Origin of the sequence: Rhizobium sp. 2MFCol3.1 (genome assembly GCF_000377565.1) — a bacterium.
Taxonomy (GTDB): Bacteria; Pseudomonadota; Alphaproteobacteria; order Rhizobiales; family Rhizobiaceae; genus Rhizobium.
Window position 1 is genome coordinate 1 of sequence record NZ_KB898375.1, and the last position, 55,280, is coordinate 55,280.

At 62.3% G+C, this 55,280-nt stretch carries 59 protein-coding genes (1 of these 59 running past the window's edge); 29 read left to right on the forward strand and 30 right to left on the reverse strand.

The window, feature by feature from the left end; genetic code table 11:
* Positions 1 to 1,051 precede the first annotated feature (1,051 nt).
* Entirely contained in the window at positions 1,052 to 1,441 is a 390-nt protein-coding gene (locus D460_RS35550; RefSeq protein WP_081619999.1) for a VOC family protein, read from the forward strand.
* 198 nt (positions 1,442 to 1,639) lie between these two features.
* Here D460_RS35550 and D460_RS0128450 read toward each other — a convergent pair whose 3' ends face one another.
* Positions 1,640 to 2,521 (reverse strand): LysR substrate-binding domain-containing protein, encoded by an 882-nt coding sequence (locus D460_RS0128450; protein ID WP_026283637.1) that lies wholly within the window; start codon positions 2,519 to 2,521, stop codon positions 1,640 to 1,642.
* 99 nt (positions 2,522 to 2,620) lie between these two features.
* Here D460_RS0128450 and D460_RS0128455 point away from each other — a divergent pair, with 99 nt between their 5' ends.
* Complete coding sequence (locus tag D460_RS0128455) at positions 2,621 to 3,559, forward strand: AEC family transporter (protein WP_018902016.1); 939 nt, start codon at positions 2,621 to 2,623, stop codon at positions 3,557 to 3,559.
* A gap of 210 nt (positions 3,560 to 3,769) precedes the next feature.
* Here D460_RS0128455 and rnhA read toward each other — a convergent pair whose 3' ends face one another.
* The 5 genes from rnhA to D460_RS0128480 form a co-directional block, all read right to left on the reverse strand.
* Positions 3,770 to 4,210, reverse strand: a complete 441-nt coding sequence (rnhA, locus tag D460_RS0128460) for a ribonuclease HI (RefSeq protein ID WP_018902017.1) — start codon at positions 4,208 to 4,210, stop codon at positions 3,770 to 3,772.
* On the reverse strand, positions 4,207 to 5,172 hold the full coding sequence (locus D460_RS0128465; protein ID WP_018902018.1) for a homoserine kinase: 966 nt from the start codon (positions 5,170 to 5,172) through the stop codon (positions 4,207 to 4,209). The genes rnhA and D460_RS0128465 overlap by 4 nt, the downstream gene beginning before the upstream one ends.
* 237 nt (positions 5,173 to 5,409) lie before the next feature.
* Positions 5,410 to 6,411, reverse strand: a complete 1,002-nt coding sequence (gene ispH / locus D460_RS0128470; protein WP_018902019.1) for a 4-hydroxy-3-methylbut-2-enyl diphosphate reductase — start codon at positions 6,409 to 6,411, stop codon at positions 5,410 to 5,412.
* Positions 6,412 to 6,473: 62 nt separating this feature from the next.
* Positions 6,474 to 7,229 (reverse strand): SURF1 family protein, encoded by a 756-nt coding sequence (locus tag D460_RS0128475; RefSeq protein WP_026283638.1) that lies wholly within the window; start codon positions 7,227 to 7,229, stop codon positions 6,474 to 6,476.
* Positions 7,222 to 7,605 (reverse strand): DUF983 domain-containing protein, encoded by a 384-nt coding sequence (locus D460_RS0128480; protein WP_018902021.1) that lies wholly within the window; start codon positions 7,603 to 7,605, stop codon positions 7,222 to 7,224. Before D460_RS0128480 ends, D460_RS0128475 begins: the two co-directional genes overlap by 8 nt.
* Positions 7,606 to 7,726: 121 nt before the next feature.
* On the opposite strand from D460_RS0128480, the gene D460_RS0128485 reads away from it, so the two are divergent.
* Positions 7,727 to 8,368, forward strand: a complete 642-nt coding sequence (locus tag D460_RS0128485) for a chloramphenicol phosphotransferase (protein ID WP_018902022.1) — start codon at positions 7,727 to 7,729, stop codon at positions 8,366 to 8,368.
* Between the two features lie 66 nt (positions 8,369 to 8,434).
* Here the strand turns inward: D460_RS0128485 and D460_RS0128490 are convergent, their stop codons facing one another.
* The 3 genes from D460_RS0128490 to D460_RS0128500 all read right to left on the reverse strand — a co-directional run bounded on the left by D460_RS0128490 (position 8,435) and on the right by D460_RS0128500 (position 10,755).
* Positions 8,435 to 8,803, reverse strand: coding sequence for a hypothetical protein (locus tag D460_RS0128490; RefSeq protein ID WP_018902023.1), 369 nt, complete (start codon positions 8,801 to 8,803; stop codon positions 8,435 to 8,437).
* A 129-nt stretch (positions 8,804 to 8,932) separates the two neighbouring features.
* Positions 8,933 to 9,364 carry an Imm50 family immunity protein gene (locus D460_RS0128495; RefSeq protein ID WP_018902024.1) on the reverse strand — a complete coding sequence of 144 codons (432 nt, stop codon included), beginning with the start codon at positions 9,362 to 9,364 and terminating at the stop codon, positions 8,933 to 8,935.
* 188 nt (positions 9,365 to 9,552) lie between these two features.
* On the reverse strand, positions 9,553 to 10,755 hold the full coding sequence (locus D460_RS0128500) for an MFS transporter (protein WP_155947876.1): 1,203 nt from the start codon (positions 10,753 to 10,755) through the stop codon (positions 9,553 to 9,555).
* 107 nt (positions 10,756 to 10,862) lie between these two features.
* Between D460_RS0128500 and D460_RS0128505 the strand changes: the two genes are divergently transcribed.
* On the forward strand, positions 10,863 to 11,804 hold the full coding sequence (locus D460_RS0128505; RefSeq protein WP_018902026.1) for an AraC family transcriptional regulator: 942 nt from the start codon (positions 10,863 to 10,865) through the stop codon (positions 11,802 to 11,804).
* 39 nt (positions 11,805 to 11,843) lie between these two features.
* Positions 11,844 to 12,035 (forward strand): hypothetical protein, encoded by a 192-nt coding sequence (locus D460_RS0128510; RefSeq protein ID WP_245267828.1) that lies wholly within the window; start codon positions 11,844 to 11,846, stop codon positions 12,033 to 12,035.
* 1,051 nt (positions 12,036 to 13,086) lie between these two features.
* Here the strand turns inward: D460_RS0128510 and D460_RS0128520 are convergent.
* The 6 genes from D460_RS0128520 to coxB all read right to left on the reverse strand — a co-directional run bounded on the left by D460_RS0128520 (position 13,087) and on the right by coxB (position 18,402).
* On the reverse strand, positions 13,087 to 13,965 hold the full coding sequence (locus D460_RS0128520) for a cytochrome c oxidase subunit 3 (RefSeq protein ID WP_018902028.1): 879 nt from the start codon (positions 13,963 to 13,965) through the stop codon (positions 13,087 to 13,089).
* Positions 13,966 to 14,022: 57 nt separating this feature from the next.
* Entirely contained in the window at positions 14,023 to 14,628 is a 606-nt protein-coding gene (locus D460_RS0128525; protein WP_018902029.1) for a cytochrome c oxidase assembly protein, read from the reverse strand.
* 9 nt (positions 14,629 to 14,637) lie between these two features.
* A complete protein-coding gene (locus D460_RS37140) occupies positions 14,638 to 14,766 on the reverse strand; it encodes a hypothetical protein (protein ID WP_018902030.1) in 129 nt (42 codons plus the stop codon).
* A complete protein-coding gene (locus tag D460_RS0128535) occupies positions 14,763 to 15,719 on the reverse strand; it encodes a heme o synthase (protein WP_018902031.1) in 957 nt (318 codons plus the stop codon). The genes D460_RS37140 and D460_RS0128535 overlap by 4 nt, the downstream gene beginning before the upstream one ends.
* 71 nt (positions 15,720 to 15,790) lie before the next feature.
* Positions 15,791 to 17,491, reverse strand: coding sequence for a cytochrome c oxidase subunit I (gene ctaD, locus D460_RS0128540; RefSeq protein WP_018902032.1), 1,701 nt, complete (start codon positions 17,489 to 17,491; stop codon positions 15,791 to 15,793).
* A 17-nt stretch (positions 17,492 to 17,508) separates the two neighbouring features.
* A complete protein-coding gene (coxB, locus tag D460_RS0128545) occupies positions 17,509 to 18,402 on the reverse strand; it encodes a cytochrome c oxidase subunit II (protein ID WP_018902033.1) in 894 nt (297 codons plus the stop codon).
* A 337-nt stretch (positions 18,403 to 18,739) separates the two neighbouring features.
* Here coxB and D460_RS0128555 point away from each other — a divergent pair, with 337 nt between their 5' ends.
* Together D460_RS0128555 and tldD are read left to right on the forward strand one after the other, a co-directional pair.
* Positions 18,740 to 19,345: an invasion associated locus B family protein gene (locus D460_RS0128555; RefSeq protein ID WP_018902035.1), complete on the forward strand. Its 606-nt coding sequence runs from the start codon at positions 18,740 to 18,742 to the stop codon at positions 19,343 to 19,345.
* A gap of 150 nt (positions 19,346 to 19,495) precedes the next feature.
* The gene (tldD, locus tag D460_RS0128560; RefSeq protein ID WP_018902036.1) at positions 19,496 to 20,911 is read left to right on the forward strand and encodes a metalloprotease TldD; all 1,416 of its coding nucleotides are present in this window, start codon (positions 19,496 to 19,498) and stop codon (positions 20,909 to 20,911) included.
* Positions 20,912 to 21,104: 193 nt separating this feature from the next.
* Here tldD and D460_RS36210 read toward each other — a convergent pair whose 3' ends face one another.
* From D460_RS36210 to D460_RS0128575, 3 genes are all read right to left on the reverse strand, one after another.
* The gene (locus tag D460_RS36210; protein WP_155947878.1) at positions 21,105 to 21,641 is read right to left on the reverse strand and encodes a hypothetical protein; all 537 of its coding nucleotides are present in this window, start codon (positions 21,639 to 21,641) and stop codon (positions 21,105 to 21,107) included.
* Positions 21,642 to 21,861: 220 nt separating this feature from the next.
* A complete protein-coding gene (locus D460_RS0128570) occupies positions 21,862 to 22,173 on the reverse strand; it encodes a MazG nucleotide pyrophosphohydrolase domain-containing protein (RefSeq protein WP_018902038.1) in 312 nt (103 codons plus the stop codon).
* A 70-nt stretch (positions 22,174 to 22,243) separates the two neighbouring features.
* Positions 22,244 to 23,569 (reverse strand): D-alanyl-D-alanine carboxypeptidase, encoded by a 1,326-nt coding sequence (locus D460_RS0128575; protein WP_026283643.1) that lies wholly within the window; start codon positions 23,567 to 23,569, stop codon positions 22,244 to 22,246.
* Positions 23,570 to 23,820: 251 nt separating this feature from the next.
* On the opposite strand from D460_RS0128575, the gene D460_RS0128580 reads away from it, so the two are divergent.
* Positions 23,821 to 24,867 carry a polysaccharide deacetylase family protein gene (locus tag D460_RS0128580; protein ID WP_026283644.1) on the forward strand — a complete coding sequence of 349 codons (1,047 nt, stop codon included), beginning with the start codon at positions 23,821 to 23,823 and terminating at the stop codon, positions 24,865 to 24,867.
* Between the two features lie 220 nt (positions 24,868 to 25,087).
* Here the strand turns inward: D460_RS0128580 and pdxH are convergent, their stop codons facing one another.
* A complete protein-coding gene (gene pdxH / locus D460_RS0128585; RefSeq protein ID WP_018902041.1) occupies positions 25,088 to 25,708 on the reverse strand; it encodes a pyridoxamine 5'-phosphate oxidase in 621 nt (206 codons plus the stop codon).
* Between the two features lie 66 nt (positions 25,709 to 25,774).
* On the opposite strand from pdxH, the gene D460_RS0128590 reads away from it, so the two are divergent.
* The 4 genes from D460_RS0128590 (at position 25,775) to D460_RS0128605 (ending at position 29,328) form a co-directional block, all read left to right on the forward strand.
* A complete protein-coding gene (locus D460_RS0128590; protein WP_026283645.1) occupies positions 25,775 to 26,233 on the forward strand; it encodes an RT0821/Lpp0805 family surface protein in 459 nt (152 codons plus the stop codon).
* Between the two features lie 257 nt (positions 26,234 to 26,490).
* A complete protein-coding gene (locus D460_RS0128595) occupies positions 26,491 to 27,717 on the forward strand; it encodes a DnaJ C-terminal domain-containing protein (RefSeq protein WP_018902043.1) in 1,227 nt (408 codons plus the stop codon).
* A gap of 122 nt (positions 27,718 to 27,839) precedes the next feature.
* Positions 27,840 to 28,658: an enoyl-ACP reductase FabI gene (gene fabI, locus D460_RS0128600; protein WP_026283646.1), complete on the forward strand. Its 819-nt coding sequence runs from the start codon at positions 27,840 to 27,842 to the stop codon at positions 28,656 to 28,658.
* Positions 28,659 to 28,737: 79 nt separating this feature from the next.
* Entirely contained in the window at positions 28,738 to 29,328 is a 591-nt protein-coding gene (locus D460_RS0128605) for a histidine phosphatase family protein (RefSeq protein ID WP_018902045.1), read from the forward strand.
* A gap of 31 nt (positions 29,329 to 29,359) precedes the next feature.
* Here D460_RS0128605 and D460_RS0128610 read toward each other — a convergent pair whose 3' ends face one another.
* On the reverse strand, positions 29,360 to 29,620 hold the full coding sequence (locus D460_RS0128610) for a DUF1344 domain-containing protein (protein WP_018902046.1): 261 nt from the start codon (positions 29,618 to 29,620) through the stop codon (positions 29,360 to 29,362).
* 285 nt (positions 29,621 to 29,905) lie between these two features.
* Between D460_RS0128610 and D460_RS0128615 the strand changes: the two genes are divergently transcribed.
* The 3 genes from D460_RS0128615 to ribB all read left to right on the forward strand — a co-directional run bounded on the left by D460_RS0128615 (position 29,906) and on the right by ribB (position 35,416).
* Positions 29,906 to 33,037 (forward strand): EAL domain-containing protein, encoded by a 3,132-nt coding sequence (locus tag D460_RS0128615; protein ID WP_018902047.1) that lies wholly within the window; start codon positions 29,906 to 29,908, stop codon positions 33,035 to 33,037.
* A gap of 170 nt (positions 33,038 to 33,207) precedes the next feature.
* A complete protein-coding gene (aroC, locus tag D460_RS0128620) occupies positions 33,208 to 34,305 on the forward strand; it encodes a chorismate synthase (protein WP_018902048.1) in 1,098 nt (365 codons plus the stop codon).
* Between the two features lie 10 nt (positions 34,306 to 34,315).
* The gene (gene ribB, locus D460_RS0128625) at positions 34,316 to 35,416 is read left to right on the forward strand and encodes a 3,4-dihydroxy-2-butanone-4-phosphate synthase (protein ID WP_018902049.1); all 1,101 of its coding nucleotides are present in this window, start codon (positions 34,316 to 34,318) and stop codon (positions 35,414 to 35,416) included.
* Positions 35,417 to 35,467: 51 nt separating this feature from the next.
* Here ribB and D460_RS36965 read toward each other — a convergent pair whose 3' ends face one another.
* A complete protein-coding gene (locus D460_RS36965; RefSeq protein WP_081620002.1) occupies positions 35,468 to 35,821 on the reverse strand; it encodes a KTSC domain-containing protein in 354 nt (117 codons plus the stop codon).
* 117 nt (positions 35,822 to 35,938) lie between these two features.
* Entirely contained in the window at positions 35,939 to 37,129 is a 1,191-nt protein-coding gene (locus D460_RS0128635; RefSeq protein ID WP_018902051.1) for a winged helix-turn-helix domain-containing protein, read from the reverse strand.
* Positions 37,130 to 37,277: 148 nt separating this feature from the next.
* On the opposite strand from D460_RS0128635, the gene D460_RS0128640 reads away from it, so the two are divergent.
* Genes D460_RS0128640 through D460_RS0128650 form a run of 3 tightly spaced genes read left to right on the forward strand, consistent with a single transcriptional unit; the run spans position 37,278 to position 39,148 of the window.
* A complete protein-coding gene (locus D460_RS0128640; protein ID WP_018902052.1) occupies positions 37,278 to 37,952 on the forward strand; it encodes an ABC transporter ATP-binding protein in 675 nt (224 codons plus the stop codon).
* A complete protein-coding gene (locus D460_RS0128645; protein WP_018902053.1) occupies positions 37,952 to 38,560 on the forward strand; it encodes an energy-coupling factor transporter transmembrane protein EcfT in 609 nt (202 codons plus the stop codon). The genes D460_RS0128640 and D460_RS0128645 overlap by 1 nt, the downstream gene beginning before the upstream one ends.
* 24 nt (positions 38,561 to 38,584) lie before the next feature.
* The gene (locus tag D460_RS0128650) at positions 38,585 to 39,148 is read left to right on the forward strand and encodes a biotin transporter BioY (protein ID WP_018902054.1); all 564 of its coding nucleotides are present in this window, start codon (positions 38,585 to 38,587) and stop codon (positions 39,146 to 39,148) included.
* Between the two features lie 2 nt (positions 39,149 to 39,150).
* On the opposite strand, the gene D460_RS0128655 is transcribed toward D460_RS0128650, so the two are convergent.
* Positions 39,151 to 39,552, reverse strand: a complete 402-nt coding sequence (locus D460_RS0128655) for a thioesterase family protein (RefSeq protein ID WP_018902055.1) — start codon at positions 39,550 to 39,552, stop codon at positions 39,151 to 39,153.
* A 508-nt stretch (positions 39,553 to 40,060) separates the two neighbouring features.
* On the opposite strand from D460_RS0128655, the gene D460_RS0128660 reads away from it, so the two are divergent.
* Both D460_RS0128660 and D460_RS0128665 read left to right on the forward strand, forming a co-directional pair.
* Positions 40,061 to 40,996, forward strand: a complete 936-nt coding sequence (locus D460_RS0128660; protein WP_018902056.1) for a histone deacetylase family protein — start codon at positions 40,061 to 40,063, stop codon at positions 40,994 to 40,996.
* Between the two features lie 2 nt (positions 40,997 to 40,998).
* On the forward strand, positions 40,999 to 41,250 hold the full coding sequence (locus D460_RS0128665; RefSeq protein WP_018902057.1) for an exodeoxyribonuclease VII small subunit: 252 nt from the start codon (positions 40,999 to 41,001) through the stop codon (positions 41,248 to 41,250).
* Positions 41,251 to 41,281: 31 nt separating this feature from the next.
* Here the strand turns inward: D460_RS0128665 and D460_RS0128670 are convergent, their stop codons facing one another.
* Both D460_RS0128670 and D460_RS0128675 read right to left on the reverse strand, forming a co-directional pair.
* Positions 41,282 to 41,773, reverse strand: a complete 492-nt coding sequence (locus D460_RS0128670; RefSeq protein WP_018902058.1) for a hypothetical protein — start codon at positions 41,771 to 41,773, stop codon at positions 41,282 to 41,284.
* Between the two features lie 4 nt (positions 41,774 to 41,777).
* Positions 41,778 to 42,575 carry a hypothetical protein gene (locus D460_RS0128675; protein WP_018902059.1) on the reverse strand — a complete coding sequence of 266 codons (798 nt, stop codon included), beginning with the start codon at positions 42,573 to 42,575 and terminating at the stop codon, positions 41,778 to 41,780.
* A 273-nt stretch (positions 42,576 to 42,848) separates the two neighbouring features.
* Here D460_RS0128675 and D460_RS0128680 point away from each other — a divergent pair, with 273 nt between their 5' ends.
* The 5 genes from D460_RS0128680 (at position 42,849) to dxs (ending at position 47,352) form a co-directional block, all read left to right on the forward strand.
* Positions 42,849 to 43,616 (forward strand): SDR family oxidoreductase, encoded by a 768-nt coding sequence (locus D460_RS0128680; protein ID WP_018902060.1) that lies wholly within the window; start codon positions 42,849 to 42,851, stop codon positions 43,614 to 43,616.
* Positions 43,617 to 43,637: 21 nt separating this feature from the next.
* A complete protein-coding gene (locus D460_RS0128685; protein ID WP_018902061.1) occupies positions 43,638 to 44,003 on the forward strand; it encodes a nucleotidyltransferase domain-containing protein in 366 nt (121 codons plus the stop codon).
* Positions 43,993 to 44,349: a HepT-like ribonuclease domain-containing protein gene (locus D460_RS0128690; protein ID WP_245267829.1), complete on the forward strand. Its 357-nt coding sequence runs from the start codon at positions 43,993 to 43,995 to the stop codon at positions 44,347 to 44,349. Before D460_RS0128685 ends, D460_RS0128690 begins: the two co-directional genes overlap by 11 nt.
* Before the next feature lie 30 nt (positions 44,350 to 44,379).
* On the forward strand, positions 44,380 to 45,300 hold the full coding sequence (locus D460_RS0128695) for a pirin family protein (RefSeq protein ID WP_018902063.1): 921 nt from the start codon (positions 44,380 to 44,382) through the stop codon (positions 45,298 to 45,300).
* A gap of 135 nt (positions 45,301 to 45,435) precedes the next feature.
* Positions 45,436 to 47,352, forward strand: a complete 1,917-nt coding sequence (gene dxs / locus D460_RS0128700; protein ID WP_026283650.1) for a 1-deoxy-D-xylulose-5-phosphate synthase — start codon at positions 45,436 to 45,438, stop codon at positions 47,350 to 47,352.
* Between the two features lie 234 nt (positions 47,353 to 47,586).
* Here the strand turns inward: dxs and D460_RS0128705 are convergent, their stop codons facing one another.
* Both D460_RS0128705 and D460_RS0128710 read right to left on the reverse strand, forming a co-directional pair.
* A complete protein-coding gene (locus tag D460_RS0128705) occupies positions 47,587 to 47,964 on the reverse strand; it encodes an Atu4866 domain-containing protein (RefSeq protein WP_037112293.1) in 378 nt (125 codons plus the stop codon).
* 2 nt (positions 47,965 to 47,966) lie between these two features.
* Complete coding sequence (locus D460_RS0128710) at positions 47,967 to 48,704, reverse strand: SDR family oxidoreductase (protein ID WP_018902066.1); 738 nt, start codon at positions 48,702 to 48,704, stop codon at positions 47,967 to 47,969.
* Positions 48,705 to 48,808: 104 nt separating this feature from the next.
* Between D460_RS0128710 and D460_RS0128715 the strand changes: the two genes are divergently transcribed.
* Complete coding sequence (locus tag D460_RS0128715; RefSeq protein WP_018902067.1) at positions 48,809 to 49,741, forward strand: AraC family transcriptional regulator; 933 nt, start codon at positions 48,809 to 48,811, stop codon at positions 49,739 to 49,741.
* Positions 49,742 to 49,755: 14 nt separating this feature from the next.
* Here the strand turns inward: D460_RS0128715 and cax are convergent, their stop codons facing one another.
* A complete protein-coding gene (gene cax, locus D460_RS0128720; protein ID WP_245267831.1) occupies positions 49,756 to 50,832 on the reverse strand; it encodes a calcium/proton exchanger in 1,077 nt (358 codons plus the stop codon).
* Positions 50,833 to 51,087: 255 nt separating this feature from the next.
* Here cax and D460_RS34045 point away from each other — a divergent pair, with 255 nt between their 5' ends.
* Both D460_RS34045 and D460_RS0128730 read left to right on the forward strand, forming a co-directional pair.
* Positions 51,088 to 51,324, forward strand: coding sequence for a hypothetical protein (locus D460_RS34045; RefSeq protein ID WP_155947879.1), 237 nt, complete (start codon positions 51,088 to 51,090; stop codon positions 51,322 to 51,324).
* A gap of 90 nt (positions 51,325 to 51,414) precedes the next feature.
* Positions 51,415 to 51,840: a potassium channel family protein gene (locus D460_RS0128730; RefSeq protein WP_018902070.1), complete on the forward strand. Its 426-nt coding sequence runs from the start codon at positions 51,415 to 51,417 to the stop codon at positions 51,838 to 51,840.
* 4 nt (positions 51,841 to 51,844) lie between these two features.
* Here the strand turns inward: D460_RS0128730 and D460_RS0128735 are convergent, their stop codons facing one another.
* Positions 51,845 to 52,741, reverse strand: a complete 897-nt coding sequence (locus D460_RS0128735) for a DMT family transporter (protein WP_018902071.1) — start codon at positions 52,739 to 52,741, stop codon at positions 51,845 to 51,847.
* Between the two features lie 174 nt (positions 52,742 to 52,915).
* Between D460_RS0128735 and D460_RS0128740 the strand changes: the two genes are divergently transcribed.
* Complete coding sequence (locus D460_RS0128740; protein ID WP_018902072.1) at positions 52,916 to 53,806, forward strand: LysR family transcriptional regulator; 891 nt, start codon at positions 52,916 to 52,918, stop codon at positions 53,804 to 53,806.
* 86 nt (positions 53,807 to 53,892) lie between these two features.
* Here the strand turns inward: D460_RS0128740 and D460_RS0128745 are convergent, their stop codons facing one another.
* Positions 53,893 to 55,280: the 3' portion of a methyl-accepting chemotaxis protein gene (locus D460_RS0128745; protein WP_026283654.1), read on the reverse strand. 547 nt of this gene lie beyond the right edge of the window; 1,388 of the gene's 1,935 nt are visible here — the last part of the coding sequence; the start codon falls outside the window, past its right edge; it ends in the stop codon at positions 53,893 to 53,895.

Genomic DNA, 55,280 nt, shown 5'->3' on the forward strand with positions numbered 1-55,280 from the left:
CGAGATGGCTTTTGCCGACATCGATTCCGGCACAGATCATGCTATTATCGGTCATCTTCGTCGTCCCTGTCTTGGATACGAACCCCAAGGTTCCTGCAACCACACGGGCCTGATGAAGAGCCGGTTGCGATCCTGCTCCCCACAGCCCCGAACGGCTGAGAAGGTGACGATCCGACAACCAGCTGCCGGGCGGGTGGCCACCCGCCCGGCAGAAACAACTATCTCATATTTTGATCATCCAAGAAGGTGCCCGAAGGGCGGATGAGGGGGCCACTGGCGCTGACATTAGCCATTTTCAAAACTCCCACCCCACAAAACAACATGCCTCTACCCCGGCAGGTTTTACCCCCGGTTGATACGGCACTGGTTCGGACGGGGCGCCAGAAGCTGCCTCGTAAATAGTTTAGTTTTATTGACACCTTCCGGCGCCCCGTTCGGCGGTCTGCTATCGTGTCCTGGTTCCTTTACCGGGTGATCGGCATCTTTTCAGAGATATGCTCGCGGGATTGTTCTTGTTCTTGAGGCTTTCGCTTCCCGGGCATCCCGAATGGGCCGTCTTGATCGACGCCGGGAGGGCCTCCGCGGACCTGTCGCCCGCAGCACCCCGGCGCCGTTCCGCAAAACCCTTTTGAGGCTCCACGGTCGGCCAGTCGCCGTCCCTTATGTGCATAGGCGCGTGGTGTCGGCGAACCGACCTTCGTACCCGCACACCAGCTCTTCACTGGCGGGACCATTCCGCGACGCCCCTCGTTTCACCCTGCGTCAGGGGTTTCCCGAAAGCGCCGGTCCCATCTCGCCGGTAACGCAACCGGTGTATCCGAAGACGGGACGGGGTGAGTTTGGCGCAGGCGGTGGGTATGGGGAAAATGTGTGGTGTAAGTGGTTGATATTTGGGATGTGGGGGTGTGGTTGCGAGGAGCAACGCTGGCATGCGCGACGTGATCGACTAGTGATGATCACTACCGGGCCTAAGCGGTCGTCAATTCATTGACGATCAAGCCGCCACGATCTCTAAATGCTGGGGATCAATGACATGCGAGGAACCTGAGATTTGCAACCTTTGACAATCCGCGTCGCGCGACCAAGTGATGATTTGGAAGCCCTTCGCCAGTTCTACTGTGCCGGTCTCGGCCTCGAGTTGCTTTACGAGTTCGCAGGACACGATGGCTTTGACGGCATGATGGTCGGCCAGCGTGGGGTTCCGTATCACTTTGAGTTCACCAAGAAGGTAGGGCACCCTGTCGGCCGTGCCCCGACCGAAGACAACTTGATCGTCTTCTATATTCCTGATCCGATTGAATGGAATGCATCCGTCGACCGTATGGTCGCGTCTGGGTTCCCGCCTGTTACCGCGCTTAATCCCTATTGGGATCGAAACGGGAAAACCTTCGAAGACCCAGACGGCTACAGAGTTGTTCTCCAAAACGCTGCTTGGGATTAGGCCCATGACAATGAGCCCGATTGACTGATCGTCGGTTCTAAAGTGTGGCCCCCTCACCCTACCCTCTCCCCGAGGGGAGAGGGGGATGGCGCAGAGGCTGCCGCTCTTCCCTTCTCCCCTCGGGGAGAAGATGCCGGTAGGCAGATGAGGGGGCGGCTGGCGCTCAGTCGGCTGCTTGATCAAGCCTCCTCGGCGCGTTTACCCCCCGCCCAACCTCTCCGCCACCTCAAACAGCGCCGGCACCGCCGGATTGCTCGACGCAGCCGACGCACAAAGAACGATGTCGAACTCCGGTGCATCCAAAATCGGCCGCGAGACCAGCCCTTCCGCCAGATCCGCACACAAAGACTGCGGAATCAGTGCGATGCCCAGGCCTTCGGCGACGAGGCGGATGATGGTGTGCTGCAGGCGGGGTTCGAGGGCGAAGTGCGGGACGACGCCTGGGGAGGCGCAGTAGTTGCGGATGGCGTCGCGGAGCGTCGGCGTCACGCTTGCGGGGGCGGCGATCAGGCGTTCGCTTGCGAGGTCCGTTGGGCCGGCGATCTCGAGTTTCGCCAGGCGGTGATCTCGCGGCACGATCAGGCGCAGGCGGTCGCGGGCGAGAAGCGTGGTGCGCAGATGCGTGGCCGGGCTGCCGCCGAAGGTGACGGCGGCGTCGAGGCGGCCTTCGATCAGCATCTCCTCGATATCGGTGGGTATGCGCTCCTCGAGCACGAGGCGGACATCGGGGCGCTTTTCGGAATACAATCGCACCAGCGCCGGGACGACGCTGTAGGCGGCGTTCATCATGAAGCCGAGCTTCAATTCGCCCTTCACGCCCGATGCGACCAGCTGCACATCGCGGCAGGCGGCGTCAAAACGCTCGAGCACCGCGCGGCACTCCTCGAGAAAATGCCGGCCCGCCGCCGTCAGCGCGACGTTGCGGGAATTACGCTCGAAAAGGCGGGCGCCGAGCGTCTTCTCGATCGCGGCGATCTGCCGGCTGAAGGGAGGCTGGCTCATGTTCATGCGGGCCGCCGCGTGGCCGAAGTGCAAGGTCTCAGCGAGCGCCACGAAGTAGCGCATGTGGCGCGTGTCCATTTCATACCTCTGAGGTATCGATCAGCGATGATATCGACATTGGATTATATCGATATCAGGGGCTAGACAATGGTCTTTGCAACCTGAGTTCCCTCCCCAATGCTGACCAATCTCCTCATCGTGCTCCCGATCTTCGCGCTGATCCTGACCGGATGGATCGCGCGCAAGACCGACGCGCTCGGCCCCAATGCGACGCGCGAGGTGAACCGGCTGGTGGTCTATCTGGCGCTGCCGGCCCTGCTCTTCGACATCATGGCCAACGCGAAGCTATCGCAGATCTGGCAGCCGGGTTTCATCCTCGCCTTCACCTCGGGCTGCGCCATCATCTTTTGCGCGACGCTCTGGTGGCGGATGGCGAAGGGCCGGCATCTGGCGGATGCGGCGATCGACAGCCTCAACGCCAGCTACGCCAATACGGGGTTCGTGGGCTTTCCGCTGGTGCTCTCGATCGTCGGCGATAACGGCATGGCGCCGACGCTGATCGCGACGATCGTCACCGTCTGCGTGCTCTTCGCCGTCGCCATCGTCTTGATCGAGGGCGGGCTGCAATCGGAGACGCGGCGGCGCGATATTGCCCGGAAGACATTCCTGTCGCTCGCCAAAAACCCGCTTTTGATCGCGCCGGTGCTGGGGGCGCTGTTCATGGTCTCGGGCGTTTCGCTGCCGGCGCCGGTGCATGCGTTTCTAAAACTTCTCGGCGGGGCCGCCTCGCCCTGCGCGCTGATTGCGCTTGGGTTGTTTCTAGCGGGATCAAAGGCCGGGGCGGCGACCGAGCGGGCGGCGACTGCGGGGATTCTGGTCGGGCTGAAGCTGGTTGCGCAGCCTTTGGTGACATGGGTCATAGCCGGGCCGCTGCTGCATTTGCCGCCGGTTGCGGTGCATACCTGCGTGTTGCTCGCGGCGCTGCCGACGGGGACTGGGCCGTTCATGCTGGCGGAGTTTTATGGGCGCGAGGCGAGTTTGACCGGGCGTGTGGTGCTGGCTTCGACGGTGCTGTCGATTGGGACGATTTCGGCTTATCTGGCGGTGGCGGGGTGAGGAATGATTGGGGCGAGCGGCCCGCCACGAGTCCCTTCTCCCCAGCGGGGAGAAGATGCCGGCAGGCAGATGAGGGGGGTGCGGGTGACAGGTCTAAGATAATGATTCTGATGGATAAGTTGGAGCCTGGAGCCCCCTCATCCGACCCTTTGGGCCACCTTCTCCCCGCTGGGGAGAAGGGGAAGTCGAGCAAGGGAAGACGCCCCCGCCCTACCGCTTCTTGAACGGCTCCATGCCCTTGCGCGCCAACTCATCGGCGCGTTCGTTTTCCGGGTGGCCGGCGTGGCCCTTGACCCAGTGCCACTTGACCTTGTGGCGCTGGTTGGCGGCGTCGAGAGCCTGCCAGAGTTCGCCGTTCTTCACCGGCTTCTTGTCCGCGGTTTTCCAGCCGTTCTTCTTCCAGCCGAAGATCCACTTGGAGATGCCGTCCATGACGTATTTGCTGTCGGTGTGGAGATCCACCTCGCAGGCGCTCTTTAGCGCCGTCAGCGCCGAGATGGCGGCAAGCAGCTCCATGCGGTTGTTGGTGGTTTCCGCCTCGCCGCCGCAGAGCTCCTTTTCGACCTCGCCATAGCGCAGCACCGCGCCCCAGCCGCCGGGGCCGGGATTTCCGGAGCAGGCGCCGTCGGTGTAGATGTCGACGTGCTTCATGGCGTGAGCCCGTATTCGGCGGCGGATTTGATCTGCCGGTGGAAGCGCAGCTTGCGCAGGTATTCGAGCGGGTCCTTCTTCGTCACCATCGCGCCTTCCGGCGTCATCAGCCAGTCGTAGAGGCGAGTGAGGAAGAAGCGCAGCGCCGAGCCGCGCGAGAGGATCGGGAGCGCCGCCAGTTCGGCGTCGCTGAGCGGCCGCACGCTGGTATAGCCTTCGAGCATCGCCATGCCTTTGGTGATGTTATAGGCGCCGTCCTTTTCGAAGCACCAGGCGTTGAGGATGATCGAGACGTCGTAGGCGAGCAGATCGTTGCAAGCGAAGTAGAAATCGATCAGGCCCGAGAGATCGTCGCCCAGGAAGAAGACGTTGTCGGGGAAGAGATCGGCGTGGATGACGCCGGAGGGGAGATCCTTCGGCCAATGCGCCGCGAGATGGTCGAGCTCGCCGCGGATTTCCGCCTGCAGGCCCTTCTCGACTTCGTCTGCACGGGCTTGCGCCTTGTCCCACAGCACCTGCCAGCCATCGACGGAGAGCGCGTTGGGGCGCTTGAGCTCAAAACCTTCGCCGGCGATGTGCATGCGGGCCAGCGCTCTTCCGACTTCGCGGCAATGCCTGGCTTCCGGCTTGCGCAGCCACATGCCTTCGAGGAAGGAGATCAGCGCCGCGGGGCGGTCCGACAGCTGGCCGAGCAGCGCGCCATCCTTGCGCGGCAGCGGCAGCGGGCAGGACAGGCCGCGGGCGGAAAGATGCTGCATCAGGCCGAGGAAGAACGGCAGGTCGGTCTTTTCGACGCGCTTTTCGTAGAGCGTCAGGATCAGCGGGTCCTTCGACGTGTGCAGCAGGAAGTTGCTGTTTTCGACGCCCTCGGCGATGCCCTTGTAGGACAAGAGCGTGCCGGCATCATATTCCGTCAGGAACCACTTCAGATCGTCTTCGGAGATATCGGTGTAGACTGCCAAGGCGGGCTCTCGTTTTCAGTTTGGTGCTTCGGTCGGCTTCGGGCGGTGCAAATGATACCCCCCTCTGCCCTGCCGGGCATCTCCCCCACAAGGGGGGAGATTGGATGGGGTGAGCGTCTTCCCCAAACAATTGTCGTTGGCGATGGCGCAGGGAGCAAGCGGCTGGCCGATCTCCCCCCTTGTGGGGGAGATGTCCGGCAGGACAGAGGGGGGTGGCCCCACCCTCCAGCCCAACGATTACCCGTTCACGAACGCCATGTCCGCCGTCGTCAGCTCGATGTCGCGCAGTTCGCGGTTGACGAGGAAGTGCTCGTTTTCCTGAACAGTCTCGGCAAGCTCGACGCGGGCATCGAAACGGGCGCGAAACGCTTCGATGATCTCGTTGACGATGACCTCGGGGGCCGAGGCGCCGGCTGACAGGCCGAGCGTGCCGACGTGGCCGATATCGTCCCAATCGAGCTCGGAGGCGCGCTGTACCAGGATCGATTTCTTCGCCCCTGCCCTCAGCGCCACTTCGACGAGGCGCTTGGAATTGGACGAATTGGGCGCGCCGACGATGATGAAGAGATCGCAGCCGGGGGCCGCCTGTTTGACGACTTCCTGGCGGTTGGTCGTGGCGTAGCAGATCGAATCGGCCGCTGGCGCCGTCAGGTTCGGGAAACGCTCCTGCAGGCGGGCGATGACGCCGGCGGTGTCGTCGACCGAGAGCGTGGTCTGCGTGACATAGCCGAGATTGTCGGGATCGACGGGCTCGTAGAGATCGACGTCGGCGATGGTTTCGACCAGCGAGACGGCGCCTTCGGGCAGCTGGCCCATGGTGCCGATCACTTCGGGGTGGCCGGCATGGCCGATCAGGACGACGTGGCGGCCGAGCTTGTTGTGGCGCATGGCCTGCTTGTGGACCTTGGAGACCAGCGGGCATGTGGCGTCGAGATAGAAGAGGTTGCGAGACGTCGCATCCTCGGGCACCGATTTCGGCACGCCATGGGCGGAAAAGACCACCGGCTGGGCGCGATGCTCTTCCGGGATCTCGTTCAGCTCCTCGACGAAGACGGCGCCCTTGGCTTCCAGGCCTTCGACGACATAGCGGTTATGAACGATCTCGTGCCTGACATAGACGGGCGCGCCATAGGATTTCAGCGCCAGAACGACGATCTGGATTGCCCGGTCGACGCCGGCGCAAAAGCCGCGCGGCCCGCAGAGCCTGATCGTCAGTGGAGGTTTCGCCGCAATATTCATGTCTTTTCCGGTTAATGCAGATGTGCGTCTCTAGCCCAATATAGGCACGAATTGAAGCGATACTATTGCGCCGGCGGATTGCCGCGCTTGCGGAAGCGCGCGACGACGACGATCACGACCAGCGTGGCGGCCAGACCATACCAGGTGAAGGCGTATTGCAGGTGGTTGTTGGGCAGGTCGACCTCGGTGACGCCGCCGATCGGCATGCCCTTGGGATTGGGCGTATCATCGGCATCGACGAAGAAGGGCACGACCGCGGCCTTGTCGAGCCCGGTGCTCGAGGCCATGACGTCGAGGTCCTTCCAGTAGAAGATGTTCTTGGCGACGTCGTTATCAGGCACGATCCAGGAGGGCTTGCCTGATAGTTTGCTGCGGGCGAGACCGTTGACGGTCTGCTCACCCGTCAGCTGGCCCTGCATGCGCATTTCCGGTTCCTTGTTGTCGTAGGGCACGAAGCCGCGATTGACGAAGACATCTCGGCCGTCGGAAAGCCGCAGCGGCGTGTAGACGTAAAAGCCGGTCTGGCCGCGCCAGGTGGCGAAGAAGTGGCGTTCGCGGCTGTTGTCGTAGACGCCGGACAAAGTGACACGGCGGTATTCGATATCCCCGCCCTTGGCGGCCATGGCCTCGATATCGGAGAGCGGGACCACGGGGGCTGCGAGGCGCGCGGCGATATCGGCGAGCAGGCCTTCCTTCCAGTGCAGCCGCTCGACCTGCCAGGTGCCGAGCGCAATCAGGATGGCGAGTGCTACGAGAACCGCGATGGCGGTCAGGACGGATCGTGTGCGACGGGGGGCGGCGGCTGTGGCATCAATCACGGGAGAGACGTCCTTCACGGGCATTGTGGCGATACTGCATGGCGATCAGGATGCCCTTGCACCAACGCAGCGCCAGCAGCGAGAGGATGATCGTCAGCGGCGCGAAGAGCAGGATATGCAGCCAGATCGGCGGCGAATAGTTCACTTCCAGCCACAGCACCGAGCCGATGACGATGAAGCCGACGATCAGGATGACGAAGACGGCCGGGCCATCGCCGGCGTCGGCAAAGGCATAATCGAGACCGCAAGCGGCGCAACGCGGCTTCAGGCCCAGCAAACCATTGAAAAGCTTGCCATTGCCGCAGCGCGGGCAGCAGCCGCGCAGACCTGTTTTCAAAGAATCCACAGGCGGGAAATGCGCGCTGTCCTCGTTCATGCTATCCTCCCGACGCGGTGAGTCACCGCCTTAAAGTCACCCATAATGTAATCGCAATACGAAGTGAAATGCCTGCGCGATTTCGCCTCACTGATTCGCGCCAAACAAAAGAAGAAAATATATGTCCGAGGAAAACCCCGCCGCTCAGATCGTTATTCTGAACGGCGCACCGCGCAGCGGAAAATCATCGATCGCCAAGGCGATCCAGGACGAGTTCGACGGCCCGTGGATGAACATCGGCGTCGATGCCTATAACGCTATGACGCCCGATCGCTATCTGCCCGGCATCGGCCTGCGGCCCGGCGGCGAACGCCCCGATCTCGAAGACGCGGTGCCGTTCTTCTACGCCGCCCTCTACGAGACCATCGCCATCCATGTCGGCCTCGGCCTCAACGTCGTCGCCGATCTCGGGCACCACGATTTCTATTCGCAACCGCTCGGCATCCTGACCGACTGCGCCCGCAGGCTTGAAGGTTTTCCGGTTCTCTTTGTCGGCGTTCATTGTCCGCTCGACACCATCATGCGCCGCCGCGAGATCCGCATGCCGGGCCGCGAGGGGCTCTACGACCAGGCAAGCGCCGAAGACCCGATCCCCGATTCCGTGCAGCGCTGGCAGGACCACGTGCACCAGCCGGGGATCTACGATCTTGAGGTGGACACGTCGCTTCTGACGCCGCTGGAATGCGCCGAGATCATCCGGCAGACGCTGGACCTTGGGATACCCCGGCCGTCGGCGTTCGAGCGGATCGCGGAAGCGCGGTAGGGCTGGGCGAGAAAAGCGGGACGAAGGTCGCTTTGGCGGCGAGCGGACTGGCTCCGATCGCCCCGCTTACTCGCCGGAGACATAGTTGTGCCATACGCCATTCGTGATCGATCCAACGAGCCGGTCGCCGTTTCGCACTTCCAGCGTAGCGCCGGGATTATCAAACTGGACACGACAATAGGCTGCCTTGGCAAGGTCCTCTTGAAATTTGAAAGGAAGGGCCATCCAGCGCTGCCAATCGACCTGCATGGTGGCTGGGTGGCTCCCATAATCGACATTTGTCACGGCACTCTGGCTCGACCAAATGGCCAGTTTCACATCCGCTTCACGGCACACCACCGACGGCTCCGCTGACTTTGCCATGGTTTCGGCAAAGCCATTGCTTGCTAAAGCGAAGACCAGGAAGGTTACCAAAGGAAACCGCGCGGGCGACATCGATCACGACTCTCGCTTATCTTGAGGGCATGACACAAGCATGGCTCCCGATATGTGGCGCGATATTCATGTCCGCCGGGCCGAAAGCGGACCGCTTCGCGCCGCAAGACGGCGACCGCGAGAGGCCGACTATTTCTTCTCGGGCCTCCCCGGCACAAAGGAAATCATCACCTTCTTCGCTCTGATGAAGCCGTCCAATCCGTAACAGGGGAGCAATTCAATCTCCATGTCCGTCTCCTCTTCCGGCATGGCATACCAACCAGCGCGGCCTCTATCCGTCGCACGTTGAAGGTGGAGGCCACCGATGACGTTCTGGCGGCTAAAGCCATCCAATTCGAGGTCCATGATGTCGGTGATCGCGAAGGTCACGACCGCATGCTTTTTCAGCACGATGTAACCGCGCGAATCGACCTCATCGGTCATGACCCAGCCATGTATCCTCAGTTCGCTGGTCCCGGTTCTATTCAGAGAAAGACTGATGATTTCGGCATCGTGAAAGGTCGGAACCTGCCCGAACCATCTCAGAAGCTCGTCGCCGCCGGCCACATCTGAATAAGTCATGGAGCCTCCCGAACATCGCGTGGCTTCACACTATCAATTCAGGGTGAGTTTGCAATCTCTGCCTGAATCTCGCCGGGTGACTGCAACGAGCCGCGAGCTCTCACGACAAAAATATGGAGCCACCTCTCGATGGCTCCATATCCGTGTTCGCCGCGAACCTTCCGACCCGCCTTAATCAATCGCCTTCATCACCCCGCGGCAACCATCCTGCGGCGGCTGGCGACGCCGATCAGGGTGGCGCCGAGAAGGGCTGCGATGCCGGCGAAGGCGAAGACGCCTGAGGCCCCCTGGACATCGACGATCAAGCCGCCAAGCACGGCGCCGCTCGAGATCGCGACCTGAAAGGTCGTCAGCATCAGCGCCCCGGCGCTCTCGGCCTCGTCTGCGGCAGCCTCGGTGATGAAGCTCTGAACGCTGACCGGCAATGCGCCGAAGGCAAAGCCCCACAGGGCTGTGGCGACCGCAGCCAGCGCCGGTGCTTCGCCTGCGAAGGCAAGCAGGAAGGCGGTGACGGCAATGCCTGAGGCGGCAAGCGTCATGGCAAGCGTGGTGTTGCGCTCGGCGATCAGGCCGCCGGCGATATTGCCGATAAAGCCGCCGACGCCGAAGGCGAGAAGAATGCCGGAAATCGCCTCGACGCCGAAATGCGGCACCGTTTCAAGAAACGGGCGGATGAAGGTGAAGCCCGCGAAATGGCCGGAGACGACGAAGAGGATGGTGACGAGGCCGAGCCGGATGGCCGGACGGCGCAAGACCTGGGCCATCGTGCCGAGACCGCCCGAACCTGTCGGCGGCATGGCCGGAAGCGTGAACGCCTGGACGAGGAATGCGACGACGCCAAGCCCCGAGGCGATCCAGAAGGCCGCGCGCCAGCCGAAGGCCTCGCCGACCCAGGCGCCGACAGGCGCGGCACAGACGGTTGCCGCCGACACGCCGGTCATGACGATTGCCATGGCGCGCGGCATCAGCCGCTCCGGCACGAGGCGCATGGCAAGCGCCAGCGACATCGCCCAGAAACCGCCAAGCCCGACGCCGAGCAGCGCGCGTGAGAGGAGCAGCGTCACCAGCCCGTTTGCCGTGGCGGCGATGAGGCTCGATATGATGAGCAGGCTTGTGAGCGCGAGCAGCGTGTAGCGGCGGTCGAAGCGGGCCGTGCCGAGCACGATGCCCGGCCCGGCCAGCGCGCCGACCACTGCTGTCGCCGTCACCGATTGACCGGCGGCGCCGAGGCTGACGCCAAGGTCATGCGACATCGGCGTCAGAAGGCTCGCGGGTAGAAATTCCGCCGTCACGAGCCCAAATACACCAAGCGACAGCGAAACAACGCCTGCCCATGCGGCAGGTGTCTCGCCCTTCGCGGCTGGATGGTTGATCTCTGAGTGAATGTTCATATGCATCTCCGTCATTTCTGCGGCGACGCTACGCTCAAGCATCTGGCGTTTCCATGCTGGAAAAGCTATAAAGCATAACAATTCGTCCAAACCTGCCGGAGACCATGATGACCGATCCACTGACCGAGATGCTGCGCGGGCTGCGGCTCGATGGCGTCGAATATGGTCGCTGCCAGCCGTCAGCACCCTGGGCCACGGCCTATCCCGCCCAGGCGGAAGCGCGATTTCACTTCCTCGCGGCGGGCAGCGCCTATCTGCAGGCGCCTGATGGCGCGTGGACCGAGATGCGCCCCGGCGACGCCGTTCTCCTGCCGCGCGGCGATGCGCATGTGATCGCGAGCGAACCGGGCATTTCGCCGACCCCGGTCGACTGCCTCCCCCGCAAGCCGCTCTGCGATGGCATCGTGGACCTGCAATGTCCATGCACCGACAGCAATAACCTCATCTTTTTCGCGGTCATGCGCTTCAATGTCGACAAGCGCCATCCGCTTCTCAACCTGATGCCCGATGTCATGCGCACCAGCGATCTCGCCAAGAGCGAACCGACGATCCCGCCGCTTCTCGACGCCATGATGCGCGAGGTCGAGATGAACCGGGTGGGCGCCGGCGGTATCCTGTCGCGCCTTGCCGACGTGCTGACGGCTACGATCATCCGCACATGGGTGGAGCATGGCTGCGGCGACGCAAGCGGCTGGCTTGCCGCCGTGCGCAACCCGGAAGTCGGGCGGGTGCTGGCCGCCATTCACCTTGATCCCGCGCACGACTGGAGCGTGAACGAACTGGCGCGCCACATGGGCGCCTCGCGCTCTGGCTTCGCCCAGCGCTTCGTCAGCGTCGTCGGCGAAACCCCGGCGCGCTACGTGGCGCGGATGCGCATGCACCAGGCCCATGAGTGGCTGCGCGAGGGGCAGCGGGTGGCGACCGTCGCCGAACGGCTTGGGTATGATTCGGAGGCGTCCTTCAGCCGCGCGTTCAAGCGCGTGATCGGTGCTTCGCCGAGCCATTTTCGCGAGAAGCGGAATGGTGCCGTTGCGCCGGTTGCCGGTTGAGGTACTCCGATGAGCCGATTTGACGATACCGAAAACGCCTTGATCGGACGGCTGCGCGCGCTCAAGGCCAAGCCTGACGTGACGATCAACCTGCTGGATGTTATCGACCGGCTGGGCGTTGATGGGTTCACGCCAGGGGAGATCAAGGCTGTGTTGCGGGCGCTCGAGCAGGACGGAGCCATTGCCTTCGCGACCGCGAACCGGATTTTGATTCTCAAGGAATTGGCGTGATTGGACGCTTATTGGGCGGTGGGGTTGCGGCCGGTCACTTGTGAAAGTGGAAGACAGCTTTGGGCCAGAAGCGATCATCCTAGAAAATAGAGCAATCTCCAATTGAGAATGCTCACAACCAACCCAGCCAGAGCGCCCAGCGGTGTGAATACCAACACCCCAATAGGGCCTGCGAGTTCATAGCCAAGCCAACCACCGAGGATCAGCCCGATTGTGCTTAGAATGATCGTAATTGCTTTGTGCAATTTTCCCATGGCACAAATCTAATTGTCGCAGATGTCAGGATCAATGAGCGCTTCGGGCCAGATGTGGATATTGCTAGCTATCGGCGAGAACCTTATTGTGGCGACACGTGAATGTTGAAAACGGTTGCTCGATTGAAACCACCTGCCTGGCAGATCATTCTTTTTGCGGCTGCAGTTGGGCCACTACTCGGCATGCTTCTGCTGGTTGTTCCATTCTGGTTGAGGAGCTGGGAAGCAGCCGGGGTTCTGCTGGCGATGGGATATGTGTTTGGTCTCGTGCCGTCGGTCGTGGGCGGCGTGTTGTTCTCCATACTGCGCCATCGCTTTGGATCTGGATTTCGCTGCGCCGGTTTTTGCGGTGGATGCGCGACTGCTCTCTGCGCAGCATGCGCATTGGCGTATTCCGGGGCCGGGCACGTTTAGAGGGCCGGAAATACTTTCATCCCCGATGCTATATATCAGCGGCATTTGTGGGGTCCTTCCGGCCCTCGGCACCCGGCTCTTGGCCCAATATCTTGCGCCAGATGCGTTTGCGACGCCTTCGCGGACGCCCCGTGGTTAACCTCAGCATCCGGAGCCCCCTCATCCGCCCTTTGGGCACCTTCTCCCCGCTGGGGAGAAGGGATAAGCGGCGCCTCTGCGGTCTCTTCCCCTCTCCCCTCGGGGAGAGGGTAGGGTGAGGGGGCCCGCTGGTGAGACGAAGCTAAGGGTCGAAAACCTCTGAAACAAAAAAAATGCGGAGCCACCTCACGATGGCTCCGCACTTGCATTTCAAGCAGTCTCTGCGACCTGTCTTTCCGCAGCCGTCACCCCGCCGCGAGCGGTGCGCCCCAGCCACCCCAGACGTAGATCGAGAAGAACAGGAAGAGCCAGACCACGTCGACGAAGTGCCAGTACCAGGCGGCGGCTTCGAAGCCGAAGTGTTGCTTCGGGGTAAAATCGCCGCGCATGGCGCGGATCAGGCAGACGATCAGGAAGATCGTGCCGACGAGCACGTGGAAGCCGTGGAAGCCGGTCGCCATGAAGAAGGTGGCGCCGTAGATCGAGTTCTTGAAGGCAAACGGCGCGTGGGCGTATTCGTAGGCCTGGACGCTGGAGAACAGGACGCCGAGCAGCACCGTCAGCGTCAGACCCTGGATGAGGCCCTTGCGGTCGTTGTGCAGCAGCGCATGGTGCGCCCAGGTGACCGTGGTGCCCGAGAGCAGCAGGATGACGGTGTTGTAGATCGGCAGGTGCCAGGGGTCGAGCACCTCGATGCCCTTCGGCGGCCACTGACCACCGGTGAAGGCCAGACGCGAGGCCTGGATGGCTTCGTGCGGATAGAGGCTGGCGTCGAAATAGGCCCAGAACCAGGCCACGAAGAACATCACCTCCGAGGCGATGAACATGATCATGCCGTAACGCAGGTGCAGCGAGACGACGCGGGTGTGGGCGCCGTCATGGGCTTCCTTGACGGTGTCGGCCCACCAGCCGAACATCACGTAGAGCACGACGGCAAGGCCGATGAAGAACAGCCAGGGATGCGCCCATTCGATGCCGAAGATGTGCAGCGAGCCGCCATTGATGTAGCGCATGAAGCCGACGCCGCCAAAGGCCATGATGAAGGCGCCGATCGAGGCCAGAAGCGGCCACGGGCTCGGATCTATGATGTGATAATCGTGATGTTTCTGATGCGCTTCGGCCATTTGGACTCCCCCGGACCTATCCTCTCCGCTCCGGCTTAGCCGGAAACGAACCCAGTATCAAAGTTTCTTTTCAAGCGTTTGCGTTCCATCCTCGCGCGAAGCCACCGGCTTCGGTCCTTCCTTCGGATAGAACGTGTAAGACAAGGTGACCGTGTGAATATCCTTGGATTCCACGGCCTTGACGATATCGGCGTCGATGTAGAACACGACAGGCATCTCCAGCTTCTCGCCCGGCTTGAGCTCGGTCTCGTTGAAGCAGAAGCACTGCACCTTGTTGAAATAGACACCCGCCTCGCCCGGCGTGACGTTGAACACGGCCTGGCCGCGCGAGGGTTTGTCGGACTTGTTGACGGCGGTGAAATTCACCTGGATCGTTTCGCCGATGCGCGGATTAACCTCGCGCTCGACGGGCTTGAACTCCCATTCCAGCCCGGGCGCGACGTTGGCATCGAAGGTGACCCGCATCTTGCGGTCGAGGATGACCGAGGAGGCCTGCTCGACGCGCTGCGTTGTGCCGTTATAGCCGGTCAACTGACAGAACATGCGATAGAGCGGCACGGCGGCATAGCTTGCCGCGCCCATGCCGAAGACGAAGGCAAGGCACATGAAAACGACGGCGCCATTGTTGCGCGGCTTTCTCGGCGTGCTTTGCGCTTCGCTCATCTCATGCCCTCAAGTGAATTTCACGATGGTTATGGCGTAGAAAATGACGACCAGAGCGGCCAGCACGAGGCCGAGCGCAACGTTGCGGTTGCGGCGGGACTTGCGCTGGGCCTCGGTGAGCTTGACGGTCTCGATCAAAGGCCGGCTCCCAAATGCGTCATTAGGAACGACGCCAGGCGGTCGAACATCAGCGCCGAGAAGATGGCGAAGAGATAGAAAATCGAATAGGCGAAAAGCTTCTTGGCCGGCACCATCTTCTCATCGCCATCGGGCATGCGCCAGCAGATGACGGACCAGTAGACGAAGACGGCGCTGAGCAGGCCGGCGACGACGCCATAGCCGGTGCTGGCAAAGCCGAGGAAGGTCGGCGCCACGGCACTGAAAGCGGTCAGGACGGCATAGACGACGATCTGGTTCTTGGTGGTGCGCTCGCCCGAGACATTCGGCAGCATCGGCACGCCGACGGACTGGTAGTCGCGCATCTTGAACAGCGCCAGCGCCCAGAAATGAGCCGGCGTCCAGAGGAAGATGATGAGGAAGAGAACCGTGCTTTCGATGGTGACGCTATCGGTCACGCAGGCCCAGCCGATCATCGGGGGGAAAGCGCCGGCCGCACCGCCGATGACGATGTTCTGCGGCGTCGAGCGCTTCAGCCACATCGTGTAAACAACGGCGTAGAAGAAGATGGTGAATGCGAGGATCGAGGCTGCAAGCCAATTGACGGCGAGCCCGAGGATCGAGACGGAAAAGCAGGAGAGCACGAGGCCGAAGGCAAGCGCTTCGTTGGGCGCGATGCGGCCATCGGGGATCGGACGCTTGGCGGTACGGGTCATCACCGCATCGATATCGGCGTCATACCACATGTTGAGCGCACCGGAGGCGCCAGCGCCAACGGCGATGCAGAGCACCGCGATGATGCCGATGATCGGGTTGATGTGGCCGGGCGCCACGATCAGGCCGGCGAATGCGGTGAAGACCACAAGCGACATGACGCGGGGCTTGAGAAGCTCGAAGTAATCGCGTGCGCTGGCTTCCGACATGCGAAATTCGCTGTCGTCTCCTAGGCTGCTGCGATCGTCGATGACTGTCATTGGTATTGTCCTGAAAACTGAACGGTGACCGCCGCGCTCCTCCGGCGGCGGTCACGATGTCTCGCATCCATTTACTTGATGCGCGGGAGCTGTTCCCATTGGTGATAAGGGGGTGGCGAGGAAAGCTGCCACTCGAGGGTCGTAGCACCCTCACCCCACGGATTGTCTCCGGCGACGCGCTTCTTGGCGAAGGCTTCGAATACGCCGAAGAGGAAGATCAGAACGCCGAAGGCCGAAATGTAGGAGCCGATCGAGGACACGTAGTTCCAGCCGGCGAAGGCATCCGGATAGTCGATATAGCGGCGCGGCATGCCGGCGAGGCCGAGGAAGTGCTGCGGGAAGAACACCAGGTTGACGCCGATGAACATGACCCAGAAGTGCAGCTTGCCGATGAGCTCGTTGTACATGTAGCCGGTCATCTTCGGGAACCAGTAGTACCAGCCGGCGAAGATGGCGAAGACGGCGCCGAGCGACAGAACGTAGTGGAAGTGCGCCACGACGTAATAGGTGTCGTGCAGCGAACGGTCGAGACCGGCGTTTGCCAGCTGCACGCCGGTGACGCCACCGACCGTGAACAGGAAGATGAAGCCGATCGCCCAGACCATCGGCGTCGAGAAGGTGATCGAGCCACCCCACATCGTCGCGATCCAGGAGAAGATCTTCACGCCCGTGGGCACGGCGATGACCATCGTTGCGAAGACGAAGTAGCGCTGCGCGTCGAGCGACAGACCGACCGTGTACATGTGGTGGGCCCAGACGACGAAGCCGACGGCGCCGATCGCGACCATGGCGTAGGCCATGCCGAGGTAGCCGAAGATCGGCTTCTTGGAGAAGGTCGAGATGATGTGGCTGACGATGCCGAAGCCGGGCAGGATCAGGATGTAGACTTCAGGGTGACCGAAGAACCAGAACAGGTGCTGGTAAAGGATCGGGTCGCCGCCGCCCTCGGGCACGAAGAAGGAAGTGCCGAAGTTGCGGTCGGTCAGCATCATGGTGATGGCGCCGGCGAGAACCGGGAGCGACAGCAGAAGCAGGAAGGCGGTGATCAGAACCGACCAGGCAAAGAGCGGCATCTTGTGCAGCGTCATGCCGGGAGCGCGCATGTTCAGGATCGTGGTGATGAAGTTGATGGCACCGAGGATCGACGACGCACCGGCAATGTGGAGCGCGAAGATCGCAAGATCGACTGCGGGACCCGGTGTACCCGTGCTCGAAAGCGGCGGATACATGGTCCAGCCGCCGCCGGCACCGTAAGCGCCGGCCGGGCCTTCGACGAACATCGACATGATGAGCAGGATGAAGGCCGGAACGATCAGCCAGAAGGAGATGTTGTTCAGGCGCGGAAAGGCCATATCAGGCGCGCCGATCATGATCGGCACCATCCAGTTGGCGAAACCGCCGATCATCGCCGGCATGACCATGAAGAAGATCATGATCAGCGCGTGCGCGGTGGTGAACATGTTGAACATCTGCTTGGCGCCGTCGATGGCGGCATCACCCTCGTAGCCGTAGACCATGGCGGCGAGGCCATGGAAAATCTGGATACCAGGCTCCTGCAGCTCCATGCGCATGGCAACGGAGAGCGCACCGCCGACGATGCCGGCCATGATCGCGAAGATCAGGTACAGCGTGCCGATGTCCTTGTGGTTGGTCGAAAAGAGCCAGCGATTGACGAAGCTCGGCTTGTGCGAGTGGTCGTGGTGGTGATCGTCATGGGCGTGTGCGCCATGATCGTGATCATGCGAATGATCGTGTGCGGAAGGTCCAGCCATGTCCCGTTCCTTTTCCTTTACTGAGCGACGTTTTCGGCGACATCGAGGGTCTTTGCGGGACCATCGGTTTCAGCCATGAGGTTCTTGTAAGCACCGGGCAGGTCGGAGGCGGCGGACGCCATCCACTGCTTGTACTTGTCCTCGGAAACGACGCGAATTGCGATCGGCATGAACGCGTGGTCCTTGCCGCAGAGTTCGGAACACTGGCCGTAGAACAGGCCCTCGCGCTCGGCGCGGAACCAGGTTTCGTTCAGGCGGCCGGGCACGGCATCGATCTTGACGCCGAAGGACGGCATCGCGAAGGCGTGAATGACGTCGGTCGGAGCCGCTGTCACGAGAACGCGCACCGTCTTGTTGACCGGCAGCACGAGTTCGTTGTCGACGGCGAGAAGGCGCGGATACTTGGCCTTATCTTCCTTGCCGGCGGCGGCGCGATCCTGATCCTTCAGGAGATAGCTGTCGAAGGCGAGCGGATTGTCGCCAGAGCCCTCGTATTCATAGTTCCACTGCCACTGCGTCGCGGTCGCCTTGATGGTGACATCAGGGTTTTCCGGAAGCGTCAGCTGCGCGGTCAAAAGATTGAACGACGGAACCGCCAGGAAGAGCAGCACCAGAACCGGTCCCACGGTCCAGGCGATCTCGATTGCGGTGTTGTGGCTCGTCTTTGATGGAACCGGGTTCGCACTGGCCCGGAAGCGAAGACAGACGATGATAAGAAGAGCGAGCACGAAGAGTGTCACGGGAACAATAAACCACAGCGTATATTGTTCGAACCAGTGAATATCGCGCATGATCGGCGTCGCGGCTGGCTGCAAAGTGGCCTGCCACGGCATCGGTTGGTCGGCATAACTGCCGGAAGCAAAAAGCAGACAGACCATCGCGGTCATGCCTGCATAGGCCTTCTTAATCACGTTTCATCTCCCTCGAGCGCTGACCCGCGTGCACTGCACGCAGAATCCTTGCCATCCTCATGCGCTTCAAACCACAGTTTAGCACTTGCCGCAACAATCCAAAGCATTTGGCCGTGCGGCATTTTCGCCCCGATGATCCCTCCTCCGGGCGCATCGAAACATGCCATGATTTTCCTTATGATACGGAAAATGTTGGCTTGAGCCAGCCACCCTTCCCAAGAATAATCAAGAAACGTCCCATTTCCGCCGTAGTCCCCGGCTTTTCAGCGGGTGGGGCTTTTCATTTTGGACGGCCCGCCCCAACTTAGCGGCACTGATTCGAACTGCAGAGGTTTTCATGGGTTTCCGTTCCCTAGTGCGGCCGTTCGTGCTGTCGGCTTGTGTTACCGCCGCGGCGATCGCTCCGGCTTTCGCGCAGACGCCGGCGCCGACACCAGCTCCGGCCGCGCCGGCACAGCCCGCCCCCGGCGCCCCTGCCGCGCAGGCGACACCAGGACAGACGCAACCGCAGGCGCCCGGCACCGTGCGCTCCAATCACGGCGCGTGGTCCGTGGTCTGCGACAAGCCGGCCGGTGCTTCGGCCGAGCAATGCGCGCTGATGCAGAACGTCATCGCCGAGGACCGCCCGGAAGTGGGCCTCTCGGTGGTTGTGCTGAAGACCGCCGACCGCAAGTCGAAGATTCTGCGCGTGCTCGCACCGCTCGGCGTGCTGCTGCCCAACGGTCTCGGCCTTAACGTCGACGGCAAGGATATCGGCCGCGCCTACTTCGTTCGCTGCTTCGCCGACGGCTGCTATGCCGAAGTCGTACTCGAGGACGAGTTGCTCAAGACCTTCCGCAGCGGCGCCAGCGCCACCTTCATCGTCTTCCAGACGCCTGAAGAGGGTATCGGCATTCCCGTCGACCTGAAGGGCTTCGCTGAAGGCTACGACGCGCTTCCCTGATATCAGGGGCCTGACAAGGGCGCTTAATAGCTGGGCCTGACCTCCGCGTCTGATCGCTTTTGCGATCCTTACGAATTCGACACTTGCTCGAACCGTCCCCGGGACCTACATCGGCAGGAAGCATTTCCTGCCGCAGCGGAGCATAATGACATGAATACCGATCTCCTGACGCTTTTCGACGCCGACGAAGCGAAGATGCGTTCGCTTGTCGCCGAAGCCCTTTCCGGCGCCGACGACGGGGAGCTCTATATCGAGCACGCGCAGGCCGAATCGCTGATGTTCGACAATGGCCGCCTCAAGGGCGGCAGCTTCAACACCGAGCAGGGTTTTGGCCTGCGCGCGGTGGCGGGTGAAGCCGTCGGTTACGCGCATGCGGGCGATCTCTCGGTTTCGGCGCTGAAGCGGGCTGCCGACGCGGTGAGCGCGGTGACGCGCGGCTACACCGGCAACTATGCAGCGGCCCCGCAGGGCACCAACAAGAAGCTCTATAGCGACGAAAACCCGATCGGCTCGCCCACCTTCGAGGAGAAGGTCAAGGTTCTGCAGGACATCGACGCCTATCTCCGCGGCAAGGACGACAAGGTCCGGCAGGTGACGGCTTCGGTCGCCGCCAGCTGGCAGGTGGTCGACATCCTGCGCGCCGACGGTCACCGGGTCCGCGACATCCGACCGATGACGCGCATCAACATCTCCGTCATGGTCGGCCAGGGCGACCGGCAGGAAAGCGGCTCCTATGGTAGCGGCGGACGCATCGGCTTCGGCGACTTCATCGCCGAGGGCAACTGGCAGTATGGCGCCGACGAGGCGCTGCGCCAGGCGCTCGTCAATCTCGAGGCGATCGAGGCGCCTGCCGGCACCATGGACGTCGTGCTCTCCTCCGGCTGGCCGGGCGTGATGCTGCACGAGGCCGTCGGCCACGGGCTGGAAGGCGATTTCAACCGCAAGAAGACGTCGGCCTTCGCTGGCCTGCTCGGCCAGATGGTCGCCGCCCCTGGCGTGACCGTCGTCGATGACGGCACGATCGACAGCCGCCGCGGCTCGATCACCATCGACGACGAAGGCACGCCTTCGGGCTACAACGTGCTGATCGAAAACGGCAAACTGGTCGGCTATATGCAGGACCGGCAGAACGCCCGGCTGATGGGCATGAAACCGACAGGCAACGGCCGCCGACAGGGCTACGCGCATGTGCCGATGCCGCGCATGACCAACACCTATATGCTGGGTGGCGACAAGACGCCGGAAGAAATCATCTCCTCGGTGAAGAAGGGCATCTATGCCGTCTCCTTCGGCGGCGGCCAGGTCGACATCACTTCCGGCAAGTTCGTGTTCGGCTGCACCGAGGCCTATCTGATCGAGAACGGCAAGATCGGTCCCGCCGTCAAGGGCGCCATGCTGATCGGCAACGGTCCGGATGCGATGCAGCGGATCTCCATGGTCGGCAACGACATGAAGCTCGACACAGGCATTGGCAATTGCGGCAAAGCCGGCCAGTGGGTTCCCGTCGGCGTCGGCCAGCCGCATCTGAGAATGGATCAAGTCACCGTCGGCGGCACGCAGGCGTAGGCTCTTCCCCGCCCCACACGAATGGCTTGAAATAGGCGACTGCGAGAGTTATATAACTATCAGCAGCAGACAACGAGGCTTCCGAAAGGACGCTGTTGCAAGTGCACCTTTAGAGGTCGGTACACCACGGTAAGGCACACTCGTTCGGCGGAAACGCCATGGGAAAGGCTCCTTTTGGGGGCCTTTTTTGTTTCTAAGGCACCCTTATCTGCTGGAAGTGGACCTTTTTCACGAGCTGACGGACGTTATACTTCCGCTTGATGTGATTGAAATCGATGTCTTTCTGGTAAGCGCTTTTGACTACAAGCTCGACGTTGTGTTGGTCGGATCTGCTCGGAAAGAGATAATAGACAACAAGATCATTGAGGCCAGAGATCAGGACAGGACCTGAAACGGCAAGATTGCTTGCCTTGTTTTTGTCGAGAGACTGCCATGTCAGATAGTTATCCTCGACCATCCTCCTGCAGATATCTGGCAGCGTCAGAGAATTTTCGTAACGCTCCTCGCAAAACTGTCTCAAAAGGCCAGCCTCATCTCGCAAGGTAAAGGCTGCGGAACCGCCTTCATGGCGCCGAGAAAATACATGTGTCTGATAGGAGATGCGGATGTCGATGTCGGCACCTCCAGCCCCTTGTCCAGCAAGGCATACAGAGGTAGGCACAAGGTGCTCGAACGTGAACCTACGTCGCGCATGATCGATTGTTGGAAATGAGTCATTGATAGTCGTCATGAGGCGCGGGAACCCGAAGCGGCAAGACAGCTCTCACGATCTGGACCCATTCACCAATGAGCTGGATTATAGATTGCGCCGGTAGTCTGGCTTTAAAACATCAATTTTTCGCGATAAAAGGGCACCTGTCAAGCCTTGCAACCTTGTACTGCCATCAAGCTTCTCGGTCATGGCCGTCGCCAGCAAGTTCTACAGGCTGAGCCTCAGCGCCGCCTGACGCTCAAAGAGCTTCATCCAGTGAAAACAGCCACTTGCGCTTGATCGCGGCAGCGAGGTCGAGATCGTTTTGGTGCGCGAAGAGCAGGATGTGGCCGAGCACGTCGGCGGCTTCGTCTTCGAGGTCGCGGGCCATGTCCTCACCGGAGCGCCCCTTGGGGCGCCCTCGCCCGCTCACGCGGTTCCAGGCCTGGGTCAGTTCGCCCATCTCTTCCTGGAGCTTCAGCAGGAACCAGTCGGCATCGCGGGTGATGCCGTTTTCTCCGGCATAGGCACTCGAGGCCCGCTCGAACTTCAGGGCAAGATCATCCAGCATCATGTTCTCCTTTCGTTTGCGTAGGAGAACTCTGATTCAGCGGCAATGTCTAGTCGGAATGGCTGGCGGATCAGCCGCGGTCGCCGAGCAGCATGCAATCGTAGGAGCGCTTCTTCAGCGCGTCGCAGGCTGATGTCGCTGCGTCGCGGCTTTCGAAGCCGACGAAGCGGGCGCGATAGACCTTGTTGGCGCCCTTGCCGACGGCTTCCGTATAGGGGTTGGCCGACTTCAGCGCGGCGCCGCCTTCGGACTTGGCCTGGGCGAGAAGCGCACGGGCGGCTTCGTCGCTCGGGGCAGCCGAGATCTGGATCGACCAGTCGCCGGTCGAGGCGACGGATGCGAGCGGCTTTGCAGAGCCGATTTTCGCTGACGGCGTTACGGCGTCGAGCGCCGACGGACGCTCCTGCGGAACGGTGTCGCTCAGATAGCCGAGCGCCTTGGGAGCAAGTTCGCTGCGGGCGATTTCGGGTGCTGCGACCGGGGCGACATCCTCGACGCGCGGTGCGGATGCGGGAACCGGCAGGTCGCTGGCATCAGCCGCGGAGGCAACTTCAACAGGCTCGCGCGAATTGACACTGGCAACCAGACGGGCGCCACCCGAGGAGGATGCGCGGCCCATGGCCTTGTCGAGCAGGGCCGCCATCTTGTCGTCGCGGCTGCGGGCGGTGCGGCCGCCGAGGACCACGCCGACGACGCGACGGTTGCCATCCTTGACGGCGCTGACGAGGTTGAAGCCCGAAGCGTTGGTATAGCCGGTCTTGATGCCGTCCATGCCCTGGTAGCGGTACATGAGGTTGTTGTGACCGCGAATCTGGCGGCCGCGGAAATTGAAGCTCGCGGTCGAGAACAGGCGATATTCGCGGGGATAATTCTTCATCAGGGCGACGGCGAGCGTCGACATATCACGGGCGGTAGTGATCTGGCGGCCATCAGGCAGACCGGACGCGTTGACGAAGGTGGTGCGGCTCATGCCGAGCTGGCGCGCCTTCTGCGTCATCAGCCGGGCGAAATTGCTTTCCGAGCCACCGAGCTTTTCGCCCATGGCAGCAGCGGCGTCGTTGGCCGACTTGGTGATCATGCCGAGGATCGCTTCGCGCACGGTGATCGACGTTCCTGCCTTGGCGCCGAGCTTGGTCGGCGGGCGGGAGGCCGCGTATTTCGACATGACGATCGGGGTATCCCAGTTCATCTTGCCGCGATTGATGGCCTCGAAAGCCATGTAGATCGTCATCATCTTCGTGAGAGACGCGGGATGATTGAGGACATCGGCGTTTTCCGACGACAGAACCTTGCCGGTTCTCGCATCGAGGATGAGGGAGGCGCTGCCAGCCATCGCCGACAACGGCGCCGCAACGACCAACGTCGCGGTTATAATCGCGGCCAACAGCTTTCTCATGCACTTCCCCTCGATGAACGGCCGACCCTCGTCGCCCGAATTTTGTCCCGTTCTTGTACAGAAGGACACAATATGGCGCGACTTTGCGGCAACGTGGACCATTTTTGTCAAATTTTACCCTTTATGGTGAAAAAACCGTAAAACACGCCCTGCAATATTAGAATTCAGGCAAAATCGGCATTCAGCAAGGCTTAACCTCGCGCTTGCTAGGGTCGCTCTCCTCACGACCCCCCGCAAACGGAGCGGAGATGATGAACGCCAGAACGCTGGCAAAGCGGATCGCGATAACTGGCGGGCTGGAGGTGGCCAACCTCCTGCGCTCGGTCGGGCTGATGCGCGGCGCACGCGGCATGGGCGCGATCTTCACGCTGCATCACGTTCGCCCCCACGAGCCCTCCGCCTTTTCGCCGAACGCGCATCTGGAGATCACACCGGACTTTCTCGACGCGGTGCTGACGCGGCTGAAGAGCGACGGCTACCGATTCGTGTCGCTAGCTGACGTGCCCGGTGCGCTCTTGGAGCCCAAGCCGTCGCAGCCCTTCGCGGCCTTTACGCTCGACGACGGCTATCGCAACAATCTCGTCTACGCCATGCCGGTGTTCGAGCGACATGAGGCGCCTTTCACGATCTTCGTGGCCAAGGGGCTGGTGGAGCGGACGCATACGATCTGGTGGGAGACACTGACGGTACTCTTGCGGCGCGAGGACAGGCTGAGCTTCGATTTCGGCAATGGGACCGAGACGATCGACACCGCGGCACCCGCTGATAAGCATCGCGCGTTTGCCCGTTTCGCACGCTATATTCATGCGCGTGAGGAGACGTCTGCTGTAGAGGCCGTGGATGCGCTGGCGCGGTCTCACGGGATCGACCCCGTCGAGATCGTCGACGATCTGGTGATGGGCGCCCCGGAGCTCAACCTGCTGGACGCCAGCCCGCTCGCCTCGCTCGGCGCTCACACGGTCAGCCACCGTGCCGTCGCGCGGCTTTCCGACGCCGAGGTTCGCGATGAGATGACGCACTCACAGGATTATGTCGAGGTGATCAGCGGCCACCGGCCTGATGCATTTGCCTATCCTTATGGAACACGCGAGGCGGTGACGCAGCAGCAGGCGGCGATCGCTAGGGATCTCGGCTTTTCTCTGGCGGTGACCACGCAGCCCGGCGTGATCGGCCGGCAATCGCTCGAGCGCGCCACCTATCTGCCGCGTCTGTCGATCAATGGGCTCTATCAGAAGCCGCGCTATGTCTCAGGCCTTGCTTCGGGGATTCCCTTGAAGCTGATGGGCAACCGCGGCTGAGGGTCAGCCCCTCCCCGCCAGATTATCCACCGATCACTTTCTTTTGAGGCGGCACACCATCGACGGGCGATGCCGCCCCTTCAGCGGCACGATCTTTTCAACCTAGGATGAAAATTCGAGCGAGGAGCGCCGTGGTTGCGCGGCGCTCCCTTTTGATGTCAGCGGCGACAAGTTCGTTGCTCTCTTGCGCAAGTCTTCGCAGACGCCACCGAGGCGATGCTTACGGATACATCCGCACCTTGTCCCAGCCGCCCTCGGGCGTGGCGCGGCGGAACTCGATGCGGTCGTGGAGCCGGAACTTCTGGTCTTTCCAGAACTCGATCGAGGTCGGCTTAATGCGGAAGCCGGACCAGTGCTGCGGGCGGGGAATCTCGCCGATCGCATAGCGGGCCGTGTATTCGGCGACGGCTTTTTCCAGCGCGAAGCGGCTTTCGAGCGGGCGCGACTGCTTGGAGGCCCAGGCGCCGATGCGGCTGCCGCGGGCGCGGGTCTTGTAATAGGCGTCGGCCTCTTCGTCGCTCACCACTTCAACCGGGCCGCGCAGCCGAACCTGGCGGCGCAGCGTCTTCCAGTGGAAGCACATGGCCGCTTTTTTCTGGCCGAGGACTTCGCGGCCTTTCTGACTCTCGAAATTCGTGTAGAACACAAATCCGTCTTGATCGAATCCCTTAAGGAGAACCATGCGGACATTGGGAAGGCCGTCTTCATCGACCGTCGCAAGCGCCACCGCATTCGGGTCATTGATCTCGGAAGCTTCGGCTTCCTTCAGCCAATCAGCAAAGAGCTGGAACGGCTCGTTTTGCTCGGTGAAGTCACTGGTTGTTAACTCATTTTCCGACATATTAGCTCAAATGCCCCGGGTTTATTCGATAATTGCCCAGCCCAAAACCACTGGACAGGACACAGGGTGGAAGTCATAGCAAAGTCAGTTCGTCATACAAAGGGCCTCATGCGCCAATGCGCGGCCATCTGCGTTGTCGGAATGGCAGTGCTTTCCCTCTCCGGCTGCATGGCCGGCGGGCTTGATATGTTCAGCAGCAACAAGGTCGACCGTTCGGTCGCGACCGGCACCGTGCCGCAGCCGGCGCCGACGAGCGACAGCATCTCCGACGAAATGACCGTGGGCAATGCCGTGACCTCGGCCGACATCAACGGCCTGCAGGGACGCCCCCTTCCCTGGGCGAACGCTTCCACCGGCAGCGCCGGCGTGATCGACACGATCGTCGAAAACAACGACACCGGCCAGGTCTGCCGTCAGTTCAAGACGACGCGCCACTCCTATGTCGGCATCTCGAAATTCTACGGCAAGACCTGCCTCGTCGGCGGCGGCAACTGGCAGCTTCTGAGCTTCCAGCCCGAGAGCTGAGCGGCCTTTCCAGGCAGTCGTTAACAACTGCACCCGGCTTCGTTTCCGGATTTAGCAAAAGATAACCATTCCGCATAAAACCGTGGCGTGTCCTGACGCCAAATAAGGACTGATTAGCAAGTTTACGGGACTGTGGTTCGCATATGTGCGCAGATTTTCTGCCCGCGAAGCGAACTTCGGCGCACCAAATGAGTTTAATCGGGGCTTCGAGGTGCCGGACAGGGCATCTCGCATTTGGACACCGGGCGGTTTGGAACATGCGCGATCCGTATAAGATATTGGGCGTCAGGCGCGATGCGGGGCAGGACGAGATCAAGGCAGCCTGGCGCAACATGGCCAAGGTGGTGCACCCTGACCACAATCAGGGCGACCCGCTGGCCGGTGCGCGCTTCGCCGAGATCGGCCGCGCCTACGACACGCTGAAGGACCCGAAGAAGCGCAGTCTTTTCGACAGCGCCGCACGGGCAGCCGAAGCCAAGCAGAACGAGAAGCAAAACGAAAACACCATCATGGCGCAGCGCCAGGCGGCGCGCGAAGCCGCGATCCGCGCCAAGCAGGCGCAGGAAAACGCCGAGCGAGTGATGGAAGAGCTGGCGCGGGCAGCGGCGCAGAAGGCGGCCGCCGAGGCCGCCAAGCAGCCACAGCCGCAACAACAGCAGCAGGCAGGTGCTGCCGAGCCCGCCGAAGAGATGATCGAGCGGATCTTCGGCAATCAGGCGCGCGCGGCAAGCGGTGGCGGACGGACGCGCGGTTTTGCTTCCGGCCGAGCCAAGCGGCCGGAACCCGAGAGCGCCGAGGCCGACAAGCAGACGGATAAGGCTAGCGAGGGCGCCAAGGCCGGCGACGCCGGCACGACAGTAGACGACGAGCACGGCGCGGACGAGACCGCGGCGGCGAGCGCTTCCGTCCTGCAGCCGCTGAGCCTCCTCACCTCCTTCGTCCGCCGCTTCACCGGCGGTGCGGCCCCCGCGCCTGAGAAGGCGCCGGACCAGCTGGCGATCGCCACTGTCACCATCGAGGATATTCTGAAGGGCGCCTGGGTGAACGTCGATCTCGGCGATGGCCGCGATGCCGGTTTCGCGCTGACGCCGGGGACCACCGAGGGCCAGACGGTGCGCCTCAAGGGCCAGGGCCACAAATTGACGGGCATGCAGCGCGGCGACGCGGTGGTCAATATTCACATCGCCCCACATGCCGACTTTACCGTCGACGGTTTCGACCTGCACACCGTGCTTCCCGTCACCATCGAAAACGCCGTGCTCGGCACCGACGCGCGCATCGACGGACCGAACGGCCCGCTGACGGTGACCGTGCCGGCATGGTCGGGATCGGACAAATCAATCCGGTTCGAAGGTCAGGGATTGCCCAAATCGGATGGCGGAAAGGGCGATCTGGTGGTCGAACTGCGCATTATCCTGTGGGAAAAGCCCGACGATAAGGTCACGGATTTGATGAGAATTATGAAGAACGGCCTGTTTTTGTGAATTTTAGGTGACATTAGCACCCTTTGTTACGTTCCCTAACAGTTGATGATTGCTGCCAATCTTGAACCGGCTGGCCGGCTATGCCATAGGCAGGATCGATCAATTTACTTAAGGGGCGAAACATGGCTCAGGCACAAGGCCTCATGTCAGGCAAGCGCGGCGTCATCATGGGCGTTGCCAACAATCGTTCGATTGCGTGGGGCATTGCCAAAGCTATTCATGCACAGGGCGGCGAGGTTGCCTTTACTTATCAGGGTGATGCGCTGAAGAAGCGGGTCGAGCCGCTGGCAGCTGAACTCGGCGGCATTCTTGCCGGACACTGTGATGTCAGCGACGAAGCATCGATCGACGAGGTTTTCGACAACATCGAGAAGACCTGGGGCAAGATCGACTTCATCGTGCATGCGATCGGCTTTTCGGACAAGGACGAACTCACCGGCCGTTACGTCGACACCTCGGCGGACAACTTCGCCAAGACGATGCAGATCTCCGTCTATTCGTTCACCTCGGTCGCACGTCGCGCCGAGAAGCTGATGACGGATGGCGGCTCGATGCTGACGCTGACTTATTACGGCGCCGAAAAGGTCATGCCGAACTACAACGTCATGGGCGTTGCCAAGGCAGCTCTTGAAGCCAGCGTGAAGTATCTGGCGGTCGATCTCGGACCGAAGAACATCCGCGTCAACGCGATCTCGGCCGGCCCGATCAAGACGCTGGCAGCGTCCGGTATCGGCGACTTCCGCTACATTCTGAAGTGGAACGAATACAACGCGCCGCTGCGCCGCACCGTCACCATCGAAGAAGTCGGCGATGTCGGCCTCTACATGCTTTCGGACCTGTCGCGCTCGGTCACGGGCGAAGTGCATCACGCCGACAGCGGTTATCATGTTATCGGCATGAAGGCTGTGGACGCGCCGGATATTTCCGTCATAAAAGACTGATCGTACTCTCTTATGAGTCATGCTCGCGGCCCCTCCTCGCGGAAGCGATAAGGGGCCGTTTGCAATATGGAGCCGATCATTGCTTATCTACGTCATTCGTCACGGCCAGACAGACTGGAACGCGGAACGTCGCCTGCAGGGGCAAAAGGACATCCCGCTCAACGCCATCGGTCGTGAGCAGGCGCGCCAGAACGGCATCAATCTCGCGGAAATCCTGAAGGTCGAAGGCATCGAGTTCGATTTCATCGCAAGCCCGCTTGGCCGCACGCGCGCGACGATGGAGATCGCCCGCGAAGCAATGAACCTCCCGCCCAAGGACTACCGGACCGACGAGCGCCTGGTCGAAGTGTCATTCGGTGACTGGGAAGGCTTTACGGTCAAGGAACTGAAGGCGACAGCCAAGGACCGGATCGTCGAACGCAATCTCAACAAGTGGGATTTCATTCCGCCGGGTGCCGATGCCGAGAGCTACGAGATCATGTCGTGGCGGGTGGCTTCCTGGCTGAACGAGGTGGACCGGCCGACGGTCTGCGTCACGCATGGCGGCGTCATTCGCAGCCTGTTCAGGACGATTGCCAACGTGCCGAAGGATGAAGCGGCCGAGGGCGAGATTCCGCAGGACCGGATTCTCAAGATCGAGACCGACACGAAGCAGATCGCCTGGATTTAATCAGGAGAGGCTAGGCTTCGCGCCAGCCGAATTACTGTACGATATCGAGATCGTTGATGACGCGCTTTCCGTCGACTTCCGTGTAGAAGACGATGACCTTCACGCCTGCCTTCAAGCCTTCGAAATTGAATTCTTCCGACGCCTGATAGGTCTTGCCGTCATCGAGCGTGAGGCTGAGATTGCTCATGTCGATGTTCTTGATCGTCGCTTCCACGTCCGCGCTCTCGGCAAAGCCGCTGATCGGCGACAGAAAACTCGCTGTGGCCAAAAGTGTAGCAACTACGAAGCGCATAACGGCATTCCTTCGAAAACACGACTCAAACATCCAATTGTGCATAGATAGCCTCCCGAATATGGCGAAATTTGCCCTGAACCGTGACCATTCCCGCCCAATTGATGAAGCGCATTTTAACAACAATCAAGAGGGTTCGTTAATATAGCCATACACTTAAAACGTGTTCCCAATACTACCTGTAAGAAATCGTAAATTAACCCCCGCTACTTACAGTCATAGGGAAACAAGGAGACTGGGGTTTTGCTATTCCGCAGGAAACATAACGAGGCAACGCGGAGTTCTTTGCGGAATACCCATATCTCGTTTCTAGTTTCCTGCCTGGTCGCCGTGGTCGTCATCATCGTCGGTTTCAGCCTGGATCGCGCCAATACGGCGACTAATCTTCGCGAATTGACGATCCGCACGGAAAACGAGACCAGCCTTATTCGCGCCCGTGTGACCGCCCAGATCAACATGGACATCACCATCGTGCGCGACCTCTCCAACATGGTCGCGATCAGCTCGAAGGTGGGCACCGAGGAGATGGAGCGACAGATCAACTGGCTGCTCATCCAGAACCCGCATTTCGTGCATATCGCGGTTGCGCCCGATTTCATCGTGCAGTCGGTATTTCCGGCGACGGAGGGCAAGGATCGGCTTGGCCACGACGTGCGCGAATTCCTGATGGATCGCCAGTCGGTTGCGCGCACCACCGGCAACCAGCAGGCGCGCTTCTACGGCCCGATCCGCACGCTCGACGGCAAGGACACTTTCGCGATCTTCTTCCCCGTCTTCGTCAAGGAGAACGGCCAGCGCCGGGTCTGGGGCGCGGTCGAGGCAGTCATTGACGCCGACATGTTCTATGAGAACACCGGCCTGAAGCCGGCGCGCGACAGCGAGAACCGCGAGAAATATCCGCATCTCGACCACCTCTCCATCGCGCTGCGCGATCTTGGAACGACGGGTGCCGCCGTCTCGCCGTTTTTCGGTTCGCCGGAGGTGCTGGGGCAGCGGCCGTTGACGCGCAAGATCACATTCGCCGGCGGGCGCTGGGAGATCGCGGCGGCGCCGAAGACCGGCTGGGCCGCCCCTCCAGAGAATCAGCAGACGCTGCGGTTCATCATCTTGGCCGCCGCCTGCCTGACGATCATTCCCGTGTTCTTCGCGACCCTTCTGCTTGGCGAGCGCAACAAGAACATCCGGCAGCTGGAGAAGCGCGAGGAGACGCTGCTGGAGCTGTCGCAGCGTCTCAACCTGGCGCTGGAAACCTCCAATATCGGCATCTGGGAACTGAGGAATGGCGGCCAGAGCCTGTTCTGGGATGGGCGCGCCGCGGCACTTCACGGCAAGCAAGCGATCGAGGGCAGCTACTCGCTCGACGACTGGCTGGAAACGATCGTTCCCGACGATCGCCGGGTGGCGAAGATCCACCTGCTGAAAGATGGCCGGTCCGGCTCCTCCTACACGACGCAATACCGGATTGAGCTTTCGGACGGCGGCACGCGCTATCTGCGATCGGTGGGTTCGGTCTATAACGACGCCGCCGGCACCATCCGCACAATCGGCATCGTCTGGGACGTGACCGCCGACGCGGTTGCAGCCGAGACGCTGCGTCGGGCAAAAGACAGCAGCGACATCAAGAATGCCGAACTGGAGCTTGCGCTCGACGAGCTCTCGCACCGCGAGGCCGAACTCGCCGAGCTCTCCGGCAAACTCGATCTGGCGCTCGATTCCTATCAGTGCGGCATCTGGGAAGCCACGCTCGGGAAGGCCGGCTCGTTCTGGGACGACCGGATGCATGAGCTTTACGGGCTGGAACCCCGCGCCGGCTTCATGGACGAGGAGACGTGGCTCTCCTGCGTGCTTGAGGAAGACCGCCCGCTTGCGGTCGAAAGCGCGCGGTATTTCAAGAAGGTCGGCGATACCCATACCGTCGTCTGTCGCGTACCGACCGAGGACGGTACGATGCGCTATGTGCGCTCGACCGGAAAGGTGCACGCGACCTCGAACGGCCAGCTGAAGATCATCGGCGTTGCCTTCGACATCACCGAAGACGCTCTGATGACGGCGGAGCTGAAAGCGGCGAAGGACGAGGCGATCGGCAAGAACATCGAGCTCGAACTCGCCAACAACCGCATCGAGCACAATTCGCTGCATGATCCGCTGACGGGGCTCGCCAACCGCCGCAAGCTCGACAAGGCGCTGGAGCAGCTGACCGATGCCGGGCAGCACGCCAGGCAGAAGTTCGCGATCCTGCACATCGACCTCGACCGCTTCAAGGAGATCAACGACACGCTGGGCCACGCCGCGGGCGACGCCATGCTCGTCCATGCCTCCCGCGTGCTCTCGCGCAGCATTCGGCCGAGCGATATCGTGGCGCGCATCGGCGGCGACGAATTCGTCATCCTGGCGCTCAATGCCAACGATGCCGAAATGTCGGCGCTTTCGGGCCGGATCGTCGAGGAGATGCGCCAGCCCATCGACTTCCAGGGTTTTGCCTGCCGCTGCGGCGTGTCGATCGGGATTGCGCTGGCGAGCGGCATGCGCGTCGATGCCCGCAAGGTGTTGATCAACGCCGACATCGCGCTCTACCGCGCCAAGAGCCAGGGCCGCAATCGGTTCCAGTTCTTCAATCACAATCTGCAGGCCGACATCATCAACAACAAGCGGCTGGCCGACGAGATATTGTCGGGCATCGAGAACGGCGAGTTTACCACCTGGTACCAGCCGCAATTCAGCGCCCGCACCATGCAACTGACCGGCGTCGAGGCGCTCGTGCGCTGGCAGCATCCTTCCCGGGGACTGCTGACGCCGGACAAGTTCCTGAAGATCGCCGAGGAGATCAACGTCGTGCAAACGCTCGACCGCATCGTTCTTGAGACCGCGCTGAAGGACAAGATGCGGTGGGCGGCGCTTGGCGTTTCCGTTCCCAAGGTCTCCGTCAACGTGTCTGCCCGGCGCCTGCACGACGATGCGCTGGCCGATTCGCTGCGCATGCTGCAGATCCGGCCGGGCGAGATCTCGTTCGAACTGGTGGAGTCGATCTTCCTCGACGAGAGCGAGGACGTCGCCGCCGAGAACCTCGACAAGATCAAGGCGCTCGGCATCGACATCGAGATCGACGACTTCGGCACGGGCCACACCTCCATCGTCAGCCTTCTCAAGCTGAAGCCGAAGCGGCTGAAGATCGATCGGCAGCTGGTGCAGCCGATCATCACCTCGGCGCAAGAACGTGCGCTGGTGCGCTCGATCATCGACATCGCCCGCTCGCTCGGCGTCGAGACCGTGGCCGAGGGTGTCGAGACCGTGGCGCATGCCAGCCTGCTTCTCGAACTCGGCTGCGACCTGCTGCAGGGCTACGCCTTCTCGCGCCCCCTCTCCTTCGACGATTTCACCGAAGCGGCCACCCATACGGCCTGGCGCATCGCTTCGTAGGATGGCTTTGCGCGGTTGTTCTCGGATTTGAGGAAACACCGTTTCCCAATGGAGACGGTTTGGCGCAAAGAAAGCCTTTTGCCCTTTCGGCTTTTGGCCTATGAGTGTCGCGCCTTTTTAAAGAATGGCGCGGCCCGGGGACGCCCGGCGGCGCGATCCGGTCGGAGCATATGTCACACAATACATTCGGTCACCTCTTCCGCGTAACCACCTGGGGCGAAAGCCACGGACCGGCGCTTGGCTGCGTCGTCGACGGCTGCCCTCCCGGCCTGCGTTTCAAGCTCGCCGACCTTCAGGTGTGGCTCGACAAGCGCAAGCCCGGCCAGTCGCGCTTCGTGACGCAGCGCCGCGAGGATGACCTCGTCAAGGTTCTCTCCGGCGTGATGTTTGACGCCGACGGCGAGACGATGATCTCGACCGGCACGCCGATCTCGATGCTGATCGAGAATACCGACCAGCGTTCGAAGGACTACGGCGAGATCGCCCGCCAGTACCGGCCGGGCCATGCCGATTACACCTACGATCTGAAATACGGCATCCGCGACTATCGCGGCGGCGGGCGCTCTTCGGCGCGCGAGACGGCGGCACGCGTGGCGGCCGGCGGTATCGCGCGGCTGGTCGTTCCCGGCGTTCGCGTGCGCGGCGCGCTGGTGCAGATCGGCAAGCACAAGATCAATCGCGACAACTGGGATTGGGGCCTGGTCGATCAGAACCCGTTCTTCGCGCCGGATCCCGAGATCGTGCCCGTCTGGGAAGAGTATCTCGACGGTATCCGCAAGAAGGGCTCGTCGATCGGCGCCGTGGTCGAGGTGGTCGCCGATGGCGTTCCGGCCGGCTTGGGTGCGCCGATCTATTCCAAGCTCGACCAGGATATCGCCTCGCTGCTGATGTCGATCAACGCCGTCAAGGGCGTGGAGATCGGCAATGGCTTCGAGGCGGCGGAAATCACCGGCGAAGAAAACGCCGACGAAATGCGCATGGGCAATGACGGCCAGCCGATCTTCCTGTCCAATCATGCCGGCGGCATCCTTGGCGGCATTTCGACGGGTCAGCCTGTCATCGCCCGTTTCGCGATCAAGCCGACCTCGTCGATCCTGACCGAGCGCCAGTCGATCGATGCCGACGGCAAGAATGTCGATATCCGCACCAAGGGCCGCCACGACCCCTGCGTCGGCATCCGCGCCGTGCCGATCGGCGAGGCGATGATCGCCTGCGCCATCGCCGACCACTACCTTCGAGACCGCGGCCAGACCGGCCGGCTGAAATAGGAACGTTCCCATGGCTTACGATCAGAAGCGCGTCGTAGACGCTATCCGGGCCTTCGAGGCCGGCGAAATCGTTGTGGTTGTCGATGACGATGGCCGCGAGAACGAAGGCGATCTCATCGTTGCCGCCGTCCACTGTACGCCGGAAAAGATGGCCTTCATCGTGCGCCATACCTCGGGCATCGTCTGCACGCCGATGCCGAAGGAAGAAGCCAAGCGCCTCGGCCTCAACGCCATGGTCGCGGAAAACGACAGCGCGCACACGACGGCCTTCACCGTCACCGTCGACTTCAAGCACGGCACGACGACGGGCATCTCCGCCGACGACCGCACGCTGACGGTGCGCAACCTCGCCAACCCGAATGTCGGCGCCTCCGACTTCGTGCGCCCCGGCCACATCTTCCCGCTGGTCGCCCGCGAGGGTGGCGTCCTGATGCGCTCGGGTCATACCGAGGCCGCAGTCGATCTCTGCAAGCTCGCCGGGCTGCCGCCGATCGGCGTGATCTGCGAGCTGGTCAACGACACCGGCAGCGTCATGCGCGGCCCGCAGGTATCGAGCTTTGCCGAAGAGCACGGCCTGAAACTGGTCTCCGTCGCCGACCTCATCGCCTATCGCCAGCGCAAGGAAACGCTGATCCAGCTGCAGGCGAGCTTCGATGTCGACACGCCGTTCGGCAAGGCCAAGGCCCACAGCTACTCCCTGCCGTGGGATCCGATGCAGCATCTCGCCGTCGTCTTCGGCGACATCCGCGATGGCATCGACATTCCAGTGCGCCTGCATACCGAAAGCGTCGTGGACGACCTGTTCGGCAAGCGCTCCGTCGATCACTACATGAAGAAGATCGCCGAGAAGGGCCGTGGCGTCATCGTCTATCTGCGCGAGGGTTCTGTTGGCGTCGGCCACCAGGACAACGGCCGCAAGGCTTTGGGCCAGGGCCGCGAAGCGCATGCGGAAGCGCAGAACCGTGAAAGCGAATGGCTGGAAATCGGTCTCGGCGCGCAGATCCTGAAGGATCTCGGCGTCACCTCGATCAAGCTACTGACCCGCAGCGAGCGCCACTATGTCGGCCTCGAAGGCTTCGGCATCAAGATCGCGGAGACAGAGATCGGCTAAGGCCGGTGAGATGATCAGCCGGCGGGTAAGGCCCGCCGGTTTCGACCTTCGTCAGGCGGCGATGCGCTTGAAGCGGGTCCTGACGTTCTGCATGTAATATTTGCCCGGCGATTCAGACGTGACCATGGCGATGACATGAGCTTCGGCCACGCCTTCGAACATGCGCTCCTCGCCATTGTTCAGGCAGACGCGCAACCTGCCGTCTTCCTGGCTGAAATAGACCGCGTCGATCAGGGCGGACTTGACGGTGACGGGTTTCATCCGCGCACGCTGCTCGCTCAACGAAACGATCGAACCTGTCGCCGCGGCGCGGGCGTCGCGACGGTTACGCATCAGTGCTCTGACCCTGCGGGCGAGGCTGTTCCATGCCGTCCATGCGGCGTATCTGATCGCTCGTGTTTTCATGCTGTAATCGTAGGCGAACGGTCCTTAAGAAGTTCGCGAAGAAGCATGGTAAACCCCCGTCAAGATTAACAGGCGGTAATCATCTAAAATGCGAACTATCTCAACGATGACAATCGCTTAGCCGCGCCAACCTTCCAGCATCTCGACCCGCTCGACACCGGCGAAGCGGGCGACGCGATCAAGCTCGGCGGCGAGCTTTTCAAGGCGACCGGCGGAGGGCTTTACGCCCGGCTCCAGCCACAGGCGCTTGACGTCGAGCGAGCCCTTCTTGCGGTCCGCCTTCATGTCGATGCGGCCGATCAGGCGATCGCCTTCCAAAAGCGGAAAAATGTAATAGCCATATTCGCGCTTGGGCTCGGGCACGAAGATCTCGATGCGATAGAAGAAGCCGAAGAGGCGTTCGGTGCGGTTGCGATCACGAATCATCGGATCGAAGGGGCTCAGCACGCGGATGCGCGGTGGTGCGGCGGGATAATCGTCGAGCGTATCGAGGAAATCCGTAAACGCCCATGAGGGGCGCGGCTTGCCGCCTAGCGACGGCTCGATCAGTATCTCGGTCAGTTCATCACGATGGGCGGTGACCCAGCCCTTGGCCTCATCGGGCGAGACCAGCGCCCAGAAGGCCGCTATCTCGCCATGGGTGGCAAAGCCCAGCCTCGTCAGCGCGCTGCGGCAGGCCCAGTCCACGAATTCCTCACGGCTGACCTCGGGCTCATGGAACTCGGCCGGGATGACGCGCTCGACCAGATCATAGACCTTCTGGAAATTCGAGCGGCCCGAGATGGCGAACTTGCCGGTGCGCCAGAAATATTCGAGCGCCGTCTTGTTGGGATGCCAGTTCCACCAGCCGCCGGAGACGTGGCCGTCGGCCTTGATCTCGCGCGCCATGATGGCGCCGTCGCGGCTCACCCGCTCGTAGGTCTCGTCGAAGGCATCCTCGAAGCCCTCGCCGCGCCATTTGCGCCAGCGATCCACCAGGACTTCCTCCTCCCGCCGGAACTTGTGCTTCCAATAGCGGAAGTAGCTGCTCGGCAGGATGGAGGCGTCGTGCGTCCAGTGCTCGAACAGCGCGCCGTCCTTTTCGAGCAGCGCCGTCAGGTGCTCGCGCTTGTAGGTCTGGTTGCGCGAGAAAAGGATCTGGTGATGGGCGCGCTCCACCCACTGGATGCTGTCGATCTGCACGAAGCCGAGATCGTGGATCAGCTGCAGCAGGCCGGATTTGGTGAGCACGCGATTGGGCGGAGCGCTCAGGCCCTGCTTGGCCAGAAAGATGCGGCGGGCGTCGGCATTGGAGATCAGCTTCGTCATGGCAGCGATGATAATCCGGAAAATGTTCCTAGCCACCCGAATATGGCGGGTTCGGGCGAGGATGCAATGGGGTCAGGTCGCGTCGCGTTTTGATCTTCCCTCCGGCCGCATTCATTTATAGAACGGCGCTTCACCTCAGGGGGACGCAGTGAATATCCGTTTCGAAAGCGCCGGCGTCAGCTACGGGTCGCGGACTGCGCTGCAGCCGCTGACGCTCGAGCTCACCGAAAAGCGCATCGCCATCATCGGGCTGAACGGCTCCGGCAAAACGACCTTCGCGCGGCTGATCAACGGCCTGACCAAGCCGACGTCCGGCCGCGTCATCGTCAACGGGCGCGACACATCGGATGAGAAGGCAGCGCTCGGCGATGTCGGCTTCATCTTCCAATCGCCGCAGAACCAGATCATCCTGCCTGTCGTGCGAGATGATATCGCCTTCGGGCTGAAGAGCCGCGGACTTGCGAAGGCCGCGATCGAGGCCAGGGTGGCCGAGGTGCTCGACCGCTTCAATGCCGGGCATCTGGCCGAGCGGCGCGCGCACGAGCTCTCCGGCGGCGAACTGCAGATGGCGGCGCTCTGCTCGGTGCTCGCTACCGGTCCCGATATTCTCATTCTCGACGAGCCGACCAACCAGCTCGATCTGCGCAACCGCGGCCTCGTGCAGGGGCTGATCGAGAGCCTGCACGAGAGCGCCATCGTCATCACCCACGATCTGGAGCTGATCGCCGATTATCCGCGCGTGCTAGTGTTTCACCAGGGGCAACTGGCAGCCGATGCGCCGGCCGCCGAGGCGATCCCCCGCTACCGGGAGCTCGCGGCCTGATGCAATCGCTCTATGTCGAGGGCAATAGCCGGCTGCACCTGATCTCGGCGCGGGTGAAGCTCATCGTGCTCGCCGTGCTCGGCATCGCGCTGTTTGCCACCGCCAACATCGCGCTGCTCGGCTTTGCCGTCGTCGCCACCGGCGCCGTCTACTTCGGCATCGGCATGCCGGTTCGTGCTGCCCTTGCGCGCTTGAAGCCGATCCTTCTCACCATTCTGATCGTCGCCGTCTTCAGCCTCGCTTTCAATCCATGGCATGGCGCCGTCGTCGCGCTGCTTCGGCTGACGGCGCTGATGCTGTTTGCCGCGAGCGTCACCGCGACAACCACGATTGCCGCCTTCATGGAGGAGATCACGCTGGCCGCCCGGCCGCTGGAGCGGCTTGGCCTCGTACGAGCCGACGATGTCGGGCTTGCCGTCGGGCTGGTGGTGCGCTTCGTGCCTGAAATCATCGGCCGTTACCACGCGATTGCCGAGGCGCACCATGCGCGCGGGCTGAAGGTGCGGCCGGCGACCGTGCTGGTGCCGTTGATCATCCTGACGCTGAAGGATGCTGATAACATCGCGGCTGCGATTGACGCGCGCGGTATTCGGCGGCATGTGATTTAGCACCTATTGAACCACGGAGCCATCATGAGCACCCGAGACCTCGTTCTGTCCGCCCTGTTTGCCGCCATCATCGTCGCGCTCGGCATTCTGCCGCCGATCACGCTCGGCTTCATTCCGGTGCCGATCACGGCGCAGTCGCTCGGCGTGATGATGGCCGGCGTGGTGCTCGGCGCCCGGCGCGGCACGGTGGCGGTGCTGATCGTGCTTGTGCTTGTGGCGATCGGCCTGCCTGTTCTCTCCGGTGGTCGCGGGGGGCTCGCGGCTTTCGCGGCACCCACCACCGGCTTTCTGATCGGCTGGGTCTTCGCCGCCTTCACGACCGGCTATATCAGCGAGCGGCTGGTGAAGCACGGCCAGGCGGCCGGCATGCAGCTGACCGGCTTCTTCTTCGCGGCGATGATGGGCGGGATCGTCGTGCTCTACGCCTTCGGCATCGTCTATCTCGCCTTTGCCGCGCAGATCGGCCTCAAGGCCGCGTTTACCGGCTCGATGGCCTTCATTCCCGGCGATGTGATCAAGGCCTTCGTTGCGGCGCTGGTCGGCCGCGCGGTCATGGCCGGCTATCCGCTGCTGCCCGTCAAGAACTAAAGCTAGTTCATGAAACCGTAGAGCCAGTCCCGCGTCACTTCAGGCAGCGGGACCGGTGCCTTGTCCTCGCGCGTCTGCGCCTGCCAGACGATCTCGACCTCGGCGGCGCGCTCATCGCCTGTGTCCACCGCAATGATGAAGCCGACGGAACGCACGCCGATCTTGTCGACGGCGGTGGTAAACAACACCATTTCGTCATAGCGCAGTGGCCGATGCAGGATGCAGGTGATCTTGCTCGCCACATAGAGCGGCTCGTCCGCCAAGTCAGGTCGCTCGGACCAGAATTTCGCCAGCGCAGATTCGGCATAGGAGATGTAGGAGCCGAGGAACATCTGGCCGTTCATGTCCACATCGCGGAACGGCACGTGGATCTGCACAATGTTGGAGCGCATCGCAGCATTCATCGATTTCCCCCAGTCTCAGCCTTTGCTATTGCGCAATTCCGGACGCAAAACCGCGCTGCACTTTTGCTGGAATTGCTTTAGTCCCCAAGAATAATCGCCTGCTAATATTATGTAAATGAAGGCGAAAGGCGTATGACAGCGCACGATTGTTGAAATCGCGAGCCCCTACCCCATCTGCTGTGGAACATGACGAGGCAGGCAAATAGAGTGATTTAGAGCCTTTCCTGGTTAGCTTGAAGCATTCTGCCGGAGCAGGTTTTCGTCAGGGCAAAGGCGATTGGCGAAGGGCATACCCCAGGTACGGTCGAGCAGATCGCCTTTGATCCTGGCGGAAAGATGCCCGGCCCTAGCTGGTTTGCGAAGCAAACCACCGGGGTTGGCTGAAACGGGCCGCCTGATCGTCCGGCCGGCTTGGCCGTATGCTTGGGCTACGACGCGCGCCGGCCGGACGATCATTCGACTCCGTTTGAGCCAACAGAATGCTTCAATCTAACCAGGAAAGGCTCTTATGAGCACCCGCCTTTACGAACATCCGATCTTTCTGGAACACATCACGCCCGAGGGACACCCCGAGCGATCCGACCGGCTGCGGGCGCTGAACGTGGCGCTCGGGCATCCGCATTTCGACCGGCTGGACCGCCAGCAGGCACCGCAAGCATCGGAAGATGCCGTGCTTCTGGCGCATCCGGAAGAGCATCTCTTTTCCGTCATGCGGCAGGTGCCGGAGGAAGAAGGTGAGATCAACCAGCTCGAGGCCGACACCTATGCCAGCCCGAAGAGCCTGCAGGCGGCGCTGACGGGGATCGGCGGCGCGATGGCGGCTGTCGACGACGTCTTCACCGGCAAGGCGGACAATGTCTTCGTCGCCTCGCGGCCACCCGGCCACCACGCCGAAAAATCCAAGGCGATGGGCTTCTGCTTCTTCAACAACGCCGCCATCGCCGCCCGCCACGCCCAACGCAGGCACGGCGCTGAGCGCGTGGCGATCGTCGATTGGGATGTGCACCACGGCAACGGCACGCAGGACATCTTCTGGGACGATCCGTCCGTGTTGTTCTGCTCGACGCACCAGATGCCGCTCTATCCCGGCAGCGGCGCCAAGAACGAAACCGGCGCACACGACACGATCGTCAACGCACCGCTTTCGCCCAATGTCGGCAGCGAGCATTTCCGCGAGGCGTTCAAATCCCGCGTGCTGCCGGCGCTGAACGACTTCCGCCCCGACCTGATCATCATCTCGGCCGGGTTCGACGCGCATCACCGCGACCCGCTGGCGCAGATCAACCTCGTCGGCGAGGACTTCGACTGGGCGACCGGGCGGCTGCTCGAAGTGGCCGACAAAAGTGCCGGCAACCGGGTCGTCAGCCTTCTGGAAGGCGGCTATGATCTGGAAGGGCTCGCCGAATCGGCCGGGCTGCATGTTTTGAGAATGATGAAGGGTTGAGCATGTCCGACAACGCCAAGCCGGAGGTTTCCGGCCTCTCTTTCGAAAAGGCGGTCGCCGAACTCGAAAGCATAGTCGCCCGGCTGGAACGCGGCGACGTGGCGCTGGACGAGTCCATCGAGATCTACGAGCGCGGCGAAGCGCTGAAAAAGCATTGCGAGACGCTGCTCTCGGCCGCTGAAAACCGGATCGAGAAGATCAGGCTCGATCGCGCGGGCAAGCCGCAGGGCGTGGAGCCCTTGGACGGGGCCTAAGTGGTTCGCCCCGTCCGATTGCGAACCAGCCTTATTTGTCGAGGCTGAGCATCACGTAGGCTTCGCCACCTCGCCTGTCGTGCTGGAAGATAAAGCGTTTTCCCTTGATCGTCGCGACGAAAGGCTTGCCTGCCTTAGCGTCTTTCGGCACCTCCGCACCGGAAGCCTCGATCACACGAAGGAACTGTGGATGCAGCGTCGGGTCCGAGCGATTTTCGCTGGTGACCGCGCATTCCCTCTTGGGCTTGATCTGAACGGACATCGAGTGGTCGTCGGTCATGCCGCCGAACTGCTGTTCGGCGTCCTTTACGCCATAGCGCTTCGCCTTGGCCGCCGCGGTGGCGAATGTGGGCGCCGATGCAAGGCAGACATCCTTGAACGCGGCAACGGCGATGTCATTACCCTTGCTGCTCTTTGGCGCGGCTGACGCGGTTTGCGGCACGATCAGGCAAGCTGAGAGAGCCAATGCGACGCCGAACTGTGCGGCGCGACGGGAAATGCGGTCTGTGGGGATCGTCTTCATAGATTTACTTTGCCTTGGCCTTCGATGTTATGCTCGACAACAGCAGTTCGTAATCTGCCGTGAACTTCGTGTAGGTGATGCGGGAATAGATTTCCGGAACGTTCAACCGGATTGCATCCTTGAATGTCTGCGGTGCCTGAGACCCGACAAGGCGGCCCCGCGCGGCACCGGAGAAGAACCCGCCGCTGCTCATTTGGACAATGTCGATCACGCCGGCATCGACGATCTGCCCCTTGCCGATCGTGATCGTATTGTCGCCAAGCAGCGTGTACTGTGGCTCCTTCCCCTGAACTCCCCAAAACCCGGCATTGCCTGTCCCCATGGATGCGATGCTGTTGCCGTTCTGACAGGTGATCATGGTCACGGCATAGCGGCCCGGCTCGATCGGGCGGAAGGACGTGCGGATATCGCGTACGCCATTCTCCTTGATCAGCGCCGGCACGTTCAGCGTCAGCATTTGCGCGGTCGTCTTGGCAAGATTCTTGATGATCGCGTCGCCACCATAAAGCCCGTTGGGCTGCCCGATTTCGGTAAATGGCCCCGAGCCGATCTTGCCGTCGACGACTTTCTGCAGGCGGACGGTGCCGCGCACGCAATAGCTGCCATTGAGCGAAACGCGCACGACGGCAGCGGCGCCCTTGTCCGCAACCATGGCATCCGCCTGCCTGGCGGCATCCTTGCCGTCGGCGCCCATTTTTGTTGAGTTTGGATTGGTGGCGCAGGAGGCCAAGGTGGCGAATGCGGCCAGAAGAGCGGCGCTTTTCGCCAGCTTTCCGAGCCGCCCATGTTTCTTATACTGCATGTACGAATGGCTTTCAGATTTAAATGCGCCCCTTGGTTGCATCAATCCCGGAATGAGACAAGGTCACACCAACGCCAGCGAGCGGCGAAGTGCGCGTGCGGTAAAACCGCCGTTAATGGCCACAGCGAGATTGTAACTTTTGGATCCCGTCACCATTCAAAGCTTCAGGTCTGACCGCCGATTGGCAAAGCGCTGCCCTCCCCCATCAAACCCCTTGGCCATCCGTCAAATGGCGGTCTATCATCCCCGAAACACCAGAGGGGACGAGACGGCATGACGGACAGGTTGAAGGGCAAGATCGCGATTATCTCGGGCGGAGCGACCGGCATGGGCGGAGCGGCGTCGCGGTTGTTTGCGGCGGAGGGCGCGAAGGTCGCGATCATCGATCGCAATGGCGAGGCGGCGGCTGAGACGGTGCGTGACATCCGCGCAGCAGGTGGCGAGGCCGATTTCTGGACGGCGGATGTGTCCGACGAGACGGCGGTGAACACAGCCGTAGCGGACATCGAGGCGCGCTACGGCGCGGTGACCGTGCTCTTCAACCATGCCGGCACGATCGTCATCAAGCCGTTCCTTGAGACGACGCTTGAGGAGTGGGACTGGCTGCATGCCGTCAACGTGCGCTCGATGTTCCTGATGACCAAGGCGGTGCTGCCGAAGATGATTGCGGCAGGTGGCGGCTCGATCGTCTGCACCTCGTCGATCTCGGCTGTCGCCGCGACGCCGATGGAGGTGCTCTACGACACGACCAAGGGGGCCGTGCACATGTTCGCGCGTGCCATCGCCGTCGAGTTCCGCGACCGCAACATCCGCTGCAACGCAGTCTGCCCCGGCTTCATCCGCACGCCACACGGCCTTCGTGAGGTGGCCGACCTGCAAAAACTCGGCGTCGACGTCTCGGATGCCGCGATCGCCGCGCAGCAGGGACGGATCGGCGAGCCGGAGGATGTGGCGCGGGCGGCACTTTATTTGGCGAGCGATGAGTCGAGCTTCGTCAACGGCGCGCATCTGTTCGTCGATAACGGGTTTACGGCGATGTGATTGCTGGGGCGGCGGCGCTTGATGGGCGGCCGGTGGCTGCGTCTCGACCAAGTCGCAGAGGTCGATTATATTGGCGACATGGACAAGGATCAGGTCATAGCGATCATTCGCAAGCATGAGGACGCGCTCAGGGCTGAGGGCGTTCTCGGGCTTTCGCTGTTTGGCTCGGTCGCCCGCGGCGAAGCGACAGCGGAGTCCGACATCGATGTCATCGTTGAGCTTACGGACGAAGTGCTGCATTCCGGCTTCGGATATTTCGGGACGCTCTATCGTCTCAAAGAAAGACTTGAAGATATCACCGGCCGGCCTGTCGACGTCATCTCGGAACCGATCGAGAAACCTCGCCTCGCCAAAGAGATCGAAAGAGACCGCCAAGTTGCCTTCTAGCAAACCATGGCTCCGTCTGGCCGACATCACCGACAATGGTCGAAAGATATTGGCCTATACCGAAGGCATGACCTACGCTGAGTTCGTTGCCAACGAGATGGCTGCGGACGCGAGCGAGCGCTGTATCTCGCGCATTTCGGAGGCTGCGGTCAAACTCGGCAGCTTCGCCGAAGAGCTGCTTCCCGGCCACGACTGGCAAGCGATACGCGGCATCGGCAATATCCTTCGCCACGACTATGAAGACGTCATGCTGCCGCGTATCTGGGAGCTGATTGAAAAGAATATCCGCCCACTTCTCAGAGATATAGAATTGGCGATCGAAGCTCACGAAGCGGCCGACAAATAAGCTCACCACTTTCGCCAACGGAGACACCCCATGTCCTTCTTCCCCGGCAAAGACCCCCTCCCCGGCGATGCCTTTGCCTGCGACGCCATCGAGAACCTGATCATCCCGCGCACCAGCGATATCGGCGGGTTTCAGGTCAGGCGGGCGCTGCCGACCCGGCAGCGGCGGCTGGTGGGGCCGTTTATCTTTTTCGATCGGATGGGGCCGGCGATCTTGAAGCCGGATGAGGCGCTCGATGTGAAGCCGCATCCGCATATCGGGTTGTCGACGGTCACCTATCTGTTTGACGGTGAAATCCGGCATCTCGACAGCCTCGGCACCGAGAAGGTGATCCGGCCTGGTGATATCAACCTGATGACGGCGGGGCGCGGCATCGTACATTCCGAGCGGACGCCGGATAATCTGCGCGGCCATCCGCTGTTGATGTCCGGGCTGCAGACGTGGCTGGCGCTGCCCGATGACAAGGAGGAGATCGATCCCTCCTTCGCGCATACGGAAAAGAGCGAGATGCCGGTCATCGACGAACGCGGGGTGCGCGGGCGGGTGGTGATCGGCGCGTTCGAGGGCATGACTTCGCCGGTGAGCGTGTTTTCCGACACGCTCTATGCCGATATCAATCTCGATGCCGGCGCGAAGTTCCCGTTCGGCGCCGCGCATGAGGAGCGGGCAATCTATGTGCTGTCGGGCGAGGTGGTGATCGCGGGCGACCGATTCGCGCCCGATCAGCTGCTGGTGTTCCGTCCGGGTGACGCGATCACGTTGGAGGGCGGTGCCCAAGGATGTCATCTCATGCTGTTCGGCGGGGCGGCGCTGAACTCGAAGCGCTACATCTGGTGGAACTTCGTTTCCTCGTCGAAAGAGCGGATCGAAAAGGCCAAGGAAGAGTGGCGCACCGGGCGTTTCGACATCGTTCCGGGGGATGAAGAGGAATTCGTCCCTTTGCCGGAGTAGCGTTCTCCTCTAGAAAGGATCCTTGCGGTTCTTGAAATCGACTTCTTTCACCGCAACTTATGGCCTAAAGGCTATGTGCCCCAAAACGCCTGGAAAAGACGACAAGAACAAGAACGACAAGAAAGAGTGCCTCTCGTGACACAACCGCCGAAGACGCCGCTGCTGGACAAGGTCATTTATCCGGCCGACCTCCGAAAGCTGGAGGATCGCGACCTGCCGCAGCTTGCGCGCGAGGTGCGAGACGAGATGATCGACGCGGTGTCGAAGACGGGCGGACATCTGGGCGCGGGCCTCGGCGTCGTCGAACTGACGATCGCCATCCACAATGTGTTCAACACGCCCGACGACAAGCTGATCTTCGATGTCGGCCACCAGTGTTATCCGCACAAGATCCTGACCGGCCGGCGCGACCGCATCCGCACGCTGCGCCAGGAAGGCGGGCTCTCGGGCTTTACCCGCCGCGCCGAAAGCGAATACGACCCCTTTGGCGCAGCGCACTCCTCGACCTCGATCTCGGCCGGCCTCGGTATGGCCGTTGCGGCGGACCTTTCCGGCTCGAAGCGCAACGTGATCGCAGTGATCGGCGACGGCGCGATGTCGGCGGGCATGGCCTATGAGGCGCTCAACAATGCGGGCGCGCTCGATGCGCGGCTGATCGTCATCCTCAACGACAACGACATGTCGATCGCGCCGCCGACGGGCGCCATGAGCGCCTATCTGGCGCGTCTCGCCTCCGGCCGCACCTACATGGGCATGCGCGAAGTCGGCAAGAAGCTGACCAGCTATCTCGGCAAATCGGTCGATCGCGCCATTACCCGCGCCGTCGAGCATGCGCGCGGTTACGTGACCGGCGGCACCATGTTCGAGGAGATGGGTTTCTATCATATCGGCCCGATCGACGGTCATTCCTTCGAGCACCTGCTGCCCGTGCTGCGCAATGTGCGCGATAATGCACATGGACCGGTGCTGATCCATGTCGTCACGCAGAAGGGCAAGGGCTATGCGCCGGCGGAAGCCGCCGCAGACAAGTATCACGGCGTCAACAAGTTCGATGTCATCACCGGCGCGCAGGCGAAGGTGAAGCCGAACGCGCCGAGCTACACCAATGTATTTGCCGAAGCGCTGGTGCAGGAAGCCGAGCTGGACGACAAGATCGTCGGCATCACCGCCGCCATGCCGAGCGGCACAGGACTGGACAAGCTGGCAAGCGTATTTCCGTCGCGCTGTTTCGATGTCGGCATCGCCGAGCAGCATGCCGTGACCTTCGCAGCCGGGCTTGCCGCAGAGGGCTACAAGCCGTTTACAGCACTTTATTCGACCTTCCTGCAGCGCGCCTTCGACCAGGTGGTGCACGACGTGGCGATCCAGGGCCTGCCGGTACGCTTCCCGATCGACCGCGCCGGCTTCGTCGGCGCCGACGGGCCGACGCATGCGGGCTCGTTCGACACGACTTTCCTGGCGACGTTGCCTGGCTTCGTCGTCATGGCCGCCGCCGACGAGGCGGAACTAAAGCATATGGTGCGGACCGCGGCCGCCTATGACGCCGGCCCGATCTCCTTCCGCTATCCTCGCGGTGAAGGCGTGGGCGTCGAGATGCCGGTTCGTGGCGAAATCCTGCAGATCGGCAAGGGCCGTATCGTCAAGGAAGGCACCAAGGTGGCGCTGCTCTCCTTCGGCACGCGCCTGGCGGACTGCATGCTCGCCGCCGAAGACCTCGATGCTGCGGGCCTTTCGACCACGGTTGCCGATGCTCGCTTCGCCAAGCCGCTCGACCACGACCTGATCCGCCAGCTGGCGCGTCACCACGAGATGCTGATCACGGTTGAAGAAGGCGCCGTCGGCGGCTTCGGCAGCCATGTGCTGCAGTTCCTGGCGACCGAGGGTCTGCTCGACAACGGGCTGAAGCTGCGCTCGCTCGTGATGCCCGATCTCTGGGTGGAGCAGGCGAAGCCCGAGGTGATGAACGCGCAGGCGGGGCTCGACCGGGCCGGGATTGTCGGCACCGTGTTCAAGGCTCTTGGCCGGCCGGCGGCTGTTGGGTTTGCTGGGTAAGCGGGTTGGTTGATGGGTTGAGTGAACGCTCGGCCTTTGCGGGTTTGCTCACTAGGCTAGCTTCGCGCCAGCATTACCCCCCTCTGCCCTGCCGGGCATCTCCCCCACAAGGGGGGAGATCGACTCGCGGCTTGCTCAAAGCCCTACAGTGAGAGTGGAGCGAGCGGGTAAGCCCAGTCAATCTCCCCACCTGTGGGGGAGATGTCCGGCAGGACAGAGGGGGGTGCCACGGGCTCAGCACCAACCATGGCTCACACCAACCGTCACCCCATCAATCCTTCCGCACCCATCGCGATAAAACACCATGCCGCCATGATGGAGCACGTCGTCGACGAACTCGCCGTCGGCGGTGAAGCCGGTGTCGTCCCAGTAGTCGATGTGGCGGCCCCTCACCTCGTAGCGGCCCTGATAGGCACTCTTGACCGTGCCGCGCGCTTCGTCGTAGCGGCCGTTGGGCAGCAGTTCCTGTCTGATGCGGCCGTCGGCGGTGATCCACATGCCGACATAGGGATGGGTCGAGTCGGGAGATGTTTGCATCTTGATATCCTTGGCGAAAGCGTTGGCGGCGGCAAGGGTGATCAGCGCTGCCGCGAGGGATTGGCGGATGACCATGATCACAACCCCGCATTGGCCGTCGGGCGCACGACGATGTCGTTGACGTCGACGTCAGCGGGTTGGTCGATGGCGTAGAGGATGGCGCGGGCGATGGCGTCGGGTTTCAGCGCAACGGCGCGGTAGGCGACCATGGCTTCGGCGGCGAAGGGTTCGGTGATGGTGTCGGCGAGTTCGGATTCGACCACGCCGGGGTAGACGCAGGTGACGCGCAAGATCTTGTTTTCCTGCCTGAGGCCATCCGAGATCGCCCGCACCGCGTACTTCGTCGCGCAATAGACCGCCGCTGTCGGCGAGACGGCGAGGCCGCCGACGGAGGAGACGTTGATGATCTGGCCGGATTGCTGGGCGTTCATGACGGGCAGCACGGCGGCGATGCCATAGAGCACGCCCTTGATGTTGACGTCGATCATCCGGTCCCATTCCTCGACCTTCAGCGAGGACATCAGCGACAGCGGCATGACGCCGGCATTGTTGACGAGCACATCGACGCGGCCGAACTCGGCAATAGTGGCATCGACGAAGGCCTGCATGTCGGCGCGGTCGGTGACGTCGAGCGCTCTCGATATCACGACACCACCAGCGGCACGGATTTCCTCGCTCAAAGCGTCCAGGCGGTCGGTTCGGCGCGCGCCGATGACCAGCTTTGCGCCGGCGAGGCCCAATTCGCGGGCCGTTGCGGCACCGATGCCGCTGCTGGCGCCTGTGATCAGCACTACCTTGTTGTTCATATCGGTCATGTCTTGCTCCTCAAGCGATCTGTTGACCGAGACAGGATCGCGCCGACGGGACCAGTTGCGGTAGACGGCTTTTCCGGAATTCTTGCACGATCCTCCGAAATGGAATGTTGCCCCTTGGCAAAGCGCGCGCGACGGCCGATGCTGGCATCATGGAAACAATCACCAATCTCGCCGCCCTGATCGATCGCCATGCCGGCATGGATGGAAACTTCGACACCGTGCTGCCGCGCGTCGGCGTTATACGATCCTCGGCGACCACAGAGCCGCTCCATACGCTCTACAAACCTTCCTGCTGCATCGTCGCGCAGGGGCGCAAGCGGGCGACGATCGGCGATACCAGCTATATCTATGATGCCGCGCATTATCTCGTGGTTGGCGTCGACCTGCCGGTCATTGGCGCGGTGATAGAGGCCAGTCCTGACGCGCCCTATCTCTGCCTGCGGCTGGAGTTCGACCGCACGGTTCTGAACGAGATGATCGCGGGTGCACCAGCTCGCGACGAGAACCCGGCGGCGGCGCGGGTCAGCGAGACGACGCCAAGGCTGATCGATGCGGCGGCGCGTCTGCTTGGTCTCCTCGATGCGCCCGAGGATGCGCCGGTCCTGGCGCCGCTTATCGAGCGTGAGGTCCTGCATCGGCTGATATCGGGACCGCAGGGCGGGCTGATCCGGCAGATCGCCAGCGGCGAGAGCCGGCTGAACCAGATCGGCCGCGCGGTGGATTATGTCTGCCGCAATTTCGGGAGCCCGTTCGCGATCGAGGAACTGGCCGATATCGCCGGCATGAGCTCGTCATCCTTCTACGAGCATTTTCGCGCCGCGATGGCGATGAGCCCGCTGCAATTCCGCACCCAGATCCGCCTGCAGGAAGCGCGGCGGCTGATGATCGTAGAGGGCATGACGGCGGCCGAGGCGGGGTTTCGCGTCGGATATGACAGCCCCTCGCAGTTCAACCGCGATTATGTCCGGGTGCACAAGGAGACGCCGAAGCGGGATGTGGCGCGGATGCGCACGTCTCCGAGCCTTTCCGGATACTAGGACCTGTCCGGATACTAGGACGCGGCGGGCGGCAGCAGGAACAGTGTCAGGCCGAATATGGCGTAGACGGCGAGCGCCAGCACGCCGACATACCAAGCGCCGCGCCCGCCATTGGAGAGCAGTGCCGCGGCCATCATGGCGAGGAACATCATGGCCACCGCGCCCGGCCAGAACTGCAGCGACATGGGCTCGGGGCCGATGAAATAGCTGACTATCACGAGGACGGGGGCGACGAAGAGCGCGATCTGCGAGGCGCTACCGAGCGCGATGCCGACGCTGAGATCGAGCCGGTTGGCGCGGGCGGCCGAGAAGGCCGCGGTCATTTCCGCCGCGGCACCCACGAGCGCCACGACGATGAAGCCGACGAAGGCGGGCGTCATGCCCATCTTCTTGGCCGCCGCCTGCACCGAGCCGACGAAGACTTCGCTGATCAGCGCCACGAAGAGCGTCACCACGACGAGGATGATGATGCTGGTCGAAAGCCCCCAGCCGCCATGGTGCTCCTCGGCCTCGCCGACGCTGGCGAAGAGTTCGCGGTGGGTCTTCAGCGAAAACAGCATGCCCATGGCGTAGACGGCGATCAGGATCACGGCGAGGCCGAGGCTGAGCGCCTGCACCATCTCCGGCCCCTGATCGGCACGGCTGACAAGCGAGGGGACGAACAGGGCGACGGTTGCCAGAAAGAGCAGCGACGCCTGGAAGCGGGCGCTGACGCGATTGAATTCCTGCAGGTGATGCTTGAGGCCGCCAAGCAGGAAGGAGCCGCCGAGCATGAACAGCGTGTTGGTGACGATGGCGCCGGCGATCGAGGCCTTGACCAGCAGATATTGCCCGGCCTGGAGGGCGGCGAGCGAGATGACGAGTTCGGTGAGGTTGCCAAGCGTGGCGTTCAACAGGCCGCCGACGGCGTCACCCGTACGGGCGGAGACGGCTTCCGTTGCGCGGCTGAGCAGGGCCGCGAGTGGGATGATCGCCAACACCGAGAGGATGAAGAGCAGCGTGTGGGACTCTGGCGCCGCCATATCGGTCAGGATCACCACTGGCACGAAGACGAGGAGTGTCAGGAGCGGCGCGGCGCGAAGCTCCGCCATTGCCGCCTCGATCAACCCCGAAGGCCCATGTTTGCGCTGAACATTCTGCACGGCGGGCTCCATCCGGATTTTCGCGCGGATGAGCATAGGGGCTTGGCCGTCGGCCTGCATTGCGTGTGATCAACGCTGCGCCGATATGGCTGCCTTTCCCCCGAAGGATTGATCCTGCGCAATGCGGAACGTGACGTGCCTGCTAGTTTGGCCGGGATGAAAGCGAGGGGTGTGGTTGGAATGCAGTCAGGAGCAGTGAGCGGCGTGCGGTACATCGTTGTGCCGAGCCGCCTTGGGCTTGTTAACGTCATCGACCGGGCGACGGGCCTGCCTGTCGAGGCCGGGGTGACGGCTGTGCTGCTTGAACCGCACGAAGCGAGGGAACTTGTGCGGTGGCTGCTGCGTCGGGCGCATGCAGAAGGCATTCGAGCGCATGCTGAAGGCAGTCGGGCGCGCGCCGAAAGCAACGACGCTGGCGAGTGTTCATCGCGCGCCGCTTGAAGCGTGCCGGTCTGCCGGCTCGCGCGTGGGCGGAGCGCGGCGGAGATCGTTGCGCAGTATTGATATTGACCCACATCCATTGGAGGTCCGGTGCCCGTCAATTTTCTCCTCGCCACCGCGCTGATCGCGGCCACAGTCGCCATACAGGCCGTCTTCATGGAGATCGGGCTTCGCGCCATCCGGCACGCGGAGCCTGGATATCTCGGCCGCCATGCCACGATCGCGACCGTCGCCTGGGTCAGCTATCTGCTGATCCCGATCAGTCTCGATATCTGCCTTTGGGCGCTCCTCTACTATCTGATCGGCGCGCTGCCATCGCTTGACGACGCCATCTATTTCTCCACCGCGACCTTCACGACCGTCGGCTTTGGCGATGTCGTGCTTGGCAAGGAGTGGCGGCAGATTTCGGCTTTCGAGGCGGTCAACGGCTGGATCATCTTCGGCTGGGCGACGGCGCTGATCATGGCGGTGATCCAGCGCCTGTATTTCCGGGACGGCAAGGCGAACGACGCGTGAGGTGTCAGCTTCGCGAGGTCATGAAGACGCCGACCAGCGTGACGCCGAGACCGACGAACATCGTCGGCGTCAGCGGCTCGGAAAACAGCGCCCAGGCCCAGAGCATGGTGACCGGTGGGCTCAGATAGATCGCGGCGCTGACCTTGGCGACCGGGAAGAGCCGCAGGCTGGTGTAATAGACCGAATAGGCGGCGAAGGTGGCGATCAGCACCAGCCAGACCATGCCGATGGCAAAGTTCTGGGTCATCGGTGGCGCGATGTCGCCCTGGATCAGGGCGCAGATACCGAAAAGCGCCGAGCCGGTCAGCGTGTGGATGCAGAGGCTCTGGTGTACCGGCATGTGGCCGACGCGCCGGCGCTTGTGGAGCACGGAGGCGAGCGCAAAGATCAGCATCGAGCCGACGGTCAAGCCGTAAGCCCAGAGCGGAGCCGAGCCGAAGCTCAGGCTATCTAGGGAGACGATCAGCACGCCGGCGACGGCGATCGCCGTGCCAAGCCACTGACGGCCGCTCAGGCGCTCGCCAAGCACCGGCTGCGACAGGGTGGCGATGGCGAGCGGCAGCAAGTCCGAGATCAGCGCCACGAGGCCGGTGGGTACCCGCTGCTCGATCGCCAGCGCGAAGCCGCCGAGATAGAGGAAGACCGACATGACGCCGAACCACATTTGCCCGACGATCGCCTTCCGCTGCATGCGCGGGCCGATGGTCAGGGCGAAGGGCAGCAGGATAAGGCCGGACAAAAGCGTGCGCCAGAAGAGCACGAGCACGACGCTCGCCTCCTCGCTGGCATAGCGGATGCCGACGAAGCCGGAACTCCAGCCGATGATCAGCAAGGTGGCCATCAGCGGCCAGAGAAGGCGGTGCTGCTGCTTGGTCGTGGCGGTCAATGCGTGGTCCGTCATTGGTGATCCCTGTCATGCGTCTGCAATCGACCGCTTAAGCCATGGTCGCCAGCCAAGCACATGACAAATTTCGATCGTGGCATGACTTTCAAACGAATTCAGTCATGGAAGTTTGCAAATGCCGGCTCTTCGTTGCATCCTTTGACCGGCAGCTAACGAAGAGAGCAGCACGAAATGAGCGACCTGAACAACCGGCGGCTGGAGATCGATGCGCTGCGCGCCATCTGGGCGATCCGTCATCACGGCGGCATCACGCGGGCGGCGGAAGCGCTCGGCCTGTCGCAATCGGCCGTCAGCCACAAGATCAAGCGGCTGGAAACGAGCCTCGGCTGCGAGCTCCTGAATCGCAAGGCCGGCGCCACCGCCTTCACCACCGAGGGCGAGGAGCTGCTGGATTATGCCGGCCGCATTCTCGGGCTGCACGACGAGGCGCTGCTCAGCCTGTCGAAGACGACGCTGGCCGGACGGATCGCGCTGGGCCTCACGGAGGATACGACCTGCTCGGCGCTCGCCCATATTCTCGGCCGCTTTCGCCGGCTGCATCCCGATGTGTCCGTGCGCACGCAGGTGCGCATGAGCCTGGTGCTGCGGGCAATGCTCGAGCAGGGCGAACTCGACGCGGCGATCGTGCAGGTCTTCGCCCACGAGGTGCGCCCGACCGATGTCATCCTGTTTCGAGAGACGCTGCACTGGGTGAAGCATCCGAGCCTGCTCCTGCCGCAAACGGCGTCCGTGCCGTTCCTCTCCTTCCACGACGATTGCTTCTATCGCCACTGGGCGCTCGATATCGGGCAGGATGGCGGGATCATGCTGGAGACGGTGTTCGAATGCGCGAGCGCTGCGGGCATTATCGCCGCCGTCAGCTCCGGCATGGGCGTGGCGCTACTCAACGAGCGGCATCTCAGGCCGGAGATGCAGATCATCACCGACCGCTTCCCGGTCCCTCCCGATCTCGTCTACGTGGTCCGTCGCGGCCGCAAGGTGCGCAACGCGGCGCTCGATACGCTGGTGGCGGAGATCGAAAGCGAGATCAGCCGCTATGGCGGGCTGGCGCTGGCCAGCTGAGGTTTTCGGCCAGTTGGATCCTCAACGCGAAAGGGGCCGCGCGATGCGCAGCCCCTTTCCTTTCCTGTCGATGATCAGGCGTTCGATCAGAACTCCGACCATTCCTCCTTGACGGCCGCGGCACTTGCGCCGCCGCCACCGAAGGCGCGGGCAACGCTGCGCTTCAGCGCATTGGCCGGCGAAGCGACCGGGCGCGAGGCGGGAGTGGCGGTTGCGGCGCGCGGTGCGGCGCGGTCGTTGCCGAGGTTGAACTGGCGCAGCAGATCGTCCAGCGCCATGGCTTCCTGGGCGAGCGAGTGGCTGGCGGCCGTCTGTTCCTCGACCATGGCGGCGTTCTGCTGTGTGCCCTGGTCCATGTTGTTGACGGCGGTGTTGATCTCCTGCAGGCCGATCGACTGCTCGCGCGTGGCGGTGACGATGGCGCCGACATGGCGGTTGATCTCCTGCACGGCGCCGACGATCTCCGACAGAGCCTTGCCGGTTTCGCCGACCAGCGAGACGCCGGAATTGACCTGCGTGCCAGACGTATTGATCAGCGCCTTGATTTCCTTGGCGGCATTGGCCGAGCGCTGGGCGAGCTCGCGCACTTCCTGGGCGACGACCGCGAAGCCCTTGCCGGCTTCACCGGCGCGTGCGGCCTCGACGCCGGCGTTCAGCGCCAGCAGGTTGGTCTGGAAGGCGATGTCGTCGATGACACCGATGATGTTGGAGATCTCGCCCGACGACTTCTCGATTTCCTGCATGGCGGTGACGGCCTTGCGGACGACCTCACCGGAGCGCTCGGCGCCGAGACGGGTGCGCTCGACCAGCTGGCCGACATCCTCGGCGCGCTTGGCGCTGTCGCGGACCGTGGTGGTGACTTCTTCAAGCGCTGCTGCCGTTTCCTCGACGGCTGCGGCCTGCTGCTCGGTGCGGCGGGCCAGATCGTCGGCTGCGGTGCGGATCTCGCCGGCGCCGGCATTGATGGCAGACGCGTTGTGGCCGACCGACTGCAGGGCTGCCTGCAGCTTTTCGACGGCATGGTTGAAGTCGTTGCGCAGGCGGTCGAACTGGGGCGCAAAGGCGGTGGTGATGCGGATCGCGACATTGCCGTTGGCAAGGCCGGAGAGACCATCGGCGAGGTTGTCGATGGCGAAGCGCAGTTCGCTTTCCTCGCGCGCCTTCTGCTCGTCGCCCATCTGGCGCTGGCGTTCGGCGTCTCCACGCATGCGATCGGTTTCGCCGGCCAGGCGCAGCTTCTCGATCGCCGCGTTCTTGAACACCAGCACCGACTGCGCCATGCGGCCGACTTCGTCCTGGCGATCAAGTGCCGGAACCTCGATATCGTTCTGGCCACCGGCCAGACGGCCCATGGCGGATGTCATGCCGACGATCGGGCGAACGATGCTGCGCGACAGCATCCAGGCAAGAACGACGGCAGCAAGGGCCGCGAAGATGCCGCCGAAGAGCAGCGTCATGTTGAGCGCGGCACTTG

Coding starts and splice junctions, on each gene's coding strand:
- D460_RS0128450 (WP_026283637.1), bottom strand. CDS start 2,521: ATGGACACGCGCCACATGCGCTACTTCGTGGCGCTCGCTGAGACCTTG.
- D460_RS0128455 (WP_018902016.1), top strand. CDS start 2,621: ATGCTGACCAATCTCCTCATCGTGCTCCCGATCTTCGCGCTGATCCTG.
- rnhA (WP_018902017.1), bottom strand. CDS start 4,210: ATGAAGCACGTCGACATCTACACCGACGGCGCCTGCTCCGGAAATCCC.
- ispH (WP_018902019.1), bottom strand. CDS start 6,411: ATGAATATTGCGGCGAAACCTCCACTGACGATCAGGCTCTGCGGGCCG.
- D460_RS0128480 (WP_018902021.1), bottom strand. CDS start 7,605: ATGAACGAGGACAGCGCGCATTTCCCGCCTGTGGATTCTTTGAAAACA.
- D460_RS0128485 (WP_018902022.1), top strand. CDS start 7,727: ATGTCCGAGGAAAACCCCGCCGCTCAGATCGTTATTCTGAACGGCGCA.
- D460_RS0128490 (WP_018902023.1), bottom strand. CDS start 8,803: ATGTCGCCCGCGCGGTTTCCTTTGGTAACCTTCCTGGTCTTCGCTTTA.
- D460_RS0128495 (WP_018902024.1), bottom strand. CDS start 9,364: ATGACTTATTCAGATGTGGCCGGCGGCGACGAGCTTCTGAGATGGTTC.
- D460_RS0128500 (WP_155947876.1), bottom strand. CDS start 10,755: ATGAACATTCACTCAGAGATCAACCATCCAGCCGCGAAGGGCGAGACA.
- D460_RS0128505 (WP_018902026.1), top strand. CDS start 10,863: ATGACCGATCCACTGACCGAGATGCTGCGCGGGCTGCGGCTCGATGGC.
- D460_RS0128520 (WP_018902028.1), bottom strand. CDS start 13,965: ATGGCCGAAGCGCATCAGAAACATCACGATTATCACATCATAGATCCG.
- D460_RS0128525 (WP_018902029.1), bottom strand. CDS start 14,628: ATGAGCGAAGCGCAAAGCACGCCGAGAAAGCCGCGCAACAATGGCGCC.
- D460_RS0128535 (WP_018902031.1), bottom strand. CDS start 15,719: ATGACAGTCATCGACGATCGCAGCAGCCTAGGAGACGACAGCGAATTT.
- ctaD (WP_018902032.1), bottom strand. CDS start 17,491: ATGGCTGGACCTTCCGCACACGATCATTCGCATGATCACGATCATGGC.
- D460_RS0128555 (WP_018902035.1), top strand. CDS start 18,740: ATGGGTTTCCGTTCCCTAGTGCGGCCGTTCGTGCTGTCGGCTTGTGTT.
- tldD (WP_018902036.1), top strand. CDS start 19,496: ATGAATACCGATCTCCTGACGCTTTTCGACGCCGACGAAGCGAAGATG.
- D460_RS36210 (WP_155947878.1), bottom strand. CDS start 21,641: ATGACGACTATCAATGACTCATTTCCAACAATCGATCATGCGCGACGT.
- D460_RS0128570 (WP_018902038.1), bottom strand. CDS start 22,173: ATGCTGGATGATCTTGCCCTGAAGTTCGAGCGGGCCTCGAGTGCCTAT.
- D460_RS0128575 (WP_026283643.1), bottom strand. CDS start 23,569: ATGAGAAAGCTGTTGGCCGCGATTATAACCGCGACGTTGGTCGTTGCG.
- D460_RS0128580 (WP_026283644.1), top strand. CDS start 23,821: ATGAACGCCAGAACGCTGGCAAAGCGGATCGCGATAACTGGCGGGCTG.
- pdxH (WP_018902041.1), bottom strand. CDS start 25,708: ATGTCGGAAAATGAGTTAACAACCAGTGACTTCACCGAGCAAAACGAG.
- D460_RS0128595 (WP_018902043.1), top strand. CDS start 26,491: ATGCGCGATCCGTATAAGATATTGGGCGTCAGGCGCGATGCGGGGCAG.
- fabI (WP_026283646.1), top strand. CDS start 27,840: ATGGCTCAGGCACAAGGCCTCATGTCAGGCAAGCGCGGCGTCATCATG.
- D460_RS0128610 (WP_018902046.1), bottom strand. CDS start 29,620: ATGCGCTTCGTAGTTGCTACACTTTTGGCCACAGCGAGTTTTCTGTCG.
- aroC (WP_018902048.1), top strand. CDS start 33,208: ATGTCACACAATACATTCGGTCACCTCTTCCGCGTAACCACCTGGGGC.
- ribB (WP_018902049.1), top strand. CDS start 34,316: ATGGCTTACGATCAGAAGCGCGTCGTAGACGCTATCCGGGCCTTCGAG.
- D460_RS36965 (WP_081620002.1), bottom strand. CDS start 35,821: ATGAAAACACGAGCGATCAGATACGCCGCATGGACGGCATGGAACAGC.
- D460_RS0128635 (WP_018902051.1), bottom strand. CDS start 37,129: ATGACGAAGCTGATCTCCAATGCCGACGCCCGCCGCATCTTTCTGGCC.
- D460_RS0128645 (WP_018902053.1), top strand. CDS start 37,952: ATGCAATCGCTCTATGTCGAGGGCAATAGCCGGCTGCACCTGATCTCG.
- D460_RS0128650 (WP_018902054.1), top strand. CDS start 38,585: ATGAGCACCCGAGACCTCGTTCTGTCCGCCCTGTTTGCCGCCATCATC.
- D460_RS0128655 (WP_018902055.1), bottom strand. CDS start 39,552: ATGAATGCTGCGATGCGCTCCAACATTGTGCAGATCCACGTGCCGTTC.
- D460_RS0128660 (WP_018902056.1), top strand. CDS start 40,061: ATGAGCACCCGCCTTTACGAACATCCGATCTTTCTGGAACACATCACG.
- D460_RS0128665 (WP_018902057.1), top strand. CDS start 40,999: ATGTCCGACAACGCCAAGCCGGAGGTTTCCGGCCTCTCTTTCGAAAAG.
- D460_RS0128670 (WP_018902058.1), bottom strand. CDS start 41,773: ATGAAGACGATCCCCACAGACCGCATTTCCCGTCGCGCCGCACAGTTC.
- D460_RS0128675 (WP_018902059.1), bottom strand. CDS start 42,575: ATGCAGTATAAGAAACATGGGCGGCTCGGAAAGCTGGCGAAAAGCGCC.
- D460_RS0128680 (WP_018902060.1), top strand. CDS start 42,849: ATGACGGACAGGTTGAAGGGCAAGATCGCGATTATCTCGGGCGGAGCG.
- D460_RS0128685 (WP_018902061.1), top strand. CDS start 43,638: ATGGGCGGCCGGTGGCTGCGTCTCGACCAAGTCGCAGAGGTCGATTAT.
- D460_RS0128695 (WP_018902063.1), top strand. CDS start 44,380: ATGTCCTTCTTCCCCGGCAAAGACCCCCTCCCCGGCGATGCCTTTGCC.
- D460_RS0128705 (WP_037112293.1), bottom strand. CDS start 47,964: ATGGTCATCCGCCAATCCCTCGCGGCAGCGCTGATCACCCTTGCCGCC.
- D460_RS0128710 (WP_018902066.1), bottom strand. CDS start 48,704: ATGACCGATATGAACAACAAGGTAGTGCTGATCACAGGCGCCAGCAGC.
- D460_RS0128715 (WP_018902067.1), top strand. CDS start 48,809: ATGTTGCCCCTTGGCAAAGCGCGCGCGACGGCCGATGCTGGCATCATG.
- cax (WP_245267831.1), bottom strand. CDS start 50,832: ATGGCGGAGCTTCGCGCCGCGCCGCTCCTGACACTCCTCGTCTTCGTG.
- D460_RS0128735 (WP_018902071.1), bottom strand. CDS start 52,741: ATGACGGACCACGCATTGACCGCCACGACCAAGCAGCAGCACCGCCTT.
- D460_RS0128740 (WP_018902072.1), top strand. CDS start 52,916: ATGAGCGACCTGAACAACCGGCGGCTGGAGATCGATGCGCTGCGCGCC.